The 56,941-nt window shown below is 60.9% G+C and carries 56 protein-coding genes, 1 tRNA gene and 1 riboswitch (1 of these 58 running past the window's edge); of the genes, 24 read left to right on the top strand and 33 right to left on the bottom strand.

Annotated features, from left to right (window positions below):
• The 14 genes from tilS to secA all read right to left on the bottom strand — a co-directional run.
• Positions 1–1,076 carry the 5' portion of a tRNA lysidine(34) synthetase TilS gene (gene tilS / locus HKD21_RS03640; RefSeq protein ID WP_194254246.1) on the bottom strand. Its footprint begins 106 nt before the window's first position, so the window shows 1,076 of its 1,182 coding nt (coding positions 1–1,076); its start codon is at positions 1,074–1,076; its stop codon lies beyond the left edge, outside the window.
• Between the two features lie 62 nt (positions 1,077–1,138).
• Positions 1,139–2,014 (bottom strand): tetratricopeptide repeat protein, encoded by an 876-nt coding sequence (locus HKD21_RS03635; RefSeq protein ID WP_194254245.1) that lies wholly within the window; start codon positions 2,012–2,014, stop codon positions 1,139–1,141.
• 145 nt (positions 2,015–2,159) lie between these two features.
• Positions 2,160–2,639 carry a peptidoglycan-associated lipoprotein Pal gene (gene pal / locus HKD21_RS03630; RefSeq protein ID WP_194254244.1) on the bottom strand — a complete coding sequence of 160 codons (480 nt, stop codon included), beginning with the start codon at positions 2,637–2,639 and terminating at the stop codon, positions 2,160–2,162.
• Between the two features lie 286 nt (positions 2,640–2,925).
• On the bottom strand, positions 2,926–4,437 hold the full coding sequence (locus HKD21_RS03625; RefSeq protein ID WP_194254243.1) for a glycoside hydrolase family 32 protein: 1,512 nt from the start codon (positions 4,435–4,437) through the stop codon (positions 2,926–2,928).
• A gap of 107 nt (positions 4,438–4,544) precedes the next feature.
• The gene (gene tolB, locus HKD21_RS03620; RefSeq protein ID WP_194254242.1) at positions 4,545–5,906 is read right to left on the bottom strand and encodes a Tol-Pal system beta propeller repeat protein TolB; all 1,362 of its coding nucleotides are present in this window, start codon (positions 5,904–5,906) and stop codon (positions 4,545–4,547) included.
• Between the two features lie 16 nt (positions 5,907–5,922).
• Entirely contained in the window at positions 5,923–6,918 is a 996-nt protein-coding gene (locus tag HKD21_RS03615; protein WP_194254241.1) for an energy transducer TonB, read from the bottom strand.
• 12 nt (positions 6,919–6,930) lie between these two features.
• Positions 6,931–7,371, bottom strand: a complete 441-nt coding sequence (tolR, locus tag HKD21_RS03610) for a protein TolR (protein WP_194254240.1) — start codon at positions 7,369–7,371, stop codon at positions 6,931–6,933.
• A gap of 3 nt (positions 7,372–7,374) precedes the next feature.
• Positions 7,375–8,166 (bottom strand): protein TolQ, encoded by a 792-nt coding sequence (gene tolQ / locus HKD21_RS03605; protein ID WP_194254239.1) that lies wholly within the window; start codon positions 8,164–8,166, stop codon positions 7,375–7,377.
• Positions 8,167–8,195: 29 nt separating this feature from the next.
• Positions 8,196–8,621, bottom strand: coding sequence for a tol-pal system-associated acyl-CoA thioesterase (ybgC, locus tag HKD21_RS03600; RefSeq protein WP_228120894.1), 426 nt, complete (start codon positions 8,619–8,621; stop codon positions 8,196–8,198).
• Between the two features lie 52 nt (positions 8,622–8,673).
• Positions 8,674–9,723, bottom strand: coding sequence for a Holliday junction branch migration DNA helicase RuvB (ruvB, locus tag HKD21_RS03595; protein ID WP_194254238.1), 1,050 nt, complete (start codon positions 9,721–9,723; stop codon positions 8,674–8,676).
• Positions 9,720–10,322 carry a Holliday junction branch migration protein RuvA gene (gene ruvA / locus HKD21_RS03590; RefSeq protein ID WP_194254237.1) on the bottom strand — a complete coding sequence of 201 codons (603 nt, stop codon included), beginning with the start codon at positions 10,320–10,322 and terminating at the stop codon, positions 9,720–9,722. The genes ruvB and ruvA overlap by 4 nt, the downstream gene beginning before the upstream one ends.
• Positions 10,319–10,825 (bottom strand): crossover junction endodeoxyribonuclease RuvC, encoded by a 507-nt coding sequence (gene ruvC / locus HKD21_RS03585; protein WP_041111979.1) that lies wholly within the window; start codon positions 10,823–10,825, stop codon positions 10,319–10,321. Before ruvC ends, ruvA begins: the two co-directional genes overlap by 4 nt.
• Complete coding sequence (locus HKD21_RS03580) at positions 10,822–11,571, bottom strand: YebC/PmpR family DNA-binding transcriptional regulator (RefSeq protein WP_194254236.1); 750 nt, start codon at positions 11,569–11,571, stop codon at positions 10,822–10,824. The genes ruvC and HKD21_RS03580 overlap by 4 nt, the downstream gene beginning before the upstream one ends.
• A 34-nt stretch (positions 11,572–11,605) precedes the next feature.
• The gene (secA, locus tag HKD21_RS03575) at positions 11,606–14,371 is read right to left on the bottom strand and encodes a preprotein translocase subunit SecA (protein WP_194254468.1); all 2,766 of its coding nucleotides are present in this window, start codon (positions 14,369–14,371) and stop codon (positions 11,606–11,608) included.
• Positions 14,372–14,684: 313 nt separating this feature from the next.
• Between secA and HKD21_RS03570 the strand changes: the two genes are divergently transcribed.
• From HKD21_RS03570 to HKD21_RS03550, 5 genes are all read left to right on the top strand, one after another.
• Entirely contained in the window at positions 14,685–15,617 is a 933-nt protein-coding gene (locus HKD21_RS03570) for a peptidylprolyl isomerase (RefSeq protein WP_194254235.1), read from the top strand.
• A 4-nt stretch (positions 15,618–15,621) separates the two neighbouring features.
• A complete protein-coding gene (gene argJ, locus HKD21_RS03565; protein ID WP_194254234.1) occupies positions 15,622–16,857 on the top strand; it encodes a bifunctional glutamate N-acetyltransferase/amino-acid acetyltransferase ArgJ in 1,236 nt (411 codons plus the stop codon).
• Between the two features lie 132 nt (positions 16,858–16,989).
• Positions 16,990–18,219 carry an NAD(P)/FAD-dependent oxidoreductase gene (locus tag HKD21_RS03560; RefSeq protein WP_194254233.1) on the top strand — a complete coding sequence of 410 codons (1,230 nt, stop codon included), beginning with the start codon at positions 16,990–16,992 and terminating at the stop codon, positions 18,217–18,219.
• 80 nt (positions 18,220–18,299) lie between these two features.
• A complete protein-coding gene (locus tag HKD21_RS03555) occupies positions 18,300–19,049 on the top strand; it encodes a 2OG-Fe dioxygenase family protein (protein WP_194254232.1) in 750 nt (249 codons plus the stop codon).
• A 52-nt stretch (positions 19,050–19,101) separates the two neighbouring features.
• Entirely contained in the window at positions 19,102–19,641 is a 540-nt protein-coding gene (locus HKD21_RS03550) for a hypothetical protein (protein WP_228120892.1), read from the top strand.
• 22 nt (positions 19,642–19,663) lie between these two features.
• Here HKD21_RS03550 and HKD21_RS03545 read toward each other — a convergent pair.
• Positions 19,664–19,737: transfer RNA gene (locus HKD21_RS03545), tRNA-Gly, on the bottom strand.
• 119 nt (positions 19,738–19,856) lie between these two features.
• Positions 19,857–19,936: riboswitch (SAM riboswitch) on the top strand.
• A 74-nt stretch (positions 19,937–20,010) separates the two neighbouring features.
• On the opposite strand from HKD21_RS03545, the gene metZ reads away from it, so the two are divergent.
• The 4 genes from metZ to HKD21_RS03525 all read left to right on the top strand — a co-directional run bounded on the left by metZ (position 20,011) and on the right by HKD21_RS03525 (position 23,456).
• Positions 20,011–21,204 carry an O-succinylhomoserine sulfhydrylase gene (gene metZ / locus HKD21_RS03540; protein ID WP_194254231.1) on the top strand — a complete coding sequence of 398 codons (1,194 nt, stop codon included), beginning with the start codon at positions 20,011–20,013 and terminating at the stop codon, positions 21,202–21,204.
• A 41-nt stretch (positions 21,205–21,245) separates the two neighbouring features.
• On the top strand, positions 21,246–21,719 hold the full coding sequence (apaG, locus tag HKD21_RS03535) for a Co2+/Mg2+ efflux protein ApaG (RefSeq protein WP_194254230.1): 474 nt from the start codon (positions 21,246–21,248) through the stop codon (positions 21,717–21,719).
• A 96-nt stretch (positions 21,720–21,815) separates the two neighbouring features.
• On the top strand, positions 21,816–22,982 hold the full coding sequence (locus HKD21_RS03530) for a bifunctional 2-C-methyl-D-erythritol 4-phosphate cytidylyltransferase/2-C-methyl-D-erythritol 2,4-cyclodiphosphate synthase (protein ID WP_194254466.1): 1,167 nt from the start codon (positions 21,816–21,818) through the stop codon (positions 22,980–22,982).
• A 39-nt stretch (positions 22,983–23,021) separates the two neighbouring features.
• Positions 23,022–23,456, top strand: coding sequence for a lysozyme inhibitor LprI family protein (locus HKD21_RS03525; protein WP_194254229.1), 435 nt, complete (start codon positions 23,022–23,024; stop codon positions 23,454–23,456).
• 83 nt (positions 23,457–23,539) lie between these two features.
• Here the strand turns inward: HKD21_RS03525 and HKD21_RS14460 are convergent, their stop codons facing one another.
• From HKD21_RS14460 to aat, 11 genes are all read right to left on the bottom strand, one after another.
• Positions 23,540–23,671: a hypothetical protein gene (locus HKD21_RS14460; protein ID WP_255314061.1), complete on the bottom strand. Its 132-nt coding sequence runs from the start codon at positions 23,669–23,671 to the stop codon at positions 23,540–23,542.
• A 154-nt stretch (positions 23,672–23,825) separates the two neighbouring features.
• Positions 23,826–24,521 (bottom strand): ATP12 family protein, encoded by a 696-nt coding sequence (locus HKD21_RS03520; RefSeq protein ID WP_194254228.1) that lies wholly within the window; start codon positions 24,519–24,521, stop codon positions 23,826–23,828.
• A complete protein-coding gene (locus tag HKD21_RS03515) occupies positions 24,518–27,013 on the bottom strand; it encodes an AsmA family protein (RefSeq protein ID WP_194254227.1) in 2,496 nt (831 codons plus the stop codon). Before HKD21_RS03515 ends, HKD21_RS03520 begins: the two co-directional genes overlap by 4 nt.
• Positions 27,010–28,020 carry an RluA family pseudouridine synthase gene (locus tag HKD21_RS03510; RefSeq protein WP_194254226.1) on the bottom strand — a complete coding sequence of 337 codons (1,011 nt, stop codon included), beginning with the start codon at positions 28,018–28,020 and terminating at the stop codon, positions 27,010–27,012. Before HKD21_RS03510 ends, HKD21_RS03515 begins: the two co-directional genes overlap by 4 nt.
• Positions 28,017–29,402, bottom strand: coding sequence for a replication-associated recombination protein A (locus HKD21_RS03505; RefSeq protein ID WP_194254225.1), 1,386 nt, complete (start codon positions 29,400–29,402; stop codon positions 28,017–28,019). Before HKD21_RS03505 ends, HKD21_RS03510 begins: the two co-directional genes overlap by 4 nt.
• 96 nt (positions 29,403–29,498) lie before the next feature.
• Complete coding sequence (locus HKD21_RS03500) at positions 29,499–32,687, bottom strand: DUF3971 domain-containing protein (protein ID WP_228120890.1); 3,189 nt, start codon at positions 32,685–32,687, stop codon at positions 29,499–29,501.
• A 125-nt stretch (positions 32,688–32,812) separates the two neighbouring features.
• Positions 32,813–33,316, bottom strand: a complete 504-nt coding sequence (bcp, locus tag HKD21_RS03495) for a thioredoxin-dependent thiol peroxidase (RefSeq protein ID WP_194254223.1) — start codon at positions 33,314–33,316, stop codon at positions 32,813–32,815.
• A 63-nt stretch (positions 33,317–33,379) separates the two neighbouring features.
• Positions 33,380–33,787 (bottom strand): hypothetical protein, encoded by a 408-nt coding sequence (locus HKD21_RS03490; RefSeq protein WP_194254222.1) that lies wholly within the window; start codon positions 33,785–33,787, stop codon positions 33,380–33,382.
• Positions 33,788–33,951: 164 nt separating this feature from the next.
• A complete protein-coding gene (locus HKD21_RS03485) occupies positions 33,952–34,566 on the bottom strand; it encodes a hypothetical protein (protein ID WP_194254221.1) in 615 nt (204 codons plus the stop codon).
• Complete coding sequence (locus HKD21_RS03480; RefSeq protein ID WP_194254220.1) at positions 34,563–35,483, bottom strand: hypothetical protein; 921 nt, start codon at positions 35,481–35,483, stop codon at positions 34,563–34,565. Before HKD21_RS03480 ends, HKD21_RS03485 begins: the two co-directional genes overlap by 4 nt.
• Entirely contained in the window at positions 35,480–36,157 is a 678-nt protein-coding gene (gene aat, locus HKD21_RS03475) for a leucyl/phenylalanyl-tRNA--protein transferase (protein WP_194254465.1), read from the bottom strand. Before aat ends, HKD21_RS03480 begins: the two co-directional genes overlap by 4 nt.
• A 117-nt stretch (positions 36,158–36,274) precedes the next feature.
• Here aat and HKD21_RS03470 point away from each other — a divergent pair, with 117 nt between their 5' ends.
• Positions 36,275–36,478 (top strand): hypothetical protein, encoded by a 204-nt coding sequence (locus tag HKD21_RS03470; RefSeq protein WP_194254219.1) that lies wholly within the window; start codon positions 36,275–36,277, stop codon positions 36,476–36,478.
• Here HKD21_RS03470 and HKD21_RS03465 read toward each other — a convergent pair.
• Positions 36,465–36,854 (bottom strand): MAPEG family protein, encoded by a 390-nt coding sequence (locus HKD21_RS03465; protein ID WP_194254218.1) that lies wholly within the window; start codon positions 36,852–36,854, stop codon positions 36,465–36,467. The two genes, HKD21_RS03470 and HKD21_RS03465, sit on opposite strands and share 14 nt — an antisense overlap.
• Before the next feature lie 27 nt (positions 36,855–36,881).
• Positions 36,882–37,721: an EcsC family protein gene (locus HKD21_RS03460; protein ID WP_194254217.1), complete on the bottom strand. Its 840-nt coding sequence runs from the start codon at positions 37,719–37,721 to the stop codon at positions 36,882–36,884.
• Between the two features lie 154 nt (positions 37,722–37,875).
• Between HKD21_RS03460 and HKD21_RS03455 the strand changes: the two genes are divergently transcribed.
• Positions 37,876–38,394 carry a hypothetical protein gene (locus HKD21_RS03455; RefSeq protein WP_194254216.1) on the top strand — a complete coding sequence of 173 codons (519 nt, stop codon included), beginning with the start codon at positions 37,876–37,878 and terminating at the stop codon, positions 38,392–38,394.
• Positions 38,395–38,403: 9 nt separating this feature from the next.
• Here the strand turns inward: HKD21_RS03455 and HKD21_RS03450 are convergent, their stop codons facing one another.
• On the bottom strand, positions 38,404–38,823 hold the full coding sequence (locus HKD21_RS03450) for an EVE domain-containing protein (protein ID WP_194254215.1): 420 nt from the start codon (positions 38,821–38,823) through the stop codon (positions 38,404–38,406).
• Positions 38,824–39,035: 212 nt separating this feature from the next.
• Here HKD21_RS03450 and HKD21_RS03445 point away from each other — a divergent pair, with 212 nt between their 5' ends.
• From HKD21_RS03445 to HKD21_RS03390, 12 genes are all read left to right on the top strand, one after another.
• Positions 39,036–39,797 (top strand): heme ABC transporter permease, encoded by a 762-nt coding sequence (locus tag HKD21_RS03445; protein ID WP_194254214.1) that lies wholly within the window; start codon positions 39,036–39,038, stop codon positions 39,795–39,797.
• Positions 39,794–39,961: a hypothetical protein gene (locus HKD21_RS03440; protein WP_167315815.1), complete on the top strand. Its 168-nt coding sequence runs from the start codon at positions 39,794–39,796 to the stop codon at positions 39,959–39,961. The genes HKD21_RS03445 and HKD21_RS03440 overlap by 4 nt, the downstream gene beginning before the upstream one ends.
• Positions 39,958–40,461: a cytochrome c maturation protein CcmE gene (gene ccmE, locus HKD21_RS03435; RefSeq protein WP_062030116.1), complete on the top strand. Its 504-nt coding sequence runs from the start codon at positions 39,958–39,960 to the stop codon at positions 40,459–40,461. The genes HKD21_RS03440 and ccmE overlap by 4 nt, the downstream gene beginning before the upstream one ends.
• Before the next feature lie 7 nt (positions 40,462–40,468).
• Positions 40,469–42,448: a heme lyase CcmF/NrfE family subunit gene (locus HKD21_RS03430; RefSeq protein WP_194254213.1), complete on the top strand. Its 1,980-nt coding sequence runs from the start codon at positions 40,469–40,471 to the stop codon at positions 42,446–42,448.
• Positions 42,449–42,460: 12 nt separating this feature from the next.
• On the top strand, positions 42,461–43,015 hold the full coding sequence (locus tag HKD21_RS03425; RefSeq protein WP_194254212.1) for a DsbE family thiol:disulfide interchange protein: 555 nt from the start codon (positions 42,461–42,463) through the stop codon (positions 43,013–43,015).
• The gene (locus HKD21_RS03420) at positions 43,012–43,482 is read left to right on the top strand and encodes a cytochrome c-type biogenesis protein (RefSeq protein WP_194254211.1); all 471 of its coding nucleotides are present in this window, start codon (positions 43,012–43,014) and stop codon (positions 43,480–43,482) included. Before HKD21_RS03425 ends, HKD21_RS03420 begins: the two co-directional genes overlap by 4 nt.
• A 2-nt stretch (positions 43,483–43,484) precedes the next feature.
• Positions 43,485–44,228, top strand: a complete 744-nt coding sequence (gene ccmI, locus HKD21_RS03415) for a c-type cytochrome biogenesis protein CcmI (protein ID WP_322782899.1) — start codon at positions 43,485–43,487, stop codon at positions 44,226–44,228.
• Positions 44,225–44,506, top strand: coding sequence for a hypothetical protein (locus HKD21_RS03410; RefSeq protein ID WP_194254210.1), 282 nt, complete (start codon positions 44,225–44,227; stop codon positions 44,504–44,506). Before ccmI ends, HKD21_RS03410 begins: the two co-directional genes overlap by 4 nt.
• A 78-nt stretch (positions 44,507–44,584) precedes the next feature.
• On the top strand, positions 44,585–45,481 hold the full coding sequence (locus HKD21_RS03405) for a DMT family transporter (RefSeq protein WP_194254209.1): 897 nt from the start codon (positions 44,585–44,587) through the stop codon (positions 45,479–45,481).
• A 125-nt stretch (positions 45,482–45,606) separates the two neighbouring features.
• On the top strand, positions 45,607–47,010 hold the full coding sequence (locus tag HKD21_RS03400; protein ID WP_194254208.1) for a class II fumarate hydratase: 1,404 nt from the start codon (positions 45,607–45,609) through the stop codon (positions 47,008–47,010).
• A gap of 121 nt (positions 47,011–47,131) precedes the next feature.
• Positions 47,132–48,628, top strand: coding sequence for a S10 family peptidase (locus tag HKD21_RS03395; protein WP_194254207.1), 1,497 nt, complete (start codon positions 47,132–47,134; stop codon positions 48,626–48,628).
• A 183-nt stretch (positions 48,629–48,811) separates the two neighbouring features.
• Positions 48,812–51,034: a histidine kinase dimerization/phosphoacceptor domain -containing protein gene (locus HKD21_RS03390; RefSeq protein WP_194254206.1), complete on the top strand. Its 2,223-nt coding sequence runs from the start codon at positions 48,812–48,814 to the stop codon at positions 51,032–51,034.
• Between the two features lie 71 nt (positions 51,035–51,105).
• Here the strand turns inward: HKD21_RS03390 and purF are convergent, their stop codons facing one another.
• Genes purF through HKD21_RS03375 form a run of 3 tightly spaced genes read right to left on the bottom strand, consistent with a single transcriptional unit; the run spans position 51,106 to position 53,438 of the window.
• Positions 51,106–52,545 (bottom strand): amidophosphoribosyltransferase, encoded by a 1,440-nt coding sequence (gene purF / locus HKD21_RS03385; RefSeq protein WP_194254205.1) that lies wholly within the window; start codon positions 52,543–52,545, stop codon positions 51,106–51,108.
• A 25-nt stretch (positions 52,546–52,570) separates the two neighbouring features.
• Complete coding sequence (locus HKD21_RS03380) at positions 52,571–53,134, bottom strand: CvpA family protein (RefSeq protein WP_194254204.1); 564 nt, start codon at positions 53,132–53,134, stop codon at positions 52,571–52,573.
• A 1-nt stretch (position 53,135) separates the two neighbouring features.
• Positions 53,136–53,438, bottom strand: a complete 303-nt coding sequence (locus HKD21_RS03375; protein WP_194254203.1) for a hypothetical protein — start codon at positions 53,436–53,438, stop codon at positions 53,136–53,138.
• 290 nt (positions 53,439–53,728) lie between these two features.
• Between HKD21_RS03375 and HKD21_RS03370 the strand changes: the two genes are divergently transcribed.
• The gene (locus tag HKD21_RS03370; protein ID WP_194254202.1) at positions 53,729–55,591 is read left to right on the top strand and encodes a Hint domain-containing protein; all 1,863 of its coding nucleotides are present in this window, start codon (positions 53,729–53,731) and stop codon (positions 55,589–55,591) included.
• Positions 55,592–55,696: 105 nt separating this feature from the next.
• Here HKD21_RS03370 and hemA read toward each other — a convergent pair whose 3' ends face one another.
• Positions 55,697–56,914 (bottom strand): 5-aminolevulinate synthase, encoded by a 1,218-nt coding sequence (gene hemA, locus HKD21_RS03365; protein WP_194254463.1) that lies wholly within the window; start codon positions 56,912–56,914, stop codon positions 55,697–55,699.
• Between the last annotated feature and the right edge of the window lie 27 nt (positions 56,915–56,941).

The following is a 56,941-nucleotide window of genomic DNA, read 5'->3' as shown; positions in this document are numbered from 1 at the left end:
TCCTGCCACACAGCTGGAAGACAGCGGGCAGCGGCAGAGGGAATGCCTAGTCTGCGCAGATCCAATCCATGCACGGCGTCCCCCAAAGGACCGATCACACTGTCTGCCGGAATATCATGCGTCAGAAGACGCCAGCGACCGTCCCAGACACAACCCTTCCGCGCCGCAATCGGGGCAGCAAGAGCGCGCTCCTCCCGCACGAGGATCACGCCGTTACCAAAACGCCCGGCCGGTTGAAGCTGGACTCCGGACAACGTCCCGCAGCCTTTGTCCAGCAACAGACGCATGGCCTCCCTGGCCGGCCGATAGGCTTTTCCCGAAACGAGCCGGATCAGAGCGGACAAGGTTTCTTCGTTCATCCCGGCCTGCTCCAGAAAAGCCCATCCTTCAGGATGCCAGACAGCATGCGATGCAAGATTTTCCGCCAGTTCTGCCTCGCGGCTTTGGCTCTCCTCCCGTGCCGTCAGATTGAGGGTCTGGACATCGCGTCTTTGCTGAAGGGTCAGATCCTGCCGCCACCGCACCCGCTCAAACCTTCGGTTGACATTCGAAGGGTCCTCGATCCATGGCAGTCCGGCGGCCTGCAAGGTCAATCGCAGGCGTGACGGGGCGAGTGTCAAAAGCGGACGCAGCAGTCGAATGCGCCCTCGCACCGCACTCCTCTGAATACCGCTCAACCCCAGAGGACCGCTCGCCCGCAGGCTTCGCATCCAGACAGTTTCGTCCTGATCGCCCGCATGATGCGCGACAAGAAGATCCAGACACCCGGCTTCAACGCAGGCCGCTTCCAGCGCCTCGAACCGGGCCTGTCGCGCCCGTTCCTGCAACCGGCCTTTCGGAAAGGGCGCGAGCGTCAGAAGGCGGGCTGGTACATCCATGGCGGCAAGCCGTTCAACCGTCAGCCGTGCTTCGATAGCCGATTCAGGCCGCAGGGCATGATCCACCACGAAGGCCACGACATTGCGACGCCAACGGCGAGCCAGAAATGCCAGCGCCATGGAATCGGCGCCCCCTGAAACGGCAAGGGCGACTGGCGCGTCCGGGATATCTGGCGGCCAAGCGCCGAGATCCGACATCAGATCATGAAATTCGCATTCCCCGACCGGTAGGTCGGGTCCTGTTTCCAATGGCACAAAGTTCAATGACAGGCCGCACGGCTCCGAAACGTCGTCTCGGCGGTCTTTACCCGCGGCGCAGGAGTTGGAAATTCTGATTTCAGCTTGTCGAGAGCCTGGCAGGCCGAGCCCTTGTCGCCGAGCGCCAGCATCGAAGCCGCCACACCCAGAAGAGAATCCTGCGCCTTCTGGGACTTCGGGGCCTTCGTATAGGCGTCATAATAGGCGACCGCAGACTGGCGATACTGCTTCTGTCCTGCCAGAGACTGAGCCAGAAGGAACTGGGCATCAACCTTGCCGGACAGACTATGAGCAGTTTTCGCGGCGAAGCGCGCATTGCTCTCCGCATCTGTATAGTTGCCGGATCTGAGGGAAGCATTACCGATCTTCAGCGCATCCAGAGCGGTCTTCGGCTGCTCGGGAGCGTCTGGAGTGGCGGCAGGGGCCTTGTCCGCGGCAACTCCCGGAGTTTTGGCTGGAGCAGGTGTTGAAGCCGCGCCACCCCCGTTCTGGGAAGCAAACTGCATGTCCGAAATCTGCTTGGACACATTAGCCTGATTGTCGCGGACAGAGTTGCTGAGCTGATCCAGTTCGCCGCGCATCTGGCGGTTCTGTTCTTCCAGAGCCGAAACACGTTCCAGAAGCTGCGCCGTCAGGTTGCCGTCACCCGCCGAAACTGGGGCCGCCGCCGTGGCACTGGGGGCGCTCAGGCCGCCGCCATTCTGAACCTGCGAAAGTTGCTGGCGCAGGGAGGCAATCTGGTCCTGAAGGGCAATGGCTTCGCGTGAAGAAATTTCTCCGCTATCCGGCGCATCCTGCGCCACAGCCGGGAGGACGGGCGAAAGGACGGAAAAAGCCGTGCCCAGAAAGACGGCACGTAGCGAACGGGACAGCACCATAACGGATCTCCTGAGACAAACTCGCACTCACGGGCACGCTGGCAAGTCATGCGTGCAACAATGGTCCAGTCATAAAACAGAAACGGCCGGGGGATAATCCCCCCGGCCGCTCATCATCTCAGTCCGTCAGGCCTGAAACGTCGGTTCAGCGAACAGACGTGATGGCGTTACGGTTCTGTGCCCAGGCCTGCTCATCGTCGCCATCGGCGGTCGGACGATCCTTGCCGTAGGAGATCGTGGTGATGCGCGAAGCGCTCACGCCCTTGGCGACCAGATAGTCACGGGCGGCGTTTGCACGACGCTGGCCGAGAGCAATGTTGTACTCTTCCGTGCCGCGGTCATCGCAGTTGCCAGCAACCTGGATGCTGACCTGCGGGTACTTGGCGAGCCATGCAACCTGCTTGTCCAGCGTAGCGCGAGCTTCTTCGGAGAGCTGGGACTGGTTCAGCTCGTAGAAGACGCGATCGCCAACATTGGCGACCAGATCGGCTTCGCTGCCGGGCGTCGGGCCGGCTTCCTGAGCGACGGCGCCTGCGCCGTTGCTGTCACCCTTGTTGGTGTTGCCGTTGGAACAGGCTGCGAGAACAAGCGCCAGACCGAGCGCGCCAAATACCTTGAACTTCATGTGTCTCAATCCTGAGAACGGCCCCACAAATGGAACCGAATGCGGAAAATGCCGCGTTATTCCGGACCACGTCTTTCCTGTTCGCAACAGACAGGAATCGGTTCCGATCCCTGCATGCCTCACCTGAAAACCAGTGGCCATAAGCGCCCATACTCATGACTCGAATCACGGGTCAAGTGTCGTGTTAACGTCGGTTAAATGTGAAAAGTTCGATTCATATTCGGAACCAGAAATTTCGGCATAAATGTCACAGTAATTCTGATAAATGTGGCAGAATTCTGCCATATCATCGAAACCAGCGTACTTTCACGCTCCTGAAACATGCGTTACCTGCGTAGCTGCCCAGCGTTACGCTCGTAGCATGGGGAGACGGAAAGATCACCTCCGTCATCCTGACGAGTCCGTCAGCGGCAAAAATCTCGACCGAACTCCGATCCACAATGACCCGCAGACGAACGGCTCCATCCTGCAGGGAAAGGGGCGCTATATGCCGCGTCGTAAAGGCCGCGTCCGGCACAGGAACCCCTGATCGACTGCGATCCACGATCAGTTCCTGACGTGCGGAATCATAAAGGATCTCGGTTCCAAACCTGCCGTCCTCCGTCGCTGCCACAGTCAGCACCGCCACATCTCCACCCGACTCAATGAGCATTTGCAGATCAAGAACTGCATCCGCGAAATCCGCACAGTCCGCAGCACTGTCCGGAAGCCTCCAGAGCGTCCCCGCCTCAGGACGGATTTCAGCAGCAACGAAAACCTCTTCCGGGTCGCCAAGACTGACCGGCTTTTGCCTTATCAAAAACGTGCTGTCCTTCTGCCGCGCAAGAGACAGATGCGCTGGAAGCGTCATCTGGCCGCGCCACGGGACAGTCGGAGTATGGTTGGAGTAATTCCAGTTTCCCATCCAGCCGATGCTGACAGGCGTGGGTGTTCCAGCAAAACAGACAATCGCATAGTTGTCTGGTCCGTAATCCATCCAACGATACTGCCACGGATCATCTGTGGCCGTTGGGTGCTCTGCCGGGGTGAAGGTCGTGCCGTCGAAATCTCCGACGTAATAGAATGTCCCCGATCCGCCGGTCAGACCACCGGGATTGACGCTAACGATCATTACCCATCCAAAACTCCCGGCCTCGCCCTCAATGGGTAGACGCGCCAGAACCGGCACCTCCCACAGCATCTCCGGCGTATGGTAACCGGGCGGGCGAAAGTCACTGAGGAACTCCCAGTTCAGAAAATCAGTGGAGCGGAAGAGTTTGACTATCTGCTGTTCGGCCTCAACCGCCGTTAGCACCCAGTATCCGCCCTCTTCGTACCAGCACAGCGCCGGGTCCCGAAAATTTCGTGATGCAGGATTAAGCGTCAGAACCGGATTGTGAGCGTAGCGGGTCCAGTGCGCTCCACGATCCAGACTGACCGCAACCGAAACCGCCTGCGTACCGTCTTCCTGCTCGCCCGGCATATCGCGGAACACGCTGGTGTAAAGCGCCAGAAGCGGAGGATTTTCGTCTGTTCCTAGACCGCTGCGATTGTCGCGGTCGTAAATTACCGTGCCGGAATAGATCTGCTCCTGCGGTGTGGAAGGCAGCGCAATCGGTTCTTCCTGCCAGTGCAGCAGATCCCGGCTAGTGGCATGGCCCCAGGAAATATAGCCCATGACGGGCTCGACCGGATTGTGCTGGTAAAAGAGGTGATACACACCATCAATCAGGATCGGCCCGTTCGGATCATTCATCCAGTTCCGGGCCGGGGCATAATGCAGCAGCGGGCGCCACTGCCGTGTCTCCTGAAGGGACATGGGGAATTCTCCTGTTCAAGCAGTCCTTGCGACGCCTGACAGGAAAAAGGGTTCCCCGCCCTTTTGCAAATCCGCGCCCCCCCGAACCGGAAGCGCGGAATACAGCGTCAGCCGTTGCGCGGCGACCAGGCCGGATCGGACGCGCCCGTCGAGGTCCGGATCGGACGCTCGTTAAAGCCCGTAATGTCGATCGTGCCGATCCCCGATGCGAAGCCTGCACCGCCTGCACCGGATGCGCTCTGGCGACAGAACGCCAGCACACGACCATTGGGGCAGAACGTTGCGCTATCAACAGTAAAGCCCTTCGTCAGGATGCGTTCACCGCTGCCATCAGGGTTCATCACACCGAGCGAAAATCCGCCGCCGCCAATACGGGTAAAGGCGATCAGGTCTCCACGCGGGGACCAGACAGGGGAACCATACTGGCCGGTGCCATAGGAAATCCGCTTCGCCGGACCACCCGACGCACTCATGATATAGAGCTGTGGGCTGCCACCACGATCAGAGTTGAACACGATCTGGCTACCATCCGGGCTGAAGCACGGACTGGTATCGATTGCGCCATTGGAATTGGTGATCTGCCGTTTCGCACGCGATGCCAGATCGACAATGAAAATATCCGACCCGCTGCCACGCGTGGCGGACAGCACGACAGAGCCACCGGTCGGCGAAAAGCGAGGCGCAAAAGAAATGCCCGCGAACTCACCCAGAATCTGCTGACGACCGGACGCCAGATCGAACAGATACACGCGCGGACGGTTGTTGGCGTAAGACATGAACGCAATCTGGTCACGCACCGGGTTGAAGCGCGGCGTCAGCGTCAGCCACTCACCGTTCGTCAACATCCGTTCGTTGGCACCATCCTGATCCATCAGGGCCAGACGCGTGATCTGGTGATGGCGCGGTCCGGTCCGGGCGATATAGGCGATGCGCGTGTCGAAGTAGCCCTTCTCGCCCAACATCCGCTCATAGATCACATCTGCGATGATATGCGCGATGCGACGCCAGTTGGACGTCGAGGCCGTGTAGGCCGTGCCCTGAAGCTGCTGGCCGGACAGCACGTTCCACAGACGCATCTCAACGCGCACACTGCCCGAACCGATCGCCTGTCCGGACACGGCCGCACGGGCGCCCTGTGCCTTGAGCGCGCTGAAGTCGGGCGTGGAGCCGGGCGGCACGTCGCCGCTCATAACCTTGAACAGGCCGGTGCCGTTCAGGTCGGACGTGATGACACCGGAAATCTGCTCACCCAGCCCCGCCCCGAAGTTCGGGATGACAATGGGGATCGGCTCCTGACGGGCCTGATCGACGGTGATTTCGGCTTCACCGGGGCCAGAGGCGGCAGGAGATTGGGCAAAAGCGGCCAGAGGCGTTGCCAGAAGACCGCCAGCGGCAGTGGCTCCCAGAACGGAGCGGCGCGAAAACAGCGCGCTCAGGGCCTCGGCGTCAGTATCGGGAATGAAGGACATGAGACTTCCTCGTGGATTAAGGCCTGAAGACAAAACGCAGCTCATGCGTCTGACCAAGCATCTTGGAGGGAATAGGCAGATGGGCACAGGCGGGGCTCAGCACCGCATCCCGCGCCCGCTCCGCCAGAACGCGGTAAGACGGGTCGGAAGCCATTTTCGCAGCCGTATCAGGCGCAAATTTGACAATCCGCGCCTCACCGGTCGCATCGACGGTCACGACCATATGCGCGACAAAACTCGCATAGTTCCGTGCTTCGGTATCTTCGGAATAACAGCGCCGCACGGAGCCACCAATGGCTTTCTGATCTGCCATCGACAGCGACTTGGTGATGTCGCCATTCGGCACACCGCCCCCATTTGGCGCACCACCCTGCGGCGGATTGGCCTTTGCGGTCGGCGCATGGGTCTGCTTCTGATCGGCGCGAAAATTATCCAGCGTCGCCAGAAGCGAATGGCTATCCGCTTCCGTTTTCTTTGCCGCGTTTGGCTGCGTCATATGCGAGAATTTCGGCATATCCGGCAGCTTGTCGGCTTTCTGTGTCTGCGGGCTCGGCGGCGCAACCATCGTCGATTTCGACGGCGGTGACGGCGTAGGCGGCGATGCAGGCACAGGCTGCGGGGACTCATCCGTCATTTTTGGCGGAAGCTTGATGTCCGGCAGCTTCTGCGGCGGCGTCTCCGGCGGAGGCGGCACAGGCTGAGGCGGCGGAGGGGGCGGAGGCGGCTCTTCCGTCGGCGCCTTTAAAGGTGGCGTCGGAGACGGAGGGGCCTCGTTCTTCACAGGCGCAGGGGCCGGAGCGGGTGTAGAGGCCGGATGATCGGCCTTGACCGGATGGGTCGGCGGACCTGCCTGCTCGAATTCCATCTGTACCGTGGGCGGTTCAGGCGGTTCGGGCGGCTTTTCCGGCGGAATTTGAACAATCAGATACGCGATCAGCCCCAGATGAATGGCGACTGATCCGTAAAGCGCATGACGAAAGCGCCTGTTGTCAGAGCGGCGTGGACGGACCACGGCAGGCGCCTCTTACTGGCCGCTCTGGGGCTGCTGCGCGAGAAGCGCAACATGCGTGAAGCCGCCCGACGTGATCTGGCCCATGACCTGCATCACCTGTCCGTAGTCGATATGCGCATCGGCACGGACAAAAATGCGATGCGTCGGATCATTCTGCGACTGCGCCTTGAGCTGTTCGACCAGTTGGTCAGACGTAACCTGCTGGTCTCCCAGATAAAGCGAGCCATCCGTCCGCAGAGACACGGTAATCGGCTTGGAATCCGAATTGACTGGGCTGGCATCCGTCTTCGGCAGATCCACATTGACACCACTGGTCAGCATCGGCGCCGTCACCATGAAAATGATGAGCAGCACCAGCATGACGTCCACCAGTGGCGTGACGTTGATTTCCGAGGCGGGCCGACGCTTGCGGCGTCCGCCTCCTCCAGCCCGTCCTCCCGCAGACATCCCCATGGTTCAGGCCTTCCCGCCGGTCGTATCGTCCGCACGTTCCTCGGACTGACGCGACAGAATGGCCGCGAATTCAGTGCCAAAGGCTTCCATACGATCCGTGAACTTCTCGAACGAGTTGCTCAGACCGTTATAGGCGATATAGGCCGGGATGGCCGTCACGAGGCCAATGGCCGTTGCAAACAGGGCTTCGGAAATACCCGGCGCCACGACTGAAAGGTTCGTGTTGTGCATCTGCGCGATGGACGCGAAGGAATGCATAATGCCCCAGACCGTTCCGAACAGACCGACAAACGGCGCCACAGGGCCGATCGTTGCGAGAAAGATCAGACGGCGCGTCAGACGGTCGTTCTCACGCATGATGGTGATGTCGATGGCACGGTCCACGCGCTCGCGCACGCCACCCCGCGACAGGTCGATGCCGCCGATCCGGGCGGAACGACGCCACTCGCCCATAGCCGCGCCGAATACGGCCGCCATCGGATGGGTCGGACGCGCGCCGTCGGATTCGTAAAGATCGTCAAGCGATCCACCCGACCAGAAACGGTCCTCGAACTCGGTCGCCTCGCGGTTGACGCGCCGGATGAGAATGATTTTTTCCGCAATGATCGCCCATACGCCGACGCTGCACAGCAGCAGACCCAGCATCACCAGCTTTACAACGATGGAGGCGTGCAGGAACAGGTCCAGAGGCGAAAGACCGGTCGCACCGACCGCCCCAAGCGCACTCGAACTTACCTCATGATCCACTGTTCTCTCCTGTACAGATCCTGTCCCTTGCGGGTCAGGACTCTCCATTGCACTTCACGGGGAAACAGGAAAGTGGGTCAGACCTCTCCTGCCTCCAGTTTTCTTACTGCATCACGCCAGCGAGGCGGAATTTTGGCAGGTTTCATGTCAACGGCACTCAGACAGGCCAGTTCCACGTCGATAACCGTAGCCGTTTCGCCACCACCGGAATAATTCCGGACGGTCTGACAAAGTTTCAGCCGCGTCGGAGTCATAGCCTCCAGCGCCGTCTCGATTTCCATCTCATCATCGAGTCGGAGCGGAGAGCGATACCGGATCGCGGCCTGACGCACGACGAAAACCAGTCCAAAATCGTTCAGAAGCTCCGTGACCGACGCATCCGCATCGCGCATCGCCTCGCTCCGTGCCCGCTCGGCAAAACCGAGATAGCGCGCGTGATAGACGATGCCGCCCGCATCGGTGTCTTCGTAATAAACCCGAAATCTGATCTTGTGCGTGGCCATACTGTTTCTCCAGTCATGGTGTGCCCCTGCCCCGAACAATATTCAGGGATTTTCAGGGCGCAGAATCGTCCTGCTCAAGTGTCGAGAGCAGATCTACCTGGCTCGCTGGCGGGTTCAGACCGAGATGACGCCATCCCGCCTCACCCAGCATCCGCCCACGGGCCGTTCGCAGAACAAGCCCCTCCTGAATGAGGTAAGGCTCGATCACGTCTTCCAGCGTATCGCGCGCTTCGGCAAGCCCCGCCGCCAACGTTTCCACACCAACCGGGCCGCCGTGATGATGTTCGGCAATCCGCTTCAGATACCGCCGGTCCATTGCATCCAACCCGCGCTCGTCCACCTCAAGACGGCCCAGCGCTGCATCGGCCAAGTCCCGATCCACAACGGCATGCTTCGACACAAGCGCGAAATCCCGCACCCGACGCAGCAGGCGCCCTGCAATACGCGGCGTCCCACGAGACCGGCGCGCGATTTCCTGCGCACCATCATCCGTCAGGCGCATCCCGAGCTTCACGGCACCGCGCGAGACAATCGCCCGGAGTTCTTCCGGGGTATAGAATACCAGCCGCAGTGGAATCCCGAACCGGTCCCGCAAAGGCGTCGCCAGCAGACCGGCTCGCGTCGTCGCGGCCACAAGCGTAAACGGCGCCAGATCAATCCGCACAGACCGCGCAGCCGGACCTTCGCCGATAATCAGATCGAGCTGAAAATCTTCCATCGCCGGATAGAGGACTTCCTCGATCGCGGGCTGGAGACGGTGAATTTCGTCAATAAACAGCACATCGCGCGGCTGAAGATTCGTCAGAATCGCCGCAAGATCGCCCGCACGCTGGATCACCGGCCCAGACGTCGCCCGGAACCCTACACCCAGTTCCCGCGCGACAATCTGCGCCAGCGTCGTCTTGCCCAGCCCCGGTGGTCCGTGCAGCAGGACATGATCCAGCGCCTCACCACGCGCCCGGGCAGCCTCGATAAAAATAGCGAGGTTTTCCCGGCTGGCTTTCTGGCCCGTAAAATCCGCAAGAGTTTCAGGACGTAGGCTGCCCTCGCCCGTATCCTCAGGCTGACGGGCCGGATCGGTTTCGCGATAGTCATCGCTCATCGCGCGAGATCCCTCAGGCTCAGACGGATTGCCAGATCAAGCGTCGCATTCTCGTTTTCGGCCAGAACCTTACTTAAAACCGGCCACGCCTCGGCCCGACGGAACCCAAGCCCCGCGAGCGCCAGCAACGCATCATTCTCGACACTCGGTCCCGAGACGATCCCCGGCGCGGAGACGGTTCCGCCCCCACCCGGCATTTTCGCAACCTTGTTGCGTAACTCGCTCAGAATCCGGTCCGCCAGACGCGGCCCTACCCCGGCTGCCCGCGTCAGCGAGCCCTTGTCGCCAGCATTGATCGCAAGCAGGATCTCCCCCGGACTATTGGCCGACAGGATCGCCAGCGCCACTTTCGCGCCCACACCCTGTACAGTCGTCAGCAGACGGAACCAGTCCCGCTCATCTGTCGTCGCAAAGCCGAAAAGTTGGATCGCATCCTCGCGCACGATCGTCTCAATCAGCACGCGCGCCACGGAAGGCGGTTGCGGCAGCGTTGCCAATGTGCGGGTCGAGGCTGACACCACATAACCCACGCCATTGACGTCAACGATGCAGCGTTCACCCTCAATCTGCCCGACAAGCCCAGTCAGTTGTCCGATCATGCCATGCGCTTCCCGGCTACAACATGCGCCGCACTGGCCCGGTGATGGGCATGACAGATCGCAACGGCCAGTGCATCGGATGCATCGGCCTTGCGGATTTCAGCCCCCGGCAGCAGCCGCTTCACCATCATCGTTACCTGCTCCTTGGTCGCAGACCCGGTCCCGACCACAGATTTCTTGACCGTCATCGCCCCGTATTCCGCAACCGGCAGCCCCTCATAAGCAGGCGTCAGAAGCGCCACACCACGCGCATAACCGAGCTTGAGCGTCGAAGAGCCATTACGGTTGACGTAGGTTTCTTCAACGGCGGCCTCGGCTGGCGCATATTCGCGGATCAGCTTCTTCAGCGCCCCATGCAGTTCGCACAGGCGCAGCGGCACGGATTCGGACCCATCGGTCCCGATCACACCCGACGCCACATGCTTCAGGTGATTGCCGTCCACGTCGATGATGCCCCAGCCCATGAAACGCAGGCCGGGGTCAATGCCCATCAGGCGGATCAAGCAGCCAGCGCCTCGGCCACGTCGTCAGGAATGTCGAAGTTTGCGTAGACGGACTGAACGTCGTCATTGTCTTCCAGCACGTCAATCAGCTTCATGACGGAGCGTGCCTTGTCCTCATCCAGCGTCACGCTGTTTTCCGGACGCCAGTCGAGCTTGGACGACTGCGGTTCGCCAAAACGGGCCTCAAGCGCATCCCGCACGGCGAAGAAATTCTCCATCTCGCAGGTCACTTCATGGCCCTCTTCAGTGGTCACGGCATTATCCGCACCAGCCTCGATCGCCGCTTCCAGCATGTCGTCTTCAGACGCGACGTCCCTCGGATAGCTGATCACGCCCAGACGGTGGAACATGAACGACACCGAGTTCGTCTCACCCATCGAACCACCATGCTTGGAGAAGGCTGCCCGCACCTCACCCGCCGTGCGGTTCCGGTTATCTGTCAGACCTTCGACGATGATCGCGACGCCAGCCGGGCCATAGCCCTCGTAACGGACTTCGACGTAATCATCACCACCAGCCGTTCCGGAGGCCTTCTTGATGGCGCGTTCGACATTGTCCTTGGGCATGTTGACTTCACGCGCCATGGCCAGTGCAGCGCGCAGGCGCGGGTTGGACGCCGCCTCGGGCAGACCCGAGCGCACTGCAACCGTGATTTCCCGCAGGACCTTGGCGAACTGCTTGGCCCGTTTGGCATCCTGCGCACCCTTGCGGTGCATGATGTTCTTGAACTGTGAATGACCGGCCATCGGTCGCTCCTTCCTCTATCTGCGTGTCAGAGGCTCAGACGAGCCTGCCATGACAATGTTTGAACTTCAGACCCGATCCACACGGGCACAAGGCATTGCGTGGCGTTTCGGCATTCCAGCGCTGAAGCGTCTCGGCATCAGGCTCTTCCCCTGCGGAAACGGCCTGCGAACGCGGCATGAACGGCATTGCAGGCGAGAAAGACGCCACCGGGCCCGGCGCCGGAATTTCCGACCCCGTCGTACCCTGCGCGAACAGCCCGGCCGGCTCTTCGGATGGGCCAGACGCCTCGGTGTTGATGACCGGGAACGGCGGCGGCTCGGAGACGGCCTGAATGCGGCACATCGTCTCCGTCACGCGGACCCGCATGTCGTCGAGCATCGCCGTGAACATCTGGAAGGCTTCTTGCTTGTACTCGTTCAGCGGATCGCGCTGACCGTAAGCCCGCAGACCGATGCCCTGACGGAGCTGGTCCAGCCCATGCAAATGCTCTTTCCAGACCGCATCGAACGTCGTCAGCACGACCTGCTTTTCAATCAGACGCATCAGTTCGGGGCCCATATTGGCCGTCCGCGCTGCCTGTGCCTTCGCGGCTTCGGCCTGAATGCGCTCAATCACGCTTTCAGAATCCATACCGTCTTCCTTCGCCCAGTCCGCGATCGGCAGATCCAGGTTCAGAACACGGGAAACCTCGCGAGTCAGCCCCTCCGTATCCCACGCTTCAGCGAAGGATTTTTCAGGGATATGAGCATGCACCAGATCTTCGATCGTATGCTCGCGCAGCTCCGCAATCACACCCGACAGGTCGTCTGTCGCCATGTATTCGCGGCGCTGGGCATAAACCTCTTTGCGCTGGTCATTCATGACATCGTCATATTTGAGCGTGTTCTTGCGCATGTCGAAATTGCGCGCTTCAACCCGCTTCTGCGCTTTTTCCAAGGCCTTGTTCAGCCATGGATGAACGATCGCCTCGCCTTCCTTGAGACCCATTTTCTGCATCATCGCGCCCATGCGATCGCTTGCAAAAATGCGGATCAGATCGTCTTCAAGCGACAGGAAAAAGCGCGAATTGCCCGGATCGCCCTGACGACCCGAACGACCGCGGAGCTGGTTGTCCACACGGCGGCTTTCATGGCGTTCCGTGCCGATCACATACAGACCACCCGCCTTGTGAACCTCCTCGTGATGCTCCTCGACGCTCGCACGGATGTCCTGCTCAACAGCCTCACGTTGCGCCTCGTCTTCGACGTTCTCGATACTGGCCTTCACCAGCATCTCGATATTGCCGCCGAGTTTGATGTCGGTTCCGCGGCCGGCCATATTGGTTGCAATCGTGATCGCACCCGGCGCACCCGCCTGCGCGACGATGATGGCTTCCTTTTCATGCTGCCGGGCATTGAGCACGTTATGCGGAATGCCGCGCTGCGTGAGGATATGGGAGAGATATTCGCTCTTCTCGATGGAGGTCGTTCCCACGAGAATGGGCTGGCCGGTCTTGTGGATATCGCGGATCAGATCCGCCACGGCATTGAATTTCTCCGCCCCCGTCAGATAGACCTCATCATCCGTGTCGACCCGCTGAACCGGCAGGTTCGTCGGGATTTCCACCACATCAAGGTGATAGATTTCCGCAAATTCGTCAGCCTCGGTCATGGCCGTTCCGGTCATGCCGGACAGCTTCGGGTAAAGGCGGAAATAGTTCTGGAAGGTGATGGAAGCGAGCGTCTGGTTCTCCTGCTGGATCTCCACATGCTCCTTGGCTTCCAGCGCCTGATGCAGACCGTCCGAATAGCGGCGTCCGTCCATCATACGACCGGTGAACTCGTCGATGATGACAACCTTGCCTTCACGCACGATGTAATCCACGTCCCGCGTAAACAGCGTGTGCGCTCGCAGAGACTGCTGCACGTGATGGACGACGGCCACGTTGTGAATGTCGTAAAGCCCCCCTTCCTGAAGCACTCCGGCCTGTGCCAGAAGCTCCTCAACGCGATGCGATCCTTCCTCGGTCAACGTGACCGAGCGCAGCTTTTCGTCCTTGTCGTAAACGTCTGGCTCCTGAACGAGCTTCACGACCACATCATCGACGGAGCGATACAGGTCGGAGCTGTCATCCGCAGGACCGGAAATGATAAGCGGGGTGCGTGCTTCGTCGATCAGGATGCTGTCCACTTCGTCCACGATCGCGTGGTTGAACGGACGCTGCACCATATCGCCGAGCGAATATTTCATGTTATCGCGCAGGTAGTCGAAGCCGAACTCGTTATTCGTCCCGTAGGTAATGTCCGCAGCGTAGGCCTCGCGACGCTCACCGTCGGACAGGTTCGGTATGATCACACCCGTCGTCAGCCCGAGGAAGCTGTAAAGAACAGACATTTCCTCGGCATCACGTCGCGCAAGATAGTCGTTCACCGTGACGACATGCACACCCTTGCCGCTCAGCGCGTTCAGATAGACCGCAAGCGTTGCAACAAGAGTCTTGCCCTCGCCGGTCCGCATTTCCGCGATCCGGCCGCCATGCAGAACCATGCCGCCAATGAGCTGCACATCGAAATGACGCTTCCCCAGAACCCGCAGAGACGCCTCACGGCAGACTGCAAAAGCTTCCGCAAGCAGACCATCAAGGGTTTCGCCCTTCTCAAGTCGCTCCCTGAACTCGATCGTCTTATGGCGAAGCTGCTCGTCAGAGAGGGCCTGGACCGCAGGCTCCAGTGCATTGATCTCGGGCACACGGCGCTGATACGCCTTGAGCGTGCGATCGTTGGCAGAACCGAAAAGGGCGCGGGCGAGGCGTGCGAACATGCTGAACCTTGAGATGCCGAAGGCCCGGAACGCCAGTTCTTTCCATAATCGAAAAGAACCGCACACCGTGCCGTCAGGATTTTCACGTATGCTGGAAATAGGACCGGGGCCGCGCAGGGTCAATGGAGAGGCCCCCGAGAAGCCCGATGAAATGTCCTCATTGTCATTGCACTGTCACATCCAGCGCATAGAACACAGCTTATGCAGTACCCTCGTGAAGGAATGGTAACAGAGCGCACCCTTGCAGGGCGGACCAGCCTTTGTCATGGTGCAGACCATCCTTTTTTCAGGTTACATCCGAGGTAGTCCCCACATGCGGCTTTCCCGCTCCAATTTTGCTCTTGCCGCTCTTCTGGCCGGCACATCAGTCGCAGCATCGACGGCCTTCGCCGCTCCTGCCGCGGCTCCCGCAGCGACCCCGGCTACAACGGCTCCTGCCGCAGCCCCCGCAGCCAACCCGGACATGCTGATCGCCACCGTCAACGGTTCGAAGATCACGCTCGGTGACGTGCAGCGCGCTGCTGGCAACCTCCCCCCGCAGGCCCGGCAGATCCAGCCGTCCGTTCTAATTCCGCTGATCGTCAACCAGCTCGTTGACCAGAAGGCCGTTCAGATTGCTGCCGAAAAGGAAGGCCTGAGCCGCAAGCCGGACGTGAAGGCTGCCATGGACGCGGCTGCCACGAACGCCCTGCAGAACGCCTATCTGGAAGAAAAGGTCGGCCCGCTGGTCACCGATTCCACGCTGCACGACTTCTACCAGACGCATTACGCGAACAAGAAGCCGGAAGAAGAGATCCACGCCCGCCACATCCTCGTGGACAGCGAAGCGCAGGCCAAGGACATCATCGCCCAGCTCAACAAGGGTGCTGATTTCGGCAAGCTCGCCGCACAGCTCTCCAAGGACAAGGGCTCGGCTGGTGCAAATGGCGGTGATCTCGGCTGGTTCAAGAAGGCTGACATGCTGCCGGCCTTCTCCGCCGCCGCCTTCGCCATGAAGCCGAACACGATCACCCAGACGCCTGTTCACACCCAGTACGGCTGGCACGTGATTCAGGTTCTCGCGACCCGCACGGCCCCGATTCCGACCTTCGACCAGGTGCATGACCAGGTCCGGCAGGAACTGATCCGGGACAAGGTGCGTGACATCGTACAGAACGCCGAATCCCAAGTGAAGGTCGTTCACTACGACTCACAGGGCAAGGTTATCCCGGACGCGGCTCCGGCTGCTGCACCTGCAAAGAAGTAAGACCATGGCAAAGCCGCTCCCCGTCTCTCCGCTCGCTCGTCCACTCCCGGACCTTGCAACGATTGCGGGCGTGCGGCTTTCCGCCGTTGCCGCGGGCATCCGCTATCAGGGCCGTACGGACCTGATGCTGGCGGAATTCGTCCCTGGCACGATTGCGGCAGGCGTCTATACCAAAAACGCCTGTCCCGGCGCTCCGGTCCTCTGGTGCCGTACTGCGCTGACAACACCCTATGCCCGCGCCCTGCTCGTCAATGCAGGCAACGCGAACGTCTTTACTGGTCGCGCCGGAATGCAGGCTTGCTCCGACTGCGCTGACGCCACCGCACAGCTTCTCGATTGCCCTCCGCAGGACGTCTTTCTCGCCTCCACAGGCGTCATCGGCGAAAAACTGCCTCAGGACCGTATTATTGGCGCCCTGCCCGCCGCGAAGGCCGGTCTGAACGAAAATGGCTGGGCGGACGCTGCCCGCGCCATCATGACGACGGATACCTTCCCGAAGGCCGCACGCCGCGATGTGAAAATTGCTGGAACGCCTGTCCGTATTCAGGGCATTGCCAAGGGATCGGGCATGGTCGCCCCCGACATGGCCACGATGCTGGCCTATGTCGCAACCGACGCAAAACTGCCGCAAAACATTCTTCAGTCCCTGCTGGCCTCTGGCTGTTCCCAGAGTTTCAACGCCATCACCGTCGATTCGGACACGTCCACGTCGGACATGCTGATGCTGTTCGCCACCGGACTGGCTGACAATCCCGAAATCGACGATATCAACGACCCCGCTCTCGCCGAATTTACCCTTGCGCTGAACGACCTCCTGCTGGAACTCGCGCTCATGGTGGTCCGCGACGGCGAAGGAGCGACGAAGCTCGTCCGCATCGGCGTCACGGGCGCTGAAAGCAATCTTTCCGCCCATCGGATCGCGCTCTGCATCGCCAATTCTCCCCTCGTGAAAACCGCCATCGCGGGCGAAGACGCCAACTGGGGCCGTGTGGTCATGGCCGTTGGAAAAAGCGGCGAACCTGCGGACCGCGACCGGCTTTCCGTCGCTATCGGCGGGACGTGGATCGCTAAAGAGGGTGGCGTTGTCGAAAATTACGACGAAGCCCCCGTGGTAGCCCACATGAAGGGTCAGGAAATCGAAATCGTTGTCGATCTCGGCCTCGGTGACGGCGAAGCCCGCGTCTGGACTTGCGATCTGACGCATGGCTACATCGACATCAACGGCTCCTACCGCAGCTAGACGCTCCCAACACGTCAGCGAGAGCGGGGCTTGTGCGGTCCCGCCTCTGTCGATAGCAAAATCTGTTGTTGATATACTTCAGGCGCTCGCAAAACCGGGTGCCGTTCCGCACCTGATATAAGGAAAATGTCCATGTCTGCTGCAGCTCGCGTGCTTGTTCTTGGCGGTGGCGTCGGTGGGCTTGAAGCCGCTGCGGCTCTGGGCCGTCACCAGAATATTTCCCTGACACTTGTTGATCGCAGCCCCGTCCATTACTGGAAGCCTGCCCTTCACGAATTCGCTGCGGGCACCATGCAGCATCAGGGCAACTGCATCCCCTTCACCGAAACGGCAGCCAAATTCGGCTTCACCTTCGTTCAGGGCAGTCCCACGACGGTCAACCGTGACAACAAAACTGTCTCGCTCGATACGGGTGCCACGTTGCCCTACGACTATCTGGTGGTGGCCCTCGGTTCGCGTGCGAATGATTTCGGCATCCCCGGTATCGTCGATCACTGCATGTTCATCGACAGCCTGAACGACGCTGATGCTCTGTTCGCCACCTTCCGCGAAGCGGTTCAGAAAGCCCGGACGGCTGGCGAAAAGCTCTCCGTCGGCATTGTGGGCGGCGGTGCGACGGGCGTTCAGCTCATTGCTGAACTGTGCAAATCCATTGACGATGCCCGCGGTCTCGGCCCTGCCGTTCGCAAATCCCTGCTGAACGCTGTGCTGATCGAAACCGGGCCTCGCATTCTTCCGGCCTTCCCCGAAGCCGTCTCCTCGGCAGCTGCACGCCAGCTCGAAAATCTCGGCATTGCCGTCCGCACCGAAGCCATGGTCGTTGGTGCGGACGAAACGGGTTTCAGCCTCAAAACCGGTGAGCATATTCCCGCCAGCCTCCGCGTCTGGGCCGCTGGCGTCCGTGCCTCTGATGCCACGAGCCTCCTGGAAGGTCTCGAACGCGGACGCTCAGGCCAGCTGGGCGTCACCACGACACTTCAGACCACGCAGGACCCGACCGTCTTCGCAATCGGCGACTGCTCCCGCATTGACGCCGCACCAATTGCACCCACGGCACAGGCTGCACGGCAGCAGGGCCAGTATATTGGTCGCGCCCTGCCGGACATTATCGCTGGTAAGACGCCTGCCCCGTTCGCTTATAACGATCGTGGCGCCGTCGTGGCCCTTGGGGACTATAACGGCTGGGGCATGCTGGACGCCAAGCGCAGCTTCGGTGGCGGTCTGCTCTCGGGTCTGGCTGCACGTCTGCTCCATGAAGGACTGTACCGTCAGCATCTTGCGGGCATTCTGGGCATCACCCCGACGGCCTGCAGCACGCTGCGCGAGCATCTTTCTCCGGTCAAACCTGATCTGGGGGGCTGAAAACCCTTTTCAGAATTCCGTCAAAGGGGGAATGTGGAACGTAGTGTCCCCAGACCCTGCGTCCCCTGTTCCGAGGATTCATGAGCCCTACCGATCTCTCCCCGCCCTTTGACAGGCTTCTGACCGACATCGAAGACACCCTGCTGGAAAAAGGGTTCGCCTTCCTTCAGGCCCAGACCACACGCCCGCTGCTCGATCATGAAGGTCTGACTGACTGGCAGGGCTTCGCAGAGAGCTGGAATCATCTGGGTCTTGATCGCTACATGGCGGATGGTGGCCGTTACCGCCGCCGCCGTTATGCGACTTTCGCCGTTTCGGGCGAGACCATCACACGCAAGAAACATCAGCCCCATTACCAGAGCCGGGACTACAACCTGCTCAATGGTGGTGTTGAGCGCTGGTTTCCGGCCGTGGTGGATTCGACTGCATCCCACCCCGCCATGACAGCCGCCATACGCACCATCAGCACAATCGCGGATGCCCTGACCCCGCCGACGGAAAAGCCCCCGTCATGGCATGTGGAAGTACATCAGTTCCGCATCGAGGCCCGCCCCGGCAATGAAGGACGCCCCACGCCCGAAGGCCTGCATCGCGATGGTGTGGACTGGGTTCTGGTCCTCATGGTCGCCCGTCACAACGTGGAACAGGGCGTCACTACGATCCACGATATGCGCAAAGAGCCTTTGGGGTCTTTCACCCTCATCAACCCGCTCGATGCCGCAATCGTAGACGATCACCGCGTCTATCACGGTGTTACAGCGGTGCAGCCCGTAGATCCGTCGCAACCGGCCTATCGGGACGTGTTGGTGGTTACGCTGCGCCATGAATGACATCAAAACCTTCACAGATGCCCGTTTTCAATTCCGTGTTATGACAGGTCTTATGTCCATCCAGCAGATTCCTTCCAGTCGTGCAGCGGTTCTGGCCCTGTCCTTCATGCTTCCCGCAGTTCTGTCCTGTGCGGACGCTGCGACGGGCAGAACACACCACCACACGCGCCACGCCGCGCAGCCCGCCAATGCGGATGCAGCGCCCGTCATCCTGACAGCGCATCCGGGCACGAAGCTGGATGAAGACGCCCGTAAACTGAACGAAGACGATCTTCAGGACGCGGCCAAACATCACGATCAGCCAGTCGTGCTCGTCGGCTCCGCATCGCTCTCGTCCGGCAAGAATGACGAAGCCCTGTTCGTCCAGCTTCAGTCCGCCCGTCTCTGCGGCTCCGCAGGCTGCACGACCTCGGTCTACCTGAAGCACAATGACACCTGGAACACGGTTCTGGACTCGGTGAACGGCGATATCTCCGTCCTGCCCACACGCCATAAGGGTATGCACGACCTTCTGGTCAGCCCGAATGACCGCTGGGTCTGGAACGGCAAGGAATATCAGGACACGCTCAGCGCACCGCCGATGCCAAAATAACCGCTGATTTTTCTGGAAATTCTGGAGCGGGCGAGGGGAATCGAACCCCCGTGTGCAGCTTGGGAAGCTGCCGTTCTACCATTGAACTACGCCCGCACTCGGCACGGACCATAACTGCTTCACCCGTCTTTCGCAATCCACCCCGTCCGAACTGCAGGGTGTTGACGCAAAACCGAAATACAGCCCATAGTCCGGGTGTCACAAACGCCCTTGGCGTGACTGACCCTCGTGATTTGAGCGGCCGGCTTGCGGCGAGGTTAAAGAATTGCGCTAAAGAGGCCCTGCGTCGTTATCGAACGATTCCCAGGACTTCCACGGCCCGCCACATGCGCCCTTCCTCTACGAGGGCGTCTTATGGAGGGACACATCATGTCTTCAGAAAACTGGCGCACCGCCACGCGCCTCCTGCACGAAGCCCCTAACCGCACCGAATTCGGCGAGACGTCGGAAGCGCTCTTCCTGACATCTGGCTTCGTCTATGACAGCGCCGAACAGGCCGCCGCGACCTTCACAGGCGACGTCCAGCACTTCCAGTATTCCCGCTTCGGCAACCCGACCGTTGATACGCTTCAGGAGCGCCTCGCACTCCTTGAGGGCGCTGAAGCCTGCGTTGCCACCGCAACTGGCATGGGCGCCGTCTCCTCCGCCATCCTGTCGCATGTGAAGGCTGGCGACCGCGTCGTGGCCTCCCGCGCCATTTTCGGCTCCTGCTACTGGATCGTGACCAATCTCCTGCCCCGCTACGGCATCGAGACCGAACTGGTGGACGGCACGGACTACGACGCCTGGGAGCGCGCCCTGTCCAAGCCGACGGCTGCGGTTCTGATCGAAAGCCCGTCCAACCCGATGCTCGACGTCCTCGACATCGCGCGCGTGGCCGAATTGACGCACAAGGCTGGCGGTCTGCTGATCGTGGACAACGTGTTTGCAACACCGCTCGGACAATCCCCGCTCAAGCTGGGCGCCGATGTGATCGTCTATTCCTGTACGAAACATATCGATGGACAGGGCCGCGTGCTCGGTGGCGCGGTACTCGGTTCCAGCGCATGGATCAACGAGACGCTTCAGCCCTATACCCGCAATACCGGCAATGCTCTGTCGCCATTCAACGCCTGGGTTCTGCTCAAGGGTCTGGAAACGCTCCAGCTCCGCACGGATGCCATGGCCCGCAATGCCGCTGCCGTGGCCGATGCGCTGGCCGAACTGCCGGGTGTCGTTCAGGTCCGCTATCCGGGTCGCGCCGACCATCCGCAGCATGACCTCGCCAAAGCCCAGATGAGCAATGGCGGCTCCATGGTGGCGTTCGTGGTGGACAAGGGCCGTGAAGGCGCATTCGCCTTCATGAACGCCTTCAAGGTCATCGCGATTTCCAACAATCTCGGCGACGCCCGAAGCCTGGCAACGCATCCCGCCACGACGACCCATATGCGCGTCAGCGAAGACGAACGCGCACGTCTTGGCATCACGGACGGGGCCATCCGTCTCTCCGTCGGTCTGGAAGATGCGGCAGACCTGATCGACGATCTCAAGCGTGGTGCCGCAGCAGTTGCGGCCCTTGCATAAGTTTTCCTGACAAAAAGCCGGGATGGCTTTACAATGGTCTTATGCCTGACAAGTCATCCCATCCCCTTCTCCATGCCGATCCCGAAACAGCGCTCGCTGAAGCCATGGAAACTGCGCCCTGCTTCAGCAAAACCACGGACGACGTGACGGTCACGGTCCGGACCTTCTGGCTGGACGACCAGTCCCACCCCGAAGACCACCAATATGCGTGGGCCTATCACATCAGCATCGAGAACGAGCGGAAGGACACCTTCCAGCTTCTGTCCCGCTCCTGGGAAATCGTGGATGGATTAGGCCGCAAGGAACATGTTCATGGTGATGGCGTCGTGGGCGAACAGCCGGTGATCGGCCCGCAGGAACAGTTCGACTATACGTCTGGCGCCATGCTGACCACGCCCTCGGGCTTCATGCACGGCACCTACCATATGCTGGAGCCACGTTCGGGCCATCGCTTTGACGTCAGCATTCCAGTGTTCAGTCTCGACAGCCCCCACGACAGCACACTGATCCACTGACAGGCCGTGCCGGGGAGCCTTAGGGAACAATGCGGAGAACAGCGCGGGCAGAAGCACGACCTTGACGTCTCTGCCGTCCCGGCCCATTCCTCCCCCATGCGTATCGCTGCCCTTCTTCTCGCTGCCGGTCGTGGCCGGCGCTTCGATGCGTCCTCACAGAACGGGGACAATTCTTCCAAGCAGTTCCGGATGCTGCGGGGCAAACCCGTCATCCGCAGAGCCGCCGAAGCCCTCCTGCCGCATGTGGACGTGCTGCTGCCGGTCGGGGACGATCCTCTGCTGGCCGACAGCCTGAAAGGGCTGGACGTTTTGCCGCCCGTCTGTGGCGGCGCGGAACGCCATGACAGCGTGCGCAACGGTCTTGAAGCCCTCGCAGCCCTGCCCGAACCGCCCGATCTGGTGCTGGTCCATGACGGTGCCCGCCCCTGCGTCCCGGCAGAGGTGGTGCAGAACGTCATCGAGGCCCTGAGAACCCATGAGGGGGTGATCCCGGCCGTCGCCGTCATCGACACGATCAAGAAGGCCGCCGACGGCATCATCGTCGATACCGTCCCGCGTGACGGGTTGTGGCGCGCCCAGACCCCGCAGGGTTTCCGCTTCGGCACCCTGCTCGAACTTCACCGCACCCTGCGCGATGCCCGCACCGACGATGCCGCCCTGCTCGAACAGGCTGGCCATCCGGTGGCGATCGTTCAAGGGTCGGAAGACAATATCAAACTGACTGTTGCGGAGGACCTGATGCGTCTTGAAGGTGTGATTGACCGGAACCTGCTGCCTCGCGTCGGACTGGGCTATGACGTCCATGCCTTCGAGGAAGGCCGCAAGCTGATCCTGTGCGGCATCGACGTGCCCCATACCAAGGGCCTCGCCGGACATTCCGACGCCGATGTGGGCATCCACACGCTGTGCGACGCCATTTACGGCGCACTGGCCGAAGGCGATATCGGCCGCCACTTCCCGCCTTCGGACAATGAATGGAAGGACATGGACTCGGCCCGCTTCCTGATCCACGCCGGCGAGCGCATCCGCGAGCGCGGCGGCTTCCTCGTGAACGCAGACGTCACGCTGATCTGCGAACGCCCCAAGATCGGCCCGCACGCCGAAGCCATGCGCAACCGTCTAGCCGATCTGCTGAAGGTCAGCGTCAGCCGCATCTCGGTCAAGGCCACGACATCGGAACGCCTGGGCTTTACGGGCCGCGAAGAAGGCATCGCAGCCACCGCGACCGTCAGCATCATGGTCCCGGATAACGGGGAAGCCTGACAGTTCGTCCCGCTCACTCACGGATGCTGGAAACCATCGATGAAATTTCGCTATCTCTTCGCCTGCTGCTTCACAGCGGCGCTACTGCTTCGCCCGGCTCTGGCGGCCTCCCCCTGCGACGGAAGCAGCACTCGGGATAACGAAGCCTGCGAAAGCTTGCATCTTTCAAAGGCAGAAGCGGAACTCGAGCGATATACGCAGGCTGCCATCCATAAAATGCAGACCGGCACTGCACCTGTTCAGACACTGGCCCATTTCCGACAGGCGCAGACCGAATGGAAAAAATTTCGGAAAGAAGAATGCAACGCTATTTACAGCACATGGTCCGATGGAACGATCAGGGGCCTCATGGCAGTGGGCTGCGCAACGCGACTGACCGAAAACAGAACCTACGAAATCTGGTATAACTGGCTAACATTTCCAGACAGCACGCCACCGGTTCTTCCCGAACCACTTCTGAGGCGCGGGCGCTGAACAGGCGTCCCATGCTGCCATATAAAAAGTCCGGCCTCTGTCATGAGAGACCGGGCTTCTTTATTGACTGAATTACCAGAAAATCAGCCGTGAATGGCGCAGACCACAACAATCAGCGGTGTCGCAGCCAGAAAGAGCCAGGCTCCGATGGAGCAGGTCTTCACAACACGGGTACCCATGTGACGCAGCAGGGGCCTACGAACGGATACAGACATAACTTCCTCGACTCTGACAGTGTTCGACAGATCCGGGGATAGCGCCCGATCCCCGGTCGGGGCGAGTCACCAATCATCTCGTTCTGTCACATGGCAGGGCCTTCAATGATCCCCGAATATGGCAAGATCATGCCCCATTCAGGGCATTTTCTTCTCAGATCGAAACCTTGCGCCCCAATGTCAGGAACAGTCCCGAATCGAGAATATCCTTCTCGCGATTTTCCATGGTGCGGACGAGTTCATCATCCTGTCCCCATGTCGCAAGCTGGGATTTTTCATCATTATTGGCCCAGAGAACCGCATCCACAAGGCTGACGGCCCCGCCCACGACGGCAAGCGACAAAAGCAGGCTGCCCGTCGCCTGCGCCAGAACGCCCAGAACCGCAAGCTCCAGATCATCCCGCACGGCCAGTAGCTGCGCCAGAGCGTCCAGATATCCTTCCGGCTGCACCACCGGCATGAGACCATCCGTTACATTCGGGTGAATCCCGTAACCCGAAAGCCAGGCGAAAACCTGCGCTGCAACCGGCCTGATCCCGTCTTCACAATAACAAAGCCCATCATCCACCCCGAGTCCGAGCAGCATGTCCCGAGCCGCCTGCGGATCAGGTGCGATCCTCTCGATCATCGTCCCCGCAATCCGGGTCAGGGGCAGAGCATCCGGCGTGAAGGAGGCATTTTCCGCAATCCCTCCCCACTCCCCTGCAATAGCGTCAGCCAGAGCAGACGACCGGACGGCCAGAACCCGGCCCTGTGGCAGACGGATCGGTCGTCCATCCAGACGCGGCTCGAACAGGCCGCCCTCAGATACTACTGAAACAGCTTTCCAGAAACGCTTGTGCCCACTCAATGCAGAACTCCCAGAGCCCGAAGGATATCCCCGGCCTTTGAATGATGAGGCTTGATCGCCTCAGGCGTCGAACCGGACTGTCCTTCACGCGCCGCCGCGAGAGGCGCCGTGCACGGATCAGCGGCATTCCCGTCTCCGCCGATCGTGACATGAAAATTCCCGCCCGCGTCCCGATCCTGCGCGACATGCGGGGCTGCCAGCGTTCCGGTCAGCACAACCGGCGTAGAGGCACCCGCACCTTCAAAATCCACAACCGGCAGAAGGCGCAGATCCAGAACCTGCGCTCCAAGACCGACCGTGCCACTTCCGGAGACGGAGAAACGCCCTGACTGAAGCCCCAGCGTGTCGATATGCGCCATATCGTTTGCAATGGTCATATGCAGCCCCAGACACCGCAGCGAGCGATCGCCTTTTCCGAGGACCACACTGGCCGCAGACCCCGCCATCTGTCCGAGCAACGCACTCTGCACCTGACCATCCACCATCGACAGGCCCAGATGGCCCTCCAGTGACTGCCTCAGTTCGTCAGCGCTGTTACCCTTGGCCGAGAGATGCCCCACGACCTGCACAGGCCCCTGAAGCAGAAGCGGCATTCCAAGACGCGTCTCCAGCAGACCGGCTGGCAGAATAAGCGGCTGGAACGTCACGTTCCCCGATACAGGCAGCACACTGGCATCCAGTTCCGCCATTCCCGAAAGCGCCAGACCCTGCGCCTGCCCGGAAATCGGGTCCAGACGCAGATGACCGCCTGACAGCGTCACTCGCGTCGCCAGATCGGTATAGTCCCGTCCTGCAAACACGACGTGATCCGCTGTTAGGTGCAGATTCACATCCTGCGCCCGCAGTCGTTTGACCCAAGAAGGCGTCAGGTCCGGAGCACGCGGCACTGCGACAGGATGCTCCTCCTGCGCCGGAACACTCTTACCACTCTGTGACATAACGGGGGGTGCAGCCGGAACAGCCACTACCGGAGGCGCGGGCTCAAGCCAGAGCCCCTTGAGCACGTCCAGATCCATTTTCGCGGCATGAATATTTCCGCTCACGACCGGCGGCACATCCTGTCCCAGAACCACCTTGAGCGCCCCATCCAGAGCCAGCTCCTGACTTCCGACAGCCAGCCCGTCGAGCAAAAAAATCTCGCGGTCATGCGTCTCGAGCGTACCATGCAGGCTCACATCATGCAGAAGCGCACCCGGCAGATGAAGCGTCTTCCCGCTCCCGTCCGCCGTCAGATGCCCTTTCTCCGCACCGATCGTTCCTGAAACGGCGACACGGGCCTTGTCCTGCGCATTGAGGGCCGGCGCACCAGAGAGGAGCATAGTCTGGCTGCGCAGTTCCGCCGTCAGCGGCACCGCCGTGTGCAGGCCGTTTCGCCATGCGGCAACCGCCTGCTGCATCGTCCCGGCTCCAGCTTCCACATGCCACGCCGTATCGCGCCACTGCGTATCCGCCGTAACCGTCAGCGCCGCATCCGGTCCAGCGGAATCAAGATGCAGATTCTGAATCGCCCCCTGCCTGAGCACGACAGAACCGGCATGCAGGTGAAGGCGCGTTGGCGTCATCGTGTCGACCAGACGATGCAGTAGCGCACTTCCATCCAGACCGCTCAACGGCTCCGGACTGCCCTGAAGCGCGACCTCTCCACCCAAAGCCGGAACATCCGGCAGATTGGCGTGAGGGAACAGACGATGCGCGTCCTGAAGATTGGGCCACTCGCCCTGGACCGTCAGCAGCACGTTTTCCATCCGGGACGGATTGCCGATCCGCCCGTCCAGATTCAACCAGTCGCGCCTGTCGCCCTCACCCAGCGTCGTACCGATACTGAATGCCCAGGGTTGAGTGCCTTGGATCTGTGACAGGTTGCCGACATGCCCCTTAAGAGTGAAGGGAGTCCCGGCATGATGTCCCTGAAGGCTGATCCACGGGCTGGGACTGCGCAGCCCCGCCAGGTCCAGCGAATCCAGCCCAAACGATCCACTCGTGCGCGTCAGGCGATCATTCCAGAACACAGCGGTCTGCGTGACATGCAACCCATCAAGCGACAGATCCCAGTGCGCATGGATCCGCTGGCCGCTCCGTGTCTTCACCGGCAGGGAGGCATCCTCATCCTCGCGGTCCGGCTTCAGAGACCAGTTGGCCTGTCCGTCCAAACCGCGCACAAGATTGACTGTCGCCTTTTCGATCACGACGTCCTGAAACCGGACCTCGCGATGCAGCAGGGCAAAAACGGCAATTCCGGCATGGATTGTATGAGCCTTGAGAACCGGCGTCTGCCCATCACGCGTCAGCACGACGTCGGACGCCTCGAAGGCTGGCCAGGGCAGAAGCTGCACCGACGAATGACGGACCTGCATCGAGAGCCCTGTCTGGTGCCGAAGCGCCACAGCCACACGCTCGCGGAGCGCGTCCTGATCGATCAGGACATGCGTGGCCACACTCACACCGACAAAAGCAACGATGACGGCAATCAGACCGCCGGTAAGCTTCTTCATTTCGCAGGCCCCCGGCCCTTTGCGCTGCTACTTCCGCCACGAACGCGCTTGGGCGCAGGCGTCTCACCCGGCACGAAGCCCAGCGTACGGAAGGTCTCGCGCATATGCGGCGGCAGAGGGGCCGTCACGATCAAACGCCCACCGGCGGGGTGGGGAATATCAAGCTGACGCGCATGAAGATGCAGCCGATCGATGAACCCTTCCGGATGCGCGGCCTTCCCACCATAGCGCGGATCGCCAAGGATCGGCGTGCCGATAGATTCGGTATGCACGCGCAACTGATGCGTCCGTCCCGTCAGCGGAGACAGCTTCAGCCAGCTCAGCTTCTTTCCGGCGGCATCAAGCGTCGCATAATCCGTCTTGGCTGAAGCCGCGTCTTCCTCATCGCGTGACGCTGCAATCACCAGCGCCGCCCCACCCGCACCGATCTTGGCCAGAGGCTGGTCGATGATGCCGGATTCCGGCGAAGGCCGCCCGACAACCACAGCCCAGTATGTTTTCTCCACATCGCGCCCACGGAACGCGGCTGCGAGTTTCGCCGCCACACCCGGCGTCCGCGCGATCAGCAGAATGCCGGACGTATCACGGTCGATCCGATGCACCAGACGCGGCCGATCGCCACCCTCAGGCCGCAGACCGTCAAGCATCATGTCCACATGCTTGAGAATACCCGGGCCGCCCTGCGTCGCAAGGCCTGATGGCTTGTCGAGAACCAGCAGATGCTCGTCCTCGTAAATCACCATCTTGCGGATCTCGCGCTCCAGCATCGGATCTGGCGGCGGCAGGGGCGCGGGCTTGTCCACATCCGGCAGCGGCGGGATGCGGACGGTCTGTCCGGGGATCAGGCGCGTATTAGTCTGAACACGCCCTCCCTCCACGCGGATCTGTCCCTTGCGGCACAGTTTCTGAAGCGCGCCCTGCGTCAGATTGGGGTAGTGACGTCTGAACCAGCGGTCGAGGCGAATATCGGCCTCATCCTCGGTCACGATGCGGTTGGTAACTGTCATGGTTCGCGGGATGCCCTCTTGGCGGCCCGCATGTCCAGAAGTTTTCTGATCCGCCCCTCATGTCCGCGGTCCGTGGGATGGTAAAGAGACGCTCTGGGCATCCCTTCCGGAAAGTAATTCTGGCCCGAAAATCCGCCCTCACTGTCGTGGTCGTATTCATAGCCTTTGCCGTATCCGATGTCCTTCATCAGGGTCGTCGGAGCGTTCAGGATATGTGACGGTGGCATCAGACTGCCGGTATCGCGCGCCAGAGCACGGGCTGCCTTATAGGCTGCATAGACCGCATTGGATTTCGGGGCGGTCGCCAGATGCACCACGACCTGCGCCAGCGCCAGCTCGCCTTCCGGCGAACCCAGCCGTTCATAGGTCTGCCACCCCGCCACAGCCATCGGTAACGCGGACGGATCGGCCTGCCCCACGTCCTCCGCCGCAAACCGCGTCAGACGGCGGGCGATGTAACGCGGATCTTCCCCGCCCTCCAGCATCCGCGCGAACCAGTACAACGCCGCATCCGGATCACTGCCGCGCAGCGATTTGTGCAGCGCGGAAATGAGATTGTAGTGCTCTTCCCGGTCCCGATCATACAGGATGGCCCGGCGCGACAGAATTGCCGCCAGATCACGCGGCGTCAGCACCTGCGACGGATCAAGCGCCACAAGCTGCTCGACCATGTTCAGCAGATACCGCCCGTCCCCATCCGCCATCGCCCTCAGACTAGCCCGCGCTTCCGGGTCCAGCGGTAGCGGACGACCGACTTCCTCTTCGGCATGCACAAGCAGGCTCTCAAGGCTCGCATCATCCAGCCGGTTCAGCACGAGAACCTGACACCGAGACAGTAGTGCCGCATTCAGCGCAAAGGACGGGTTCTCCGTGGTCGCCCCGACCAGAACCACCGTTCCGCGTTCGACATACGGCAGAAACCCATCCTGCTGGGCGCGGTTGAAGCGATGGATTTCGTCCACGAACAGCAGCGTGCCCTTGCCCGTCGCCGCCTGTTTCTGATCCGCTTCCTCAAACGCCCGGCGCAGATCCGCCACGCCAGAAAAGACTGCCGAAATTTGGGAATAAAACAGCCCGGCCCGTCCTGCGAGCAGGCGCGCAATCGTCGTCTTGCCGCAGCCCGGACCGCCCCACAGGATCAGACTGGACAGCGTGCCCCGCGCCAGCATTCGCGTCAGTGTGCCCTCAGGGCCGAGCAGATGATCCTGCCCCCGCACATCCTCCAGCCGCTTTGGACGCAGACGGTCCGCCAGAGGTTGGGTGCGCGAGGGCAGCCGACGCTGTACCTGCGGCGCTTCGACCGAACGTTCCTGCCGTGCAGATTGCGGCGCATATCCGGACGGACGCTTCGCCCCGGGAGCACCGCCGAAAAGATCTGTCATATCCGTCACTGGCGTCCCGCGCTCCCCGAAATGTTCTTCAATTTCTCGATCAGAGATGGGGCTTCCGACCCGTCAGGATAATCCCCAAACCCAACCTTAATGCAGAATACGCCGAAGAACGCCCGGCAACAGCATCGACAGCGGATTGACTGACAGATCGGGTTTTTCAACCGTTCCATGCAGTTCAAACGTCGCCGCCAGCAGCCCGCCACCCTTCTCGGGGGACATCAGATGCCCCAGAACCGGCAATTTCCCCGGAAGCGCATTCAGCCCGAAAACCGGCACGATCGTCCCGTTGAGGTTCAGCCCGGACGTTTTCAGATCAATCGGCCCTTCCATCGTGGCTCCAAGCGCCTGATTGCCGATCACCCCGTCACGCAGCACCAGCATATTCCCCGCCAGACTGAGCCGCGTAGACAGATGGGTGATTTCAAACCGGTCCAGATGATTGGTCAGCCAGTGCAGTGGCGAGAGATCGGACACCGCCGTCAGCGTCAACGGCGGCCGCAGGAACTCGGAGGGTCCCATGTCCACATACCCACGGAACGGCGGCAAACCGCCCCATAGCCCCGCCGATTTCGCGCTCCGTCCTTCTGGAACTTTCCGCACACTGGTTTCATCCGGCGTAAACACCCCGTCCAGATGCGTCTTTCCACCCCGGATGCGATCATACAGCCCCAGATTTTGCAGCAGCAGGCCCAGATTATCGATATCCAGCACGAACGGATGCTCCCGCCCCGTATCGCCCAGAACCGCCCGCACCCGTGTCGGCGCATCCAGAGCAAAGCGCCCCGATGTCAGATGTCCGTTGCGCAGTTCGATCTGCGAGACGACACCGCCCACCTGCGCTTTCGGGCCATAATAGACATGCGGCGCGTTCAGGGAGATGGACCAGCTATCCCCCATCGACGCGCTTTTCCCGCCCTGCGATCCCGTGTCCGCAACCGGAGGATGCGGCTCGAACATCGGCGCCAGATCCAGCGGGTCCGCATTGACCGTCACGCCAACAGGCTGTTCCGCACTTTGCGGCAGGACAATACGCGCATCCCCCTGCGTCCGACCAATACGGAAGCCTTCCAGTACGATCCCGGTCAGCTTGCCCGCACGCGTCACACCCCGCCCCGCCACGGAAAGTTCGGTTCCATGCGCCTGCAACCCGTCCAGAACAGACATTTTCCCATCCTGAAACCCGATATGCACCATAGCCGTCGCAGGCTCACCCAGAGGCTTGGCCCAGATCGGCACACTTAAAGCCGCCTGCGTCATGTCCAGCGACAGTTTCAGATCGGACGTTTCGTTGGCCTGCTGCACGAAATGCGCGTTCAGAACCGCATGGCCGTCAAACAGCCCCGCCGGTGCAAGCCGGGCTTTTGCTGCGGACTGCGGGTCCAGAACCGAGCGCGCATCAATTGTCTGCAACACGCGTGATGGCGCACCACCCCGGAAATTTTCATGCAACACGACATGCGTGGGAATTCCCGCGAGCTGGCCATTACCGGTCAGATCAAGCGCATCTTCGGTGGCGGACATTTTGCCCGAAGCCCCGTCCACCGCATGTCCCATCAGGACATTCCCCAGATGCACGCCCGAAAAAGTCGCCTGCGTCCAGACATGCAGCGCGCCGTCCGGGATATGCGACACAAGCGGTAGCGTCATGCGAACATGTGCATCCACCATCCCCGCAGGCTGCGTGAACGGCAGCGGATGTCGCGACAGAAGATGGAGCCTCGGATGCGACAGAGCGGACATGAACCCCGCCAGAGGCCCCGTCAGATGCGCGGAAATATCGCCCGTCTGGTCTTTGTCATAGAGCTTTCCGATCCGGATTTCTCCATCCGGCAGCAGCACGTTCTGCTTCACATCCGTGGGCTGGACACCCCGGCTCAGATCAATGACGAGCGTTTCGGGGCCGTCGAAATGCAGGGACGCATCAAGCCCCGTCGCGGGAGGGACAGGACGCAGCCAGTGGACCGTCAGGTCATGTCCGGTCAGTTGTCCCTCAACCGAGGTCGGCAGGATTTGATCCGGCCCATGATCGCTGTGCAGATGGGCTTTGACGTGCAGATCCCGCCCGGTCCCGTCGGTGACGTTCTTTGAAACCCAGCGTCGACCGCCCTTGACGATCGTGGCCGGCCAGATGGAACCCAGCGTTGCAAAGCGGATCGCATCCAGCCCGGCCTCCGCATCTCCGTCCAGCACCATTGGCTTGAACAGATTGTCCAGCCCGACACTGGCCGAAGCCTGCAAATGGGTCAGCGCACCGTCGGTATCCGCCACGTCCAGCGTTGCTGAAGGCACGTCGAGCCGTGCACCACCCTTCAGGCCCGGACGGTCCATCCGCAGATGCACGCTCGCCTGCCCTGCATGAAGATGGATCGGATCGGCGGTTTTCTGAAAAACCTTCCCGTCCCCGAGAGACAGGTTCAGCGTCAGTTCCGATGGCAGTGCATCCATCCCCTGCGGCACAAAAACCGCATCTGCCCCGATGGACACGGGAACATGCCAGTTCGCAGCTTGTGGATTGAAAACCCCAAGCTGGGCCGGCTCAAACGGCGTCGCTTCCAGATGCAACAGTCCATTATGCCCGACCTGACGGGCCTGTGCCGTCAGGATGGTATGAAATCCATCGAGCGCAACCGCGGCCCGCCCGGACCCGACCCACACGAAATCCCGTGAATGTGGCGCCACCCGGATCCGGCGCGCCTTCATGTCCACGTCGCCGATGACGGCGGTCCGGTCCTGTGGAAGCCCAGCGAATGTAATGGAGACATTGTGGACATCCACGGCCCGCAGACGGTCGAGCCGCGTCGGCACACCCCGGCCACCCCGTTTCTGCTCTGGCAGATCCATGTCCACATCGCCGTCAGGCAAACGGCGCAGGGCCAGAGTTGCACCTTCGAGACGCAGTGTGCGCGGCGCAATCACGCCTTCAAACAGCGCACTCAGTGAAAGAACAGCATCGGCCTCAGTCGCGCGTTCCGCCACCAGATTGTCAAAGCGGGTCACTTTCAGCCCGCGCGCCATCAGCACCAGACCGGCTGGAACGCCGCCCGCACTCGGCTGCCACTGGATCCAGAGCCTGTCCCAGCTTAGCCGACCTGCCGGATGTCCCGGACGTTTGCCCGCCGCAATCGAGACCGGCTCCACAAGATGGAAGACGCGCGTGATCTCCACGGGGCCGTGGGCCAGTTTCCACAGGAATACACTGCCCGCAGCCGCCACGAGCGCGACCGGCGTGACGCAGATCAGACCAACCCAGCGCGCCACATGCCAGTGTCGCGGCATGTGGGGGCCTGGACAAAACGGATTCAAACGCCTGCGGGGAGGACGCGGGAAGTCGTGGACGGCCATAGACGGTCATCGGCGCGTTTCCGGCCTGTCTCCCTCGTGAGAGTTGGGGGTATAAGCCCTCAGGCTTCCGAAAGGTTCCGGAAAGCTTCTGCCACCAGAGCGGCATGTGTCGCGGGTTTTACCTTGCGCCACACGCTCCGGATGACACCCTGGTCATCCACCAGAAAAGAACTGCGCTCCATTCCCATGTAGGTCCGGCCATACATGGATTTCTCGACCCAAGTTCCGTAAGCCTCGGCAACCGTATGGTCTTCGTCCGAGGCCAGCGGGAACTTCAGACCATATTTCGTGGCGAATTTTTCAATTTTCGCCACCGGGTCGGGGCTCACGCCGATGATCGTCAGACCCTCGGCATCGAATGCAGGCAGGACCTCCTGAAGGCCACAAGCCTGCGTCGTACAGCCGGGTGTGTCGGCTTTCGGGTAGAAATACAGCAGATAGGGCTTCCCGCTCAGTGCAGCACTGCTGACAGTGCGCCCGGCAGAAGCGGGAAGCGTAAAATCTGGCGCCCGGTTACCCGGTTGCAGGTCTGTATTCTGTGAAGAAACGGTCATAACCGGCATGATTGCCCGACCCGTCCGATCCGATCAAGGCAAACCGGACGAAAACCGTTCAGTATTCCGGGATCAGTATCCCGGATACATCACAACAGGCGGCGGTCCGTAAACCACTGGCGGCGGAGGCGCATAGATGACCGGCGGCGGAGCATAAACCACCTGCGGCGGGGGAGGTGGCGGCGGCGGACCATAAGGCTGCGCCAGAAGAGCACCACCGACGGCTCCCAGAGCCAGCCCGCCCAGAATGCCGCCGACAATGGCGCCAGAGTGGTTATGATACCCGCCACGCCAGCCACCACCGCGCCAACCGCCCGGGGGGGCGCCATATCCATAGCCGCGACCATAATAGCCCGGACCATATCCCGGACCGCCACCATGCCAGTGAGCCTGTGCCTGCGGCACGATAGCATTCGGGACAACTGCGGAACCGATCAGCAGCGGAGCGGCCATAAGAACTGCACGTGTGATGCGACGCATGGCATCTTTCTCCTCGAAACACGTGGAGCAGAAGAGCCTGTCAAAACGGGCTCTTCTGTCCATGAGAAATATCATGCCTGCTGAAAATGGCAGCAAGAGGCGTCAATCATGGCAGGAGCCGGACAAATTGTAACAGACAGCAGCTTCATCCCGGAGAACGTCCCTCAGTGCGGCGATTCGACCCGGCGATAGCCCGGCGGCGGGTCGAAAACGTCGATCGGCTGCGGAGAACGGCTGACCGAGACCGCTTCCACAACCGGCTTTCCGTCGTGAACCGCCCCCAGCATCAACCCGTCATCCGTGTAACAGAAGATGGTCGGGTGACGATCAGTGTCCGTGCTTTCCCAGATCGTGCAGGCTTCCCCAGCAATCCTACCCTGCCCCATTCTGCGCCATGATCCGGCAGCGGGGGTTCCGGGGGCGGCAAAGCCTGCACCCGGCGCGGGCATGACCGTGGCAGTGCGCTTCGTACCGTCCAGCACCATCAGGATATGGGAGCGGTAATCCGTCAGCATGATCGTAGCCGACCCTTCGGGCTCGATCCGCTGACGCCATAAAGCGGACGTCCAGCGCATCCGCTGATGCAGATGCTGTCCCGCAGGCTCTGTCAGGACATAATCGATATCGGCATCATGAAGCGGCGTCACGAGCGGAGCCGTAATCTGTGCTTGGGCCTGAACCGGTCCCGACGACACATCCGCTCTGGCGGCAACTCCAGCAACAGCCCCCGTCAACAGACAGGCCGCTGTTCCGACAGCACGCAGCAGCATCATTCTCATTTGTGGTTTCCATCGGCCGGACCACTCGGCGGCTGATCAGGCGCAGACACGGAGCCATCCCCCGAAGAATCGTTAGAGACGGACGGCTGCGTCGTATCAGGCTGAGCAGTCTGTCCCGGCAGTAACGTCGTATGCGCGCCCGGCATAGTCGTTGCCGGCGCGGGCGTATCCCTGTCCCCGAGAACGGGCGTGTCTGAATCCGGCACATCGGACGTCGCGGCTTCGTGCGTCGTCGTCTTCATATCTGTGCCCGAGGCTTCCGGCACCGGAGAGGGCGTCGCACTCCCCGCCTGACTCTGATGGGCCGGACGCATTTTCGGCTCCAGCATATGAAATCCTGCCGGCGGCTCGAATGTGGAAGACGGGATGTCCTGATAGGAAACCGAAAGCGCCTTGATGGAGCCTTCCACGCCGTCCGCATCCACGCCGTTTTCAGCCAGAATGACACCATCCGATGTCACACAGGCGCTGGCCCTGCCATGGCTGCTCTGAATGGTCCAGCGATCGCACGCCACTCCCGCCACCGTGTCATGACCGGCGGCCGTGTACTGCATATCCAGATCGAGCATGAAAGGATTGTGCAGACCGTGGCTTGGATGAAGGCGCGTATAGACCTGCTGCTTCATCATCACGAGCGTGACCTGCTGCGCCGGGCGATCAAGAATCGTCACCCCGTTGCCGTCCTGCGAATCGATCCGTAACAGGTCACCAGCGCCCGAGAACGCCACCTTGACGGTATCGGGACGGCCTTTCGCCGCACTCGAAGGGGTGGAAAGCTCATACACGACCGTGACATCCCGCGTCGGCGTCAGCCGGGGATGATCGTCCGCATGGGCCGGTGTCATCACAGACAGACCAGCCATAAGCAGGCCGAGCGGCACGGCGCTCGGAAAAACAGGGCGCGTAAAAACAGTCATGGCGGATCTCCGGCAGGCGCGCGCCCGGGAAGCGCACGCAGGGACGCAATGGATTCACGCAGGGCCTGAAGGCTGAAATCGTCAGGCCAGACCGCACGCACGGTCAGCGCCTGATGAAGCAGGGACTGATAATCCTCCGCCGAAATACCAATCCCACCCAGCCCCGTCAGATGAGGTGTGGTGTATTGCGTATCCAGCAGCGTGTATCGCCCCTGTCGCAGCCCTGCGACAAGATGGACCAGAGCCACCTTAGAAGCATCACGTTCCCGCGAAAACATGCTCTCGCCGAAAAAAGCCCCTCGCAGCGACACGCCATACAGGCCGCCAACCAGCGCCTCGCCATCCCAGACTTCGATGGAATGGGCGTTTCCCTGACGGTGCAGATCACCATAAAGGCTGCGAATACGCGCGCTGATCCATGTCGTCTCACGCCCCGGAGCAGCTTCTGCACAGGCGAGCATGACGTCATCGAACACCCGGTCCGCCGTCACCGCCATTTTGCCCGACATCACGAGACGCATGAGCTTTTTCGGAACGTACATTCCGTCTAACGGCATGATTCCGCGCTCTTCTGGCAGATACCATGTCAGTTCTGTGCTTTCCGCGTCCGGGGCCATGGGGAAAATCCCCGATGCATAAGCCTGAAGCAGCAGGTCCGGCGTTATCTCGTCCATGATGACACAGTCTTTACCCGTTTCCTGAACCGTAGCATCCCCGGCCGCGTCACGCGAATTCATGGCTGTGGGAACAGCGATCATGGTAAAGGGGGGCTATCTTCAGGGAGACCACCCGTGCCGCTTGCCTTCATTTACGCCATCATTCTCGTCATTCTCGGCGTTTTGCGACTGCTGATGCCTGAAATACATGGCCTGTTGATGGTTCTGGCCAAAGTCAGTGCGACCTGTCTGGTCATTTCAGCGCTCATAGATCTATGGGTGATGCGCAAAGGCGTCGAGCCCCCGTCCATGACCGAAGCGTCACTTACAGCAGACTGATCAGCACCAGCAGCAACCCAGCCATCGAGACGCCCCAGATCAAACTGCGGACTATATCCCAGCCAAAAGCATAGGCTGGGATATAGATCGCGCGCGTCAGGAAATACATTCCTGCACCCCAGCCTGTTAGTGGGCTGTAACGGCCCGACACCCATGCCAGCAGAACTGCGCCGATGAAGATCGGCAGTGTCTCCGCCAGATTGGCCTGCGCCCGTTTCAGACGGGCCGCCACTCCGGTGTAACGGGGCGGCTCGCCATCACGGTTGCCAGTAGCCCATTGCAATCCGTCCTGCTGCCGACAGGCTGCCGCGGTCAGCAAAAGCTGAACGAACGCCAGCACCAGTGTCCATCCAAGCCAGACAAGACCGATCGGCATGCGCGTTTCTCCGGGAAGTCCTGAAAATCAGGAAAATGTTTCAGACGTGCCCATTCCCCCTGCACGCAGGTCGGCAGCAGCCTCCTTAACGGCCAGCCCATGGGTGCGTTCCAGACGACGGATCGTGAAATGGGCCCGCGCCAGCGCCCGGTAATGCGCCAGAAATGCCGTGTTGAGCGACGCCCCGCACAAAGCCCCCGCCACTGGCACCATCTGCAACGCGAACTTGCGCGACAGGCCGATTCCGTAATGCGACGCCACTTCTGCCATCAGCATCACGATGGGGCGTCCCCGCAGCAGCGCACGCGCCGAGAAGAAGCCCAGTTCACCTTCCTCGTCGCTCTGGCGCGCCGGGAAACTACGCAGCGCAAAGACTTCCAGACACGCCCGGCGCGTGTCTTCGTTACGCAGATCCTCGCCTTCCTCGCGCGCAATGCGGGCGATTTCGCGCATGATGGTCAGCGTCGTGAAGCCGATATCCGGCGCAAGACCGAAAATTCCCCCGAAGCCACCAAGCGCACCTGAGACAGCCACGGCGGCCTGCCCCAGATTCTCGCGCATCGGATCACGCGGAGCGGGCGCATCGTTGTCGATACCCAAAACAGCCACACGGAACGCCCGTTCGATGGCGACTTCTGCCGTCTTGTGGAATTTTTCCTGCACTGATGGTGCCAGCCCGAGTCCCTGCATACCGAGTCGCGCGGCCTGCCCGACCGCGCCGCCCATCAGGTCGGCCAGACGCACAAGAACCCCACGGCCCTGCTCCACCTTTTCAAGAACCGACTGAAGCTGTGCAAGGGAATCCCCGTCCAGCGCCGTCGAGGCGAAATTGCTGGTCGGAAGCTGCGTGTCATTCACTGAGGTCATGACGATCAAAACTCCTGTTCGTAAGACCCGAAACCGTTTACCGGATAGCAGGTTTCATATCCTAACATGGCACCATCATGGGGATATCGACGCCAGAAGACTACCCGGGCCAACTATCCGGACGAGCACCGTCGGGGTGAGGAGAATTACACCAATGACCGCATTATCGCGCTTGATCCTGTCTGCGCCGCTGGCAGCCAGCCTCCTCGTTCCGGCCGTTTCTCCGGCTTTTGCCGCCCCGAATCACAGTCACCATCACGCCTCTCACGGGACGGCCAACCTGCCGCAGATGGGCCCGACCTCGGGGCAGATCGTGGGCGCACCAGCGAAGTCGCTGACCCCGGCACAGACGGCAGCTCTCCCCGATGAAGGCGCCCCACCTCCGCCGCATGGCTACACAGAAGTGGAAGACTCGGAAACTGCCCTCGCCAGCTATAGCGATCGGGTGCGGACGCATCTGCCAGTCGGCATGCCCGGTCCGAACGCACAGCAGAAAACCAACGGCCCCAACAACCTGCCGTCCCATTTCACGCTGTTCGGCATGCCGGTAAAGTTCAACGCCCCTGTACAGTCGCCTTATGAAGACGAAGACTCACCGACGAGCTATGCCGGTCATCCAGTCAATGGCCAGACGAACATCCTCGTCAACGGTGACGCCTCTCCCATTCACTAAGCCCATTCACTAAGAGAGACGTACCCATCCACCGATCTGCGTCAGGTGACGGAACTCCTCCTCCGTTACCGGCGCCACGGACAGTCTGGACTGCTTGAGCAGCGCCATATCCGCCAGAGCCGGATCGGCCTTGATCTCGGCGAGGCTCACGGGACGTCCAAAAGCCCCCATCGCCTTCACATCCACACAGACCCAGCGCGGATCATCCGCAGTCGGGTCTGGATAAGCTTCCCGCACGACTTCCACCACGCCCACAATCCGTTTCTCGCTGACGGAATGGTAGAAAAACGCCAGATCGCCGATCTTCATCGCCGCAAGATTGTTGCGTGCCTGATAGTTGCGTACGCCCGTCCACGGCTCGACGCCATTCTGGACCTGCTGCGCCCATGAGAACGCCTCGGGTTCCGATTTCACCAGCCAGAAAGCCATCTCTCACTCCCGCCACAAAGGCCGCCCCAAGGGTCGCCCCAAAAGCCGCCCTTGGGGCATTTTGCGCTCAATTCCGTGAAACGTGATAACAGTGATCGGAACAATGGGACAACGCGCCTCTTCCGAATATGATTGCTTCGGACTATTTCAATGGGGAACCTTTCGCGGGGAACCCATCGCCGCGTTGCCACTCTGCCGAGGTCCGTGTCCCAGTGCGCCCTACCCCCAACCTGCTCCATCGCTATGCCAATCCGGGGCAGTTCCTGCGTCTGGCGCGCACGCTGCTGCCTTGGCTGACTGGTGGCGCGATCGTGTTTCTCGTAGTCGGCGTCATCTGGGGCCTGTTCATCGCCCCAGCCGACTGGCAGCAGGGCGACACCGTCCGCATCATGTATGTGCATGTCCCAATGGCTTGGCTGGCATCGTCCTGCTACCTCGGACTTGCGATCTGCGGTGTACTCTCGTTGGTGTGGCGCCATCCGCTGGCGGATCTGGCCGCCATTGAAATCGGCCCCGTCGGTGCCTGCGCCGCCGCTTTGTGCCTGATTACCGGCTCACTGTGGGGCGAGCCGATGTGGGGCACCTGGTGGGTCTGGGACGCGCGCCTGACGTCCATGCTGGTGCTGTTCTTTCTTTATCTCGGCCACATCGCTCTGATCCGCGCCTTTGACGAACCCGCCCGCGGCCAGCGCGCCGCCGCGATCCTCGCTCTGGCCGGTGTGATCGACCTTCCGATCATCAAGTTCAGCGTCCAGTGGTGGAACACCTTGCACCAGCCCGACAGCATCACCCTGACCGGCGCCCCCACCATGTCCATGATGATGCTCTGGCCGCTGCTGATCTGCACGATCGGCTTCACGCTCGGTGTTGCAGCCGTCATTTTCACCCGGCTCAGCGCCGCTATCCATGAAAGCCGTGCGCGCCAGATGATGGCCCGTTCGCGTCTCGACCGCAGGGACAGTCAAGCAGCATGATGCATCTCCCGAACCACTGGCCGTATATCGCGGCCTCCTATGCCCTGACGCTGGGATGCTCCCTTGTCCTCGGCGTCGGTGCCGCCCTGCGCCTGCGGAAATCCAAGGCCCGTCTGGCTGCCGTCGAAGGCCATGCCCGCCGCCGTGAAAGGTCAGCATCATGACCCGCAAGACCCGTCGTCTCTGGATCGTCATTGCCTGTCTGGCCTGTGTCGGCTCCGCCGCCGCCCTGACCCTGCGCGCTTTCTCGTCCAACATCGTGTTCTTCATGGCACCGTCGCAGGTGAAAGCCAGTCCGCCCTCACCCGATCGCACCATCCGCCTCGGCGGCATGGTCATGGCCGGCAGCCTGCATCGCATCAACGAAAACGGCACCCCCGTGAACGCCTTTCAGGTGACGGACGGACAGGCCGCGGTCGAGGTCCATTACACCGGTATCCTTCCCGACCTCTTCCGCGAAGGACAGAGCGTCGTCGCCCTCGGCACCGTGCAGAAGGACGGCGGCTTCACGGCCAGCGAAGTCCTCGCCAAGCATGACGAAACCTACATGCCCAAGGAAGTCGCGGACGAACTCAAACGCACCGGCAAATGGGACCCGCGCTTCGGCAAAGCGCCGGACGCCTCAAGCTGGGACACCATGACCGCAAAGAAAGCAGGGGGCTGATCGCCTGATGTTCGGACCAGAACAGGGCCATTTCGCCCTGGCCCTCGCCTGCGTACTCGCCCTCGTGCAGTTCGCCGTCCCACTCTGGGGCGCCAACCGCCGCGACGCGCGCCTCGTGGGGCTTGCGCCCTATCTCGCGGTCTCACAGTTGCTTGCGCTGGGCTATTCGTTCCTCTGCCTCGTGATGTGCGCCGTCAGCGACGATTTCTCGGTCCAGAACGTCGCGGCGAACTCCGCCGTTTCCAAGCCGCTGCTTTATAAGATTACGGGCGTCTGGGGAAACCACGAAGGCTCCGTCCTGCTCTGGACGCTGATCCTCGCCGTCTGCGGCGGTGCGGTGTCCCTGTTCGGCCGCAACCTGCCGGACATCCTGCGCGGGCGCGTTCTGGCCATTCTCGGCGGCGTTTCCGCTGGATTCCAGATGTTCTGCCTCCTGACGTCCGATCCGTTCGAGCGTGTTTTCCCCGCGCCAATGGACGGTCAGGGCATGAACCCGCTCCTTCAGGACCCCGGCCTCGCCTTCCATCCGCCCATTCTCTACACCGGTTATGTCGGTTTCGCCGTTCCCTTCGCCTTCGCGGTCGCCGCCCTGATTGAGGGCCGCGTTGATGCCGCATGGGGTCGCTGGGTCCGTCCCTGGGCCGTGGCGGCCTGGTGCTTCCTGACCTGCGGCATCGCGCTGGGTTCGTGGTGGTCCTATTATGTGCTGGGCTGGGGCGGCTACTGGTTCTGGGACCCGGTGGAAAACGCCTCCCTCATTCCCTGGCTGACGGGTACGGCCCTCGTGCATTCCGCCATCGTCGTGGAAAAGCGCGAAGGCCTGAAAATCTGGACGGTCCTGCTGGCCATCGCGACGTTCTCGTTCTCCCTGTCGGGCACGTTCCTCGTTCGCTCGGGCATCCTGAACTCGGTCCACGCCTTCGCCAACGACCCCGCCCGCGGCGTGTTCATCCTCGCCCTGCTCGCCATCGTCATCGGCGGCTCGCTCGCTCTGTTCGCATGGCGCGCGCCCTCCCTCACCTCGACCGGCCTGTTTTCTCCGGTTTCGCGTGAAGGCTCGCTGGTCCTGAACAACATCCTGCTCTGCTCGATCTGCGCTGTTGTCGTCACAGGCACGATGTACCCGCCCTTCATGCAGCTTTTGGCCGGGCGTACCATTTCCGTCGGCAAGCCATTCTTCGATGCCGCCACGATCCCGCTGACCCTGCCGCTTCTTCTGGCGATGGGCGTCGGCACGGCCCTGCCGTGGAAGCGCGCGCAACTCGCCCGGACGTTCTCGCATCTTTATGTCGCGGCTGGCATTGCAGCGATCGGGCTGGCCCTGTGCTTCTGGAAGCTTTCCGGCATCCTGCCCATCGCCTGCGGCGCGCTGGCCATCTGGGTCATCGCAGCGTCCGTCTCCGACGTGCTGCGCCGGATCGGCATCGGCCATACGTCCGCGCAGGGCGTATGGGAGCGCATGAAGAACCTGCCGCGTTCAAGCTGGGGTGCGGCACTCGCCCATATCGGCGCAGGCATCACCATTCTCGGGCTCTGCGGCATGTCCCAAGCCAAGCACGCCATCGTTGAAGTGCATATCGGCGAAACGCGCTCTCTGGCCGGAGACGACTGGACCCTTCTGGACGTCCACGACTATATCGGCCCGAACTACAAGGCCATGCAGGCCGACATCGCCATCCGTCACAACGGCAAGCTCGTGACCATCCTGCACCCTGAAAAACGCGACTTCACGACGCAGAGCCAGACCACGACCGAAGTCGCCATCCACACCAATTTCATCACGGATCTATACGGCGTGGTGGGCGACCGGCACGGTACGGGCAAGGACGCGACCTATGTCCTGCGTCTGCACCGCAATCCGCTCGCCCCTTGGATGTGGCTCGGCGGGCTGGTCATGGCGATCGGCGGGGCATTCTCGCTGTCTGACCGCCGGATGCGGATCGGCGCACCCAAGCGTGCCGCTGCCCGCAACATGGCCCGTGCCTGAGGAGAGACGGACATGAGCGTAACACGACGCGGCCTCCTCACGGCCGTGCCCATTATCGGCGCAGGCGTCCTCGGCGTCGGGTTCTGGCGGATGCTGAGCGACATGCGCAGCGGCGCCTTCGACCCCCGCGCGATCAAGAACCCCAATGTCGGCAAACCCATCCCGAGCTTCGCCATGCCCGGCCTCCCCGGTCTTGGCGACGGTTTCACCGATGCGGAACTTAAAGCCCAGCACCGCCCGGTTCTGGTCAATTTCTTCGCCTCATGGTGCATTCCCTGCGTGGCGGAAATGCCCGGCCTGCGCGCCATCTCGCGTAATATGCCGATCTGGGGCATCGCCTATGAGGACAAGCCCGAAAACGCCAGCGCCTTCATCCAGCGCGACGGCTCCCCTTACGCCCGCGTCGCCTCCGACCGGCATGGCCGCGTGGCGATCGACTGGGGCGTGACCGGCGTGCCCGAGAGCTTTCTGGTCGCACCCGGCGGCCGCATCATCTGGCATGGCAGCGCAGCCCTCGACCCGCAGATCTACGAGGCGGAAATCCGCCCGAGGCTGGCCGGACTATGAAGGCTTCCAGACGCTTTCCGGCCTTGCTGCTCGCGGTTGGCCTGATCGGCGGCGGCGTAGCCCTTGCCGTGGACGATCCTGCCGAAATGCTGCCCAACCCAGCGCAGGAAAAACGGGCCGAAGCCCTCGGTGCTCATCTGCGCTGTCTGGTCTGTCAGAACGAGAGCATTGAGGACAGCAGTGCTCCTCTCGCCCGCGATCTGCGCAAGGTTGTCCGCGAGCAGGTCGCGGCAGGCAAAAGCGATCAGCAGATCATGGGCTGGATGACCGAACGCTACGGCGAATTCATCCGTCTGGCCCCACAGTTTTCATGGTCCACCGCCCTGCTCTGGCTGATGCCGGCACTCGCGCTGGTGGCCGGACTTGTCATTGCATGGCGAACGGCCAGACGCCGCGTCGTCGCCACGCCTGCGCCGCTCACAGATGACGAGCGCGCGCGTCTGGATGCCCTTTCGGGCCGGGAGTAGTCTTGTTGTTCTGGTTGGGAATCCTGATTATCGCCGCGGTGGCCCTGTGCCCCGCCTTTCTGGGCCTGCGAACCCTGCGCCGCCGGGTGAATGCCCGCGACTCCGCCCTCACGCTGTATCGTGGACAGCTTGGCGATCTAGAGCGCGATCACGCGCTTGCCCTCATTAATGGCGAGGAATATCAAGCCGCGCGCCTTGAAGTTCAGCGCCGCCTGCTAGCCACAGACGAGGAAGCCGCCGTCGAAGATCTTTCGGCTGAACCGGTAAAACGCAGCCGGGTTCTTCCTGTTCTGGCGGTCGGACTTGGCATCCCGGTGCTGGCGTTTGCGCTCTACATCGTCAACGGACACCCTTCCCTCCCGCCCCAGCCGCTGAGTCAGCGCCAGACGGGACCGGATGCGAAAGGTCTGGAGACGATCCATAAACTTCAGACTGAAGTCGCCACGATCCCCGCCACATCCTCGACCTATGCAACCGGGCATTTCATGCTGGGGCAGGTCGAAGCCAGCTCCGGCCTGACGGATGACGCGATCCGGGACTGGAAGATCGCTCTCGGCGCCCATTTCGAGCCCGAGCTTGCCATTCGCCTTGCCGAGCTTGAAAGTCGCAACGGCAGCCATATTTCTGGCGAAAGCCTCGACCTCTATCGCCGCGCCCTGGCCGCGGCACCGGCCGATGCGCCCTGGCGTATGGCCGTGGAAGCGCGTATCGCGGTCGGCGAACATCAGGAGAATAACGGTCAGTGAGAAAACCCGAAGCCAACGCCATCGCGCTGTGCCCCGTCTGTCGCAACGCCATGCGCCCGACATCGGAGAAATGCCCACATTGCGGTGCTGAGCGTCATTACGGCCCGCGCCTTCTCGAATCCGCAGTCTGCGCGTTTGCCGGAATGGTCCTGCTCTCGGCGGTTTCCACCCTGCTTTTGCCGATCTCGTTGTGGACCATCATGTTCGCTGCCATCGGGCTGGTGGCCGGTTTTCTCTTTTCCCACAACCGTTTCAGCGGCGACCGCTGGCTGCGATGACATGCCGGGATGAGCAACGCGCTTATCCCGCCTTCGAGACTCTTCCCGCTTCCGAAACATTCCTGCTAATAAACAGGAATGACACAATCTTCCGGACGCACCCTGCCGTTTTTTGTCGCCGTGGCCATTCTGTCCTGGGCCAGCGCCTATCCTGTTGTCCGGATTGCCCTGCATGATTTTGCACCCGTGCCGCTGGCAGCATTGCGCTATGCCGTCGCAGCCATCATGGCGGCCTTCTGGATTTGCTGGAAACGTCCCGCACGCCCTCTGACCGCCGATATTCCACAGATCCTCGCCTGCGGCATGATCGGCATCATGCTCTACAACATACTGTTCAACTGCGGAGAAGTGACCGTTTCGTCCGGAGCGGCCAGCCTTCTCATCAGCGCGGCCCCGCTTATGGCGGGGCTTCTGGCCATGGTGTTCCTCGGCGAACGCATGTCCCGCTGGGGCTGGGCCGGATCGCTTCTGAGCTTCAGCGGCGTCGCCATGATCGCCAAGGGACAAAGCGGCGGTCTTTCCTTTGGCTCCGGCGCCACGCTGGTGTTTGGCGCCGCCGTCTGCGCGGCGTTTTACACGATCCTCCAGAAGGGCCTGATCCGCCGCTACGGCGCCCTGCCCACCATCGCCTATGTCCTGATTTCGGGTGCAATTTTCCTGACCCCGTGGCTGCCTCAGGGCCTCACGAGCTTCTCTCACGCCTCATGGCAGGGACAGGCCGCCGTGCTGGAGCTTGGCATTTTCCCGGCAGCGTTCGGCTATGCCGCCTGGGGGTTCGTCATCGGGCATCTCGGTGCCTCGCGCGGTGCGGCGCTGCTTTATCTGCTGCCGCCCGTGACGATGGTTCTGGCCTATTTCCTGACCGGTGAAGTCCCGTCCCTGCGCACCCTGATCGGGGGGGCGGTCGTCATGGCGGGTGTGATCCTAACAAATACCTATGGCCGTCGTCCGATTGCCCAGATCGTGGAATCCTGAAGCCGTTTCCTCGCTGTGACGGCATCCGGATTTTCTATGGTTGCCTTCCTTTGTCCTGCGGCGATTGTGCGATAATTTCCTTGTGAAATGAGCCCGACCACCCACAGGAAAGCCGAAAACAGACAATGAGCCGCACCGAAACCGATGGCATGGGCCCGATCGACGTCGCTGACGATGTGCTGTGGGGGGCGCAGACCCAGCGCTCCTTGAAATATTTCAGCATCGGCCGCGAACTGATGCCGCATGAAATGATCGAAGCCTATGCGATCATGAAGCGTGCGTGCGCGACAGCCAATGCCGCCAGCGGTCGCCTGTCGCAGGAGCGGGCAGATCTGATCCAGACCGTTTGTGACGAAATCATCAAAGGCGAGCATGACCGGATGTTTCCGCTCCATGTCTGGATGACCGGTTCGGGCACGCAGTTCAACATGAACGTCAATGAAGTGATCGCAAACCGCGGCTGCCAGATCACCGGCAACCCGCTGGGCAGCAAGACGCCGCTGCATCCGAACGATCACGTCAACATGTCGCAGTCCACCAACTGCAACTTCCCGACTGCCATGCATATCGCAGCCGTCCTCGGCACGCATCGCAGCCTGATCCCGACCCTGACGCGCCTGCGTAACGCCATGGCCGCCAAGGCAGAGGAATGGCGCGATCTGGTTAAGGTTGGCCGCACGCATCTTCAGGACGCCGTTCCCATCACGCTGGGTCAGGAATGGCACGGCTATGCCGGGATGCTGACGGACAACATCGCCCGTCTGGAACAGGCCCGCGACGGTCTGTTCCCCCTCGCCCTCGGCGGCACGGCCCTCGGCACCGGCGTCAGTACGGATGAAGGCTTCGACCGTCGCGCCTGCGCAGAAATCGCCCGCCTGACCGGCCTCGGCTTCACGGCTGGCGAAAACAAGTTCGCGCTTCAGGGCGCACATGATGCGCTGGTGCATCTGTCGGGTGCGCTACGCACGACGGCAGGCAGTCTGTTTAAGATCGCCAACGACATCCGCCTGCTCGCCTGCGGCCCGCGCGCCGGTCTGGGCGAACTGCATCTGCCGGAGAACGAGCCAGGATCGTCGATCATGCCGGGCAAGATCAACCCGACGCAGGCCGAGGCTCTGGCCATGCTCGCCCTTCAGGTCATGAGCAACGATGTCGCGGTCGGTCTCGGCGGGGCTGCGGGCATGCTGGACATGAATGTCTACAAGCCGCTCATGATCCACAACATCATGCAGGGCATCACCCTTCTGCATGATGGTTCGGAAAACTTCCGCCGCTTCCTCGTCGAAGGCACGAAGGCCAATACTGAAAAGCTGAAACAGGATCTGGAGCGTTCGCTGGTTCTCGTCACGGCCCTCTCGCCAGCGATCGGCTACGACCGCGCCGCACAGGTCGCGCATCACGCCATGGAAAAGGATCTGAGCCCGCGTGAAGCCGCGCTGAAACTCGGTTTCATGACATCCGAAGAGTATGACCGCGTCGCCGATCCGCGCCTCATGCTGCGTCCGAACATCACGCCCCCCAAAGCCTGACCGACCACCCGCGTTAAACCGCTTCCGCATGACGAAAACTTCATGCGGAAGCGATGGCCGTTACGCCTCAGGACTGATAGGGCGGACTCTTCTGCTTTTTTTCCCCGGAGATGCCCGTCAGATGATGACCCGCCGCGCAGCCCTGCTCGCTTTAACGCTCCTCACCCCCGTCTGTACGGCTGCGGCGGCCGATGCCCCCAAGCCCGACACCAAGGTCGAAGCTGGCAAGACAACCGATGCCTTCACGGGCGAACCCGCCCTTCTTCCGGCAGATTCCGTCACCCAGCATCATCTGAACGGCATCGCCTACACGGCCCATGCCGGAACACTCATCCTGCGTGGTTCTGACGGCAAACCGACAGCCCGCATGTTCTACGTGTCCTACACGAAGGATGGCGTCCCGGCTGGCACACGGCCGGTCTCGTATTTCTTCAATGGCGGTCCGGGTGCGGCCACGGCTTATCTAAACCTTGGCGCGGCTGGCCCCAAGGCCCTGACCATGCCCGCCAAAGACCCGACTGATGGCACCCATGCCCAGCTTGCGGACAACCCCGACAGCTGGCTCCCCGTCACCGACATGGTCTTCATCGACGCCGTGGGCACGGGTTATTCCCGCCCCACTGATACGGCGAAGGCCGGAGACCAGTTCTATGGTGTCAAACAGGATGCCAGCACCTTCGCCAAGGCCATCGGCCTGTGGACGGCTGCGAATGCTCGTGAAGCCTCGCCGCATTATCTCGTGGGTGAAAGCTATGGCGGCATCCGCTCCATCCAGGTCGCGAATGCGCTCCAGATGGAACAAGGCATCCTGCTCAACGGCATCGTCATGATCTCCCCGGCCATCGAGATGCCCCTGCTCGATTCGGACGACAATCCGCTCTCCGCCGCTCTCATGATGCCAAGCCTGATCGCCGCGCATCAGAGCCCGAACGTGACGGAAAAGACGGCTGATGAAGCCTATCAGTGGTCTCTGAACACCTATCTGCCGAAAATCGCCGGAAAGCTGCCGTCAGGAAGCGAAGGTCAGGCGCTTTATGCCGAAATCGCCCAGCGGACCGGGCTGCCGCAGGATGTCATTGCGCGCCAGCATGGTGTTCCGGCTATCGGCTCGCATGACATCATGTCCCGTGACGGTCGCCTGTACGGACTGTATGATTTCACACAGTCGATCGCCGATCCTTCGGCCGATGGCCTGGACGAAAGCCCCGATCCGACGCTGTTCGGCTTCGGGCGCGCCTATGGCAATGCCTTCTCGGGCTATGCCGCAAACGGCCTCGGCTTCAAAACACCCCTGACCTACGACCTGCTGTCGTTCAAGGTGAACTCAAGCTGGAAATGGAGCGCGGGCGGCCCGTCGCCCATCCATCAGATCCCGGTTCTGAACCGCCTTCTGGCGCTTGATCCCGGTCTGCGCGTTTTCGTGGCAAACGGCTATTATGACGTGGCCTGCCCATTCGCGACCGCACGCTGGATGAAAGATCACCTGACGGTCGGGGCAGATCGCGTGTCGCTACATCTCTATCAGGGTGGTCACATGCTCTACACGCGCCCGGCCAGCCGCCACGCCCTCTCGGCCGACGTCGCCTCCTGGATTCAGGCAGACAGCCGCCAGCCCTGAAATAAAACGCCATAAATTGACAGCAGGCGGTGAGGAACAGATAATGGACATGGTAAATTCTGGACCTCACCTGACCGGACTTTTCGCGCTGAACAAGGTGGCCGCTAACAAAGAGGTCTTCATGTCCGCTGTCTTTCAGCCTACCCTGCGACTGCGCTTTCTTTCCTTCAGGCGGATCGCCGGTTGACGGCCCATCGCCCTGCGGGCTCAGAACCGGGCTATTCGCTGGCACATGCCGTCACGACGTCCTGTGACCGCGAACCCATTCATCGCCCGGATGCCATTCAGCCGTATGGCCTTCTGCTGATTGCCGACAGCGCAACCCTGACCATTCTTGGTGGGGCGGGGGATATCGAGGGCCGTCTGAATTCTGACTGGCTTGGGCGCAACCTCACAAGTCTCCTGAATGTCCCGACAGGGCGTCTGCAGGACGAAAAACGCGCGTCCGTATCGGATCTGCGTATTACCGGCCTGGCGGGTGAAACCTTCAGTGTCGTGCGTCATACGCAGAACACGCATCTTCTTATCGAACTCGAACCCGTCGACGTGCATAACCTGTTGACTTGGGACATTTTCGGCGAGATCGACAGAGCCGCAGACCGCTTCGAGCGCTGCCCGGACATCGCGTCCGTCTGTCGCCACGGCGCAACGCTCTTCCAGAGCCTTACCGGCTTTGACCGCGTCCTGATTTATCGTTTCATGGAAGATGGCACGGGCTGCGTTGTCGGAGAAAGCCGCAACGATACGTTCCCGTCCCTGATGAATCACCATTTTCCGGCCAGTGATATTCCTGCGCAGGCGCGGACTCTCTATGTCCGCAACCGTATTCGCGTCATCCCTGACATCACCTATGAGGCCGCCCCCATCCGTCCGTCCGACGCCGGACTTGCGGGGATCAATCTCAGCGACGTGCAACTCCGCAGCGTTTCGCCGATCCACCTCCAGTATATGGCCAATATGGGCGTCCGCGCCTCGGCTTCAGTCTCGCTGGTTGTCGATGGCATCCTGTGGGGCCTGATCGCCTGCCACAATTCTTCTCCGAAGCCTCTTTCTGAAGATGTCCGCGCGGCCTGTCGGACTCTGGCCGGCGTCATGTCCCGCCAGTTACGAAACAAGGAAGAGCTGGTCACTTATCAGGAGCGTCTGCGCCTGCGGAACGCGATGGAATCAGTCACGTCCCATTTCGATGTACGCCGTCCGCTTGAAAACAACCTTCGCAGTTGCATCAACGAATTGCAGGCCCTCTTCCCCTGCAACGGTTTTGCCGTCATCGGTGGCGCAACCATCAGTGCAACGGGCGTGCTTCCCGATACAGAAGACCTGCACAGGCTGCATGACTGGCTGAAAGCGGGCAACAATGGTGGGATCTTCAGCAGCGCCATGCTGGGCCGGGACTATCCTCCAGCAACCGATTGGCCAGAGCGCTGCGCCGGCCTCCTTGCCATCATCCTCCCACTCCGTACGCCCATCTGTCTTGTCTGGAGCCGGGTCGAAATCATCCAGACCATCGAATGGGCCGGAAATCCGCACAAGGGCGATGCGGACAGCGACGGCATTCTACGCCCACGCACCTCCTTCAGGACATGGGAACAGACCATCCGCGGGCACAGCATCCGCTGGACAAACGAACAGAGGCAGGCCGCCCGCCGCCTGCGTCGTGTCCTGATCGCTGACGATCAGACACAGCAGCTCCGGGAACTCAATGCGACCCTCGCCGCCACACTGGAAGAACGCGAAGACCTGCTGCGCCAGAAGGACTTCCTGATCCGCGAGGTCAATCACCGCGTTCAGAATTCGCTTCAGATGGTCGCATCCTTCCTCAAGCTTCAGGCCCGAAGCGCGTCAAATGACGACACCACGACGGCCCTGAAGGAAGCGCAGCACCGGATCGCCGCCATCGGCCTCGTGCATCGTCGCCTTTACCGTGACGAACATGTCGGCGTCGTCGATCTGGGCCGCTATATCGAAGAACTGATGGAAGAGCTGTGCACGTCACTGGGCGAGGGCTGGCACGACCAGATGCATCTCTCCCTCTTCCCGATCATGATTGCCGCAGACCGCGCCATCAATATTGGTCTGGTCCTGACCGAACTGATCATCAACACCAGCAAATACGCCTATGACGGCAACGCCGGGCCGCTCTATGTCGGACTTGCCCAGACCGGCACCCGGCTGGTCCTGACGGTTTCTGATCAGGGCGCCTGCACGCCGCAGCTCAAGGGAACAGGGTTTGGGACGCGCATGATGAATGCCGTCGTCAGTAGCCTTGCCGGAACACTGACCTACACAACCCTGACCCCGGGCCTGGAAGCCGTTATGACACTGCCTCTGGATTCCCTGCTCCCGACAGACACACACACTCGCCCCAAAACCGCCTCTTCAGAGGCGCCTTACCCATATCCCTGAACAGCTGACAAATAAAAAGGCGCCAGACCATCAGGTCAGGCGCCTTTTTCATAAGATCTTAGTGGCAAGGCTTACGCGACGAGATTGCCTTCCTTATCCACCAACTGGATCGGATAATCCCCCGTGAAGCAGGCGTCGCAATAGCGGCGCGCACCCTCGGCGCGGTTCGCATGGCCCAGCGCCCGGTAGAGCCCGTCGAAACTGACAAACGCCAGACTGTCGACACCGATCGCCCGCGCCATTTCCTCAAGCGTATGGGTGGCAGCCATCAGCTTGCTCTCTTCAGGCGTATCGATACCGTAAAAGCAGGCATGTTTCGTCGGTGGAGACGTGATGCGCATATGCACTTCCGTCGCACCAGAAGCCCGGACCATATCCACGATCTTGCGCGATGTCGTGCCGCGGACGATTGAATCATCCACCAGAATGACGCGCTTGCCCGCCAGAACCGGCCGGTTGGCGGAGTGCTTCATCTTCACACCAAGGTTGCGGATCTGATCCGTCGGCTCGATGAAGGTCCGGCCTACATAGTGATTGCGGATGATCCCGAGCTCAAACGGAATGCCGCTTTCCGCCGCATAGCCAATCGCAGACGGCACGCCGGAATCCGGCACCGGCACCACGACATCGGCCTCAACCGCGCTTTCCCGCGCCAGTTCGCAACCGATCTGGCGACGCGCTTCATAGACGGGCTGGCCTTCAAGAACGGAATCAGGCCGCGCGAAATAGATGTATTCGAACACACAGAACCGACCACCCTGATCCCCGAAAGGACGCAGGGAGCGCAGGCCGTCATTATTAATGACGACAATCTCGCCCGGTTCGATGTCGCGGACATAATCCGCCCCGATGATATCCAGCGCACAGGTCTCGCTGGCCAGAACCCAGCCACCATTCCCCTGCTCATGGCCCGGCATCCGCCCCAAAACGAGCGGACGCACACCGAGCGGATCGCGCATGCCGATCAGACCGTCATCCGGCGTCAGTGTAATCAGAGAATACGCACCCTTGACCTGTTTGACGGCATCAATGAAGCGGTCGAGCACAGTCGTATAGAGCGAAATGGCGATCAGATGGATGAAGACTTCCGTATCCGTCGAGGAATGGAAAATGCATCCACGCTTGACCAGCGCCTGCTTGAGCGTCGCGGAATTCGTCAGATTGCCGTTATGCGCGACTGCCAGACCACCGAACTCATAATCGGCATAAAGCGGCTGCACGTTGCGGACATGCGTTCCGCCGGTCGTGGCATAGCGGTTATGGCCAATCGCAACCGTGCCGGGCAGCGTCGCCATAACGCGGCTGTCTCCAAACACGTCGCCCACCAGCCCCAGCCCCTTGTGCTGGTGGAATCGTTCGCCATCGAAACTGACGATACCCGCCGCTTCCTGTCCACGATGCTGGAGAGCGTGCAGGCCCAGGGCGGTCAGGGCCGATGCATCAGGCACACCCCAGACGCCAAAAACCCCGCATTCTTCATACGGGCGGTTGAGACTGTCGGACTGGGTCATGCGGCGCGGCCTTTCCGGACTGGTTTCACAAGGACGCCTCATGGCCGCTTGTGACCTCAGACGCAAGATGCGGTTGCAGGAAATGAGGCAGATAACCTGTCAGATGGGTTGCCCCAGCGGCAATGTAAGGGCCGATGAGGCTTCCCTGCATCACATAGGACATCCACGAACCAAAAAAAGAGCCTGCCAGCAGATAAAGGACGATCAGGGCCACATAACCACGCGCCACACCGAACACTGCACCCAGAATACGATCCACGCCTCCGAACAGGACACCCCTCGCCGCAGCACCTACCCTCGCACCAATCATGGTGAAGAATAGCAGCACGACAACGAACAGAATCGCCGTACTTGCGCTTCCCGCCAGCGCGGCTTGATGCAGATAGGGCGTTAAATAAGGTTCGAGCAGTCCATGAAACCGATAGGTCAGAACAATTGCCCCGACCCAGGCTAAAAGCCCGGCAAGTTCGGTCGCAAAACCCCGCGTCAGCCCCCATAAGGCCGAAAGCGCCATGATACCCAGTGCAACAAGGTCAAGGCGCGTCAGATCTGCAAGCGTAATATGGGAAAGGTCTGGCAGGGGCGGCATGTCACGGCAGCTTCGTCGAACGAAAACGGCCCCCCTTGTAGGGGCGTATTCCACCAACACGCAACTCGTCCGCCAGACGGAGGCGCTCTTCAATCTCCGTCCAGATCAACTCGGCCTCGACATCCCGCGCTTTCCAGATTTTCTCCAGCAACACAATAAAAGCGGCGCTGTCGCGCACCAGAGCATGTCGATCATTGACCATGACATCCAGAACACACGCCGCCGTCGAAACTCCCAGACGTTGCGAAAGCTTCGTTACTTTTCGATTCTTACGGAACGGAACTGATTTTTCCTGGGATGCCATCACAACATGATGAGCGGAAGATCCGCGTCAGGCAAGCCGTTGCATCCTCTTTTCCTCGGTAATTCCGGGCTATTTTCCGCGAAAAATATTTATTTCAATTCCGGAACACATTTCAGCAGAAATATTAGCGTGATAATTTGTCATTGATGTTTTTCTTTTTAAAACTCGAATAATCTTGAACCTGAGTTGATCAATAATTAACTCTTTTGGTGAGACAATGCTTCACAGGTCAGGTGTGGAACTCCTTCTTCTCGGGGGGATAACTCCTGACATCATCAGGACTCAACGAGATGACAAACTACTGGATTGGTGGTGCAAACGGCGACTGGTTCGCAGACGCAAACTGGAGCGAAGGTAAAGCCCCTCCCAGCAAGGGATGGGTTGATGTCCTTGCTGGCAAGCCGGATGGCAGCGCAGTTACGATCAACGTCGCACAGGCTAACGCAACGCAGATCACGACGTTGAAGGTCGGCAGCAACGCTACGCTTAACGTCACCGCAACATCCCCCGCACCTGGCGCAACGGCTTTCTACGCGAACAGCCTGACCGTTGCTCAGGGCGGGACCATGCTTGTCGACACGTCCAGCACCGTCAATCTTGGCAGCAACCCGACAGTCAACGGCACCCTTCAGATTTCCGGCAATCCGGCCATTTCCATCAACAGCAATAGTGTCGGCGGTACAGGGACGCTGATTTTGGACCAGACGACGTTGGGAAGTTCCAACGCGCAATTCCAGATGGGATCTTCCCTGACGACGGTTCTGCAGAACGGTGCGTCATTATACGTCAACAATGCGACGGCTGGTGGCAGGATCGTGTTCGGCCGCGACGCCGTAAATAGTGCCCCGAGCCAGCTCATCTTCGCAGACTATAACCAGACAGTCTCCACACCCATCACAGGTTATGACGCCGCGTCCGTCATCACTATCGGCCACGGCGGGACACCTCCCATCAGTGCAACATTCGTTGCGAACAGCAGCGGCACCTACACACTGAAAATCGCTTTCGACCACTATAATAACGGCATTACACTCTCGAATATTTCCTTCGGTCCCAATTCAACGCCCGGTACGCCCACAATCGTTCAGAACGCGAACGGAAGCTGGAGCGTTGTGGGTGGCGCGACCGGCTATAACGGGCAGATCTGCTATTTGGCCGGCTCCATGATCCTCACTCCCGAAGGCGAATGCGGCATCGAGACGCTTGAGGCTGGCGATCAGGTCATGGTCCACGAGAACGGGACTCTTCACTCCCGCACAATTCTGCGCGTCGGACATGCTCACACAACAGTCGGTGCTACCGGGCAGGCGGACATGGACGCCGTTCCTGTACGTATTCGTGCGGGTGCCCTGGCAGATGGCATTCCCAGTCGAGATCTTCTGGTCACCCCAGAGCATTGTATGATGCTTGAAGGCACCTTCATTCCCGTTCGGATGCTCGTCAACGGCATGACGATTGCCTACGACCACTCCATCACGGAGTATGACTATTATCATATCGAAACTGAAAAACACGCTATCCTGATTGCCAACGGCGCGCTGTCGGAGAGCTTCATGGATGTGGGCCATCGTCCGGATGCCCTTATGAAGGGCCATCAGGTCGCCCGTCTGCATCCTCTGAGCTGGGAAAAAGATGCCGCCGCACCGCTGGTTACGGACCGCTCACACGTCGAGCCAATCTTTGCGGCAATCGCATTGCGCGCACAGGCTCTGGGCTATGCCGACACTCAGCCAGTTCCTTCGACAAAGACCAAAAATACAATCCACCTCGTGCTGGAAGACGGTACGACCCTGTATCCCATTCGCACAAGTGGCGAGCATTTTGTCTTCATGCTGCCAGAAGGCTGCCAGAGCGTCCGCATTCTGAGTCAGGCCGCACGTCCTGCTGACAGGATTGGACCGTTCGTCGACGACCGCCGGATGCTTGGTGTTCTGGTGGGGGATGTAACCGTCTGGAACGACGAGCAAACTCAGCACCTCTCCAATCATCTGTCGGACCCGTACGCCGATGGTTGGTGGAGCATCGAAAGCAGTCATGCCCGCTGGACGGCCGGCAATGCCCGGCTGGACCTGGGGCGGACGTTAATGACGTCCGGAGGAATTTTAAGCCTCCATATCCTGTCGCATGGAGATCAGGCAGCAGTCGCAGCCTGATTTTCAGCCCCCTAAGCACAAATAAAAAAAGGTAGACCTTTTTTAAGGCCTGCCTTTTTCATGATCTAGTAAAAAAGGGCGGAAACGCGGGTCCACCCCTCCGTTTCAGGCTGCGGCGGATTTGGACGTCTTGAGCTGACGCTCCTGCCATAACGTGGCAAGCGCCTCGACCAGTTCGTCAATCATCTCGTTCGTGTGAAGTGGCGTCGGCGTGATCCGCAGCCGCTCCGTTCCGCGCGGTACGGTCGGGAAATTGATCGGCTGGATATAATTCCCGAAACGGTTCAGCAGCTCATCCGACAGGCTACGGCACAGTTCGGCCTCCCCCACCATGACGGGCACAATATGGCTCGGGTTCATGACATGCGGCAGACCTGCCTTGTCCAGCGCCTGACGCAGGTAAGCTACAGCCCGCTGCTGACCGTCACGCTCGGCACTGCTCCGGCGCAAATACCGCACACTGGCCAGTGCACCAGCCGCGATCATCGGCGGAAGAGCTGTGGAGAAAATGAAGCCCGATCCAAACGAACGCACAAAGTCACAAAGCGCAGCAGACGCGGCTATATAACCGCCCACAACGCCATATCCCTTGCCCAGCGTTCCCTCGATCACCGTCAGACGATGAGACAGACCGAGCTTCTCGGCCACACCCGCACCATGATCGCCATACATGCCAACCGCATGAACCTCATCGAGATAGGTCATGGCGCCGTATTTGTCGGCCAGATCGCAGAAGGCCTCGATCGGAGCGATATCACCGTCCATCGAATAGACGGACTCGAATGCGATGATCTTCGGAACGTCGGCAGGAAGCTCCTTCAGACGACGCTCCAGGTCTTCGACATCGTTGTGACGGAAAATCTGTTTCTCGGCCCGCGAGTGACGGATGCCCTCAATCATGGAAGCATGGTTGAGTTCGTCAGACAGCACAACGCAGTTACGAAGCCGCCCTGCAATGGTCCCAAGCGTCACCCAGTTCGACAGATAGCCGGAATTGAACAGCAGCGCACTTTCCTTGCCGTGCAGGGACGCGAGTTCTTTTTCCAGTTCCACATGATAGTGGTTGGTGCCCGATATATTGCGGGTTCCACCAGCTCCGGCACCTGTTTCGTCGAGTGCATCATGCATAGCTGTCAGGACTTCGGGGTGCTGCCCCATACCGAGATAGTCGTTCGAACACCAGACCGTCACATCACGGCCCAGGCCATGATGGAAAGCCTTGGGAAAATGACCTGCCCGGCGTTCCAGATCCGCAAAGTAACGGTAGCTGCCATCCGCATGCAGACCGTCGAGAGCGGACTGAAACATCGCATCATAGTTCATCGCGTTTTTCTCCTGCCCGGCACTGTA

Source organism: Gluconobacter cerevisiae (assembly GCF_015244675.1).
GTDB classification, from domain to species: domain Bacteria; phylum Pseudomonadota; class Alphaproteobacteria; order Acetobacterales; family Acetobacteraceae; genus Gluconobacter; species Gluconobacter cerevisiae.
Note: the sequence above shows the minus strand (reverse complement) of the source record. Positions and strands in the feature narration are given on the sequence as shown.

What these genes read in the sequence shown, in the direction of transcription:
- HKD21_RS03635 (WP_194254245.1), bottom strand. Translation starts at nt 2,014, where the DNA reads ATGGTGCTGTCCCGTTCGCTACGTGCCGTCTTTCTGGGCACGGCTTTT.
- pal (WP_194254244.1), bottom strand. Translation starts at nt 2,639, where the DNA reads ATGAAGTTCAAGGTATTTGGCGCGCTCGGTCTGGCGCTTGTTCTCGCA.
- HKD21_RS03625 (WP_194254243.1), bottom strand. Translation starts at nt 4,437, where the DNA reads ATGTCCCTTCAGGAGACACGGCAGTGGCGCCCGCTGCTGCATTATGCC.
- tolB (WP_194254242.1), bottom strand. Translation starts at nt 5,906, where the DNA reads ATGTCCTTCATTCCCGATACTGACGCCGAGGCCCTGAGCGCGCTGTTT.
- tolR (WP_194254240.1), bottom strand. Translation starts at nt 7,371, where the DNA reads ATGGGGATGTCTGCGGGAGGACGGGCTGGAGGAGGCGGACGCCGCAAG.
- tolQ (WP_194254239.1), bottom strand. Translation starts at nt 8,166, where the DNA reads ATGGAGAGTCCTGACCCGCAAGGGACAGGATCTGTACAGGAGAGAACA.
- ybgC (WP_228120894.1), bottom strand. Translation starts at nt 8,621, where the DNA reads ATGGCCACGCACAAGATCAGATTTCGGGTTTATTACGAAGACACCGAT.
- ruvB (WP_194254238.1), bottom strand. Translation starts at nt 9,723, where the DNA reads ATGAGCGATGACTATCGCGAAACCGATCCGGCCCGTCAGCCTGAGGAT.
- ruvA (WP_194254237.1), bottom strand. Translation starts at nt 10,322, where the DNA reads ATGATCGGACAACTGACTGGGCTTGTCGGGCAGATTGAGGGTGAACGC.
- HKD21_RS03580 (WP_194254236.1), bottom strand. Translation starts at nt 11,571, where the DNA reads ATGGCCGGTCATTCACAGTTCAAGAACATCATGCACCGCAAGGGTGCG.
- secA (WP_194254468.1), bottom strand. Translation starts at nt 14,371, where the DNA reads ATGTTCGCACGCCTCGCCCGCGCCCTTTTCGGTTCTGCCAACGATCGC.
- HKD21_RS03570 (WP_194254235.1), top strand. Translation starts at nt 14,685, where the DNA reads ATGCGGCTTTCCCGCTCCAATTTTGCTCTTGCCGCTCTTCTGGCCGGC.
- argJ (WP_194254234.1), top strand. Translation starts at nt 15,622, where the DNA reads ATGGCAAAGCCGCTCCCCGTCTCTCCGCTCGCTCGTCCACTCCCGGAC.
- HKD21_RS03560 (WP_194254233.1), top strand. Translation starts at nt 16,990, where the DNA reads ATGTCTGCTGCAGCTCGCGTGCTTGTTCTTGGCGGTGGCGTCGGTGGG.
- HKD21_RS03555 (WP_194254232.1), top strand. Translation starts at nt 18,300, where the DNA reads ATGAGCCCTACCGATCTCTCCCCGCCCTTTGACAGGCTTCTGACCGAC.
- HKD21_RS03550 (WP_228120892.1), top strand. Translation starts at nt 19,102, where the DNA reads ATGTCCATCCAGCAGATTCCTTCCAGTCGTGCAGCGGTTCTGGCCCTG.
- metZ (WP_194254231.1), top strand. Translation starts at nt 20,011, where the DNA reads ATGTCTTCAGAAAACTGGCGCACCGCCACGCGCCTCCTGCACGAAGCC.
- apaG (WP_194254230.1), top strand. Translation starts at nt 21,246, where the DNA reads ATGCCTGACAAGTCATCCCATCCCCTTCTCCATGCCGATCCCGAAACA.
- HKD21_RS03530 (WP_194254466.1), top strand. Translation starts at nt 21,816, where the DNA reads ATGCGTATCGCTGCCCTTCTTCTCGCTGCCGGTCGTGGCCGGCGCTTC.
- HKD21_RS03525 (WP_194254229.1), top strand. Translation starts at nt 23,022, where the DNA reads ATGAAATTTCGCTATCTCTTCGCCTGCTGCTTCACAGCGGCGCTACTG.
- HKD21_RS14460 (WP_255314061.1), bottom strand. Translation starts at nt 23,671, where the DNA reads ATGTCTGTATCCGTTCGTAGGCCCCTGCTGCGTCACATGGGTACCCGT.
- HKD21_RS03515 (WP_194254227.1), bottom strand. Translation starts at nt 27,013, where the DNA reads ATGAAGAAGCTTACCGGCGGTCTGATTGCCGTCATCGTTGCTTTTGTC.
- HKD21_RS03510 (WP_194254226.1), bottom strand. Translation starts at nt 28,020, where the DNA reads ATGACAGTTACCAACCGCATCGTGACCGAGGATGAGGCCGATATTCGC.
- HKD21_RS03505 (WP_194254225.1), bottom strand. Translation starts at nt 29,402, where the DNA reads ATGACAGATCTTTTCGGCGGTGCTCCCGGGGCGAAGCGTCCGTCCGGA.
- HKD21_RS03500 (WP_228120890.1), bottom strand. Translation starts at nt 32,687, where the DNA reads ATGCCGCGACACTGGCATGTGGCGCGCTGGGTTGGTCTGATCTGCGTC.
- bcp (WP_194254223.1), bottom strand. Translation starts at nt 33,316, where the DNA reads ATGCCGGTTATGACCGTTTCTTCACAGAATACAGACCTGCAACCGGGT.
- HKD21_RS03490 (WP_194254222.1), bottom strand. Translation starts at nt 33,787, where the DNA reads ATGCGTCGCATCACACGTGCAGTTCTTATGGCCGCTCCGCTGCTGATC.
- HKD21_RS03485 (WP_194254221.1), bottom strand. Translation starts at nt 34,566, where the DNA reads ATGAGAATGATGCTGCTGCGTGCTGTCGGAACAGCGGCCTGTCTGTTG.
- HKD21_RS03480 (WP_194254220.1), bottom strand. Translation starts at nt 35,483, where the DNA reads ATGACTGTTTTTACGCGCCCTGTTTTTCCGAGCGCCGTGCCGCTCGGC.
- aat (WP_194254465.1), bottom strand. Translation starts at nt 36,157, where the DNA reads ATGGACGAGATAACGCCGGACCTGCTGCTTCAGGCTTATGCATCGGGG.
- HKD21_RS03465 (WP_194254218.1), bottom strand. Translation starts at nt 36,854, where the DNA reads ATGCCGATCGGTCTTGTCTGGCTTGGATGGACACTGGTGCTGGCGTTC.
- HKD21_RS03460 (WP_194254217.1), bottom strand. Translation starts at nt 37,721, where the DNA reads ATGACCTCAGTGAATGACACGCAGCTTCCGACCAGCAATTTCGCCTCG.
- HKD21_RS03455 (WP_194254216.1), top strand. Translation starts at nt 37,876, where the DNA reads ATGACCGCATTATCGCGCTTGATCCTGTCTGCGCCGCTGGCAGCCAGC.
- HKD21_RS03450 (WP_194254215.1), bottom strand. Translation starts at nt 38,823, where the DNA reads ATGGCTTTCTGGCTGGTGAAATCGGAACCCGAGGCGTTCTCATGGGCG.
- HKD21_RS03440 (WP_167315815.1), top strand. Translation starts at nt 39,794, where the DNA reads ATGATGCATCTCCCGAACCACTGGCCGTATATCGCGGCCTCCTATGCC.
- ccmE (WP_062030116.1), top strand. Translation starts at nt 39,958, where the DNA reads ATGACCCGCAAGACCCGTCGTCTCTGGATCGTCATTGCCTGTCTGGCC.
- HKD21_RS03430 (WP_194254213.1), top strand. Translation starts at nt 40,469, where the DNA reads ATGTTCGGACCAGAACAGGGCCATTTCGCCCTGGCCCTCGCCTGCGTA.
- HKD21_RS03425 (WP_194254212.1), top strand. Translation starts at nt 42,461, where the DNA reads ATGAGCGTAACACGACGCGGCCTCCTCACGGCCGTGCCCATTATCGGC.
- HKD21_RS03420 (WP_194254211.1), top strand. Translation starts at nt 43,012, where the DNA reads ATGAAGGCTTCCAGACGCTTTCCGGCCTTGCTGCTCGCGGTTGGCCTG.
- HKD21_RS03405 (WP_194254209.1), top strand. Translation starts at nt 44,585, where the DNA reads ATGACACAATCTTCCGGACGCACCCTGCCGTTTTTTGTCGCCGTGGCC.
- HKD21_RS03400 (WP_194254208.1), top strand. Translation starts at nt 45,607, where the DNA reads ATGAGCCGCACCGAAACCGATGGCATGGGCCCGATCGACGTCGCTGAC.
- HKD21_RS03395 (WP_194254207.1), top strand. Translation starts at nt 47,132, where the DNA reads ATGATGACCCGCCGCGCAGCCCTGCTCGCTTTAACGCTCCTCACCCCC.
- purF (WP_194254205.1), bottom strand. Translation starts at nt 52,545, where the DNA reads ATGACCCAGTCCGACAGTCTCAACCGCCCGTATGAAGAATGCGGGGTT.
- HKD21_RS03380 (WP_194254204.1), bottom strand. Translation starts at nt 53,134, where the DNA reads ATGCCGCCCCTGCCAGACCTTTCCCATATTACGCTTGCAGATCTGACG.
- HKD21_RS03375 (WP_194254203.1), bottom strand. Translation starts at nt 53,438, where the DNA reads ATGGCATCCCAGGAAAAATCAGTTCCGTTCCGTAAGAATCGAAAAGTA.
- HKD21_RS03370 (WP_194254202.1), top strand. Translation starts at nt 53,729, where the DNA reads ATGACAAACTACTGGATTGGTGGTGCAAACGGCGACTGGTTCGCAGAC.
- hemA (WP_194254463.1), bottom strand. Translation starts at nt 56,914, where the DNA reads ATGAACTATGATGCGATGTTTCAGTCCGCTCTCGACGGTCTGCATGCG.